The sequence below is a fragment of the Pelagimonas sp. genome (assembly GCF_058892305.1).
This window is the reverse complement of the sequence record NZ_JBZXVN010000042.1, coordinates 1-55,666: the sequence shown is the minus strand read 5'-3', so window position 1 is coordinate 55,666 and position 55,666 is coordinate 1. Positions and strand designations below refer to the sequence as shown.

At 56.7% G+C, this 55,666-nt stretch carries 59 protein-coding genes (1 of these 59 cut by a window edge); 29 read left to right on the top strand and 30 right to left on the bottom strand.

Features of this window, described 5'->3' with window-relative positions; all coding sequences use genetic code 11:
- The 5 genes from AC5EFR_RS16895 to ubiA all read right to left on the bottom strand — a co-directional run.
- Positions 1-53, bottom strand: partial view of a MaoC family dehydratase gene (locus AC5EFR_RS16895; RefSeq protein WP_493577014.1) — the 5' portion only. 391 nt of this gene lie to the left of the window's left edge; only the first 53 of its 444 coding nucleotides appear in the window; it begins with the start codon at positions 51-53; its stop codon lies beyond the left edge, outside the window.
- A 130-nt stretch (positions 54-183) separates the two neighbouring features.
- Positions 184-1,056: a TIGR01459 family HAD-type hydrolase gene (locus AC5EFR_RS16890; protein ID WP_493576939.1), complete on the bottom strand. Its 873-nt coding sequence runs from the start codon at positions 1,054-1,056 to the stop codon at positions 184-186.
- Positions 1,057-1,202: 146 nt separating this feature from the next.
- Entirely contained in the window at positions 1,203-1,532 is a 330-nt protein-coding gene (locus tag AC5EFR_RS16885) for a hypothetical protein (protein ID WP_493576938.1), read from the bottom strand.
- Complete coding sequence (locus AC5EFR_RS16880) at positions 1,525-3,483, bottom strand: OmpA family protein (RefSeq protein WP_493576937.1); 1,959 nt, start codon at positions 3,481-3,483, stop codon at positions 1,525-1,527. Before AC5EFR_RS16880 ends, AC5EFR_RS16885 begins: the two co-directional genes overlap by 8 nt.
- Before the next feature lie 60 nt (positions 3,484-3,543).
- Complete coding sequence (gene ubiA / locus AC5EFR_RS16875) at positions 3,544-4,509, bottom strand: 4-hydroxybenzoate octaprenyltransferase (protein WP_493576936.1); 966 nt, start codon at positions 4,507-4,509, stop codon at positions 3,544-3,546.
- A 12-nt stretch (positions 4,510-4,521) separates the two neighbouring features.
- Between ubiA and AC5EFR_RS16870 the strand changes: the two genes are divergently transcribed.
- The gene (locus AC5EFR_RS16870) at positions 4,522-5,238 is read left to right on the top strand and encodes a 16S rRNA (uracil(1498)-N(3))-methyltransferase (RefSeq protein ID WP_493576935.1); all 717 of its coding nucleotides are present in this window, start codon (positions 4,522-4,524) and stop codon (positions 5,236-5,238) included.
- Between the two features lie 62 nt (positions 5,239-5,300).
- On the opposite strand, the gene AC5EFR_RS16865 is transcribed toward AC5EFR_RS16870, so the two are convergent.
- Positions 5,301-5,777 carry a YHS domain-containing (seleno)protein gene (locus AC5EFR_RS16865; protein ID WP_299921186.1) on the bottom strand — a complete coding sequence of 159 codons (477 nt, stop codon included), beginning with the start codon at positions 5,775-5,777 and terminating at the stop codon, positions 5,301-5,303.
- Between the two features lie 308 nt (positions 5,778-6,085).
- Between AC5EFR_RS16865 and AC5EFR_RS16860 the strand changes: the two genes are divergently transcribed.
- Together AC5EFR_RS16860 and AC5EFR_RS16855 are read left to right on the top strand one after the other, a co-directional pair.
- Positions 6,086-6,616, top strand: a complete 531-nt coding sequence (locus tag AC5EFR_RS16860; protein WP_493576934.1) for a hypothetical protein — start codon at positions 6,086-6,088, stop codon at positions 6,614-6,616.
- 61 nt (positions 6,617-6,677) lie between these two features.
- Positions 6,678-8,048 (top strand): glutamate--cysteine ligase, encoded by a 1,371-nt coding sequence (locus AC5EFR_RS16855; protein WP_493576933.1) that lies wholly within the window; start codon positions 6,678-6,680, stop codon positions 8,046-8,048.
- A 12-nt stretch (positions 8,049-8,060) separates the two neighbouring features.
- Here the strand turns inward: AC5EFR_RS16855 and AC5EFR_RS16850 are convergent, their stop codons facing one another.
- The 5 genes from AC5EFR_RS16850 to AC5EFR_RS16830 all read right to left on the bottom strand — a co-directional run bounded on the left by AC5EFR_RS16850 (position 8,061) and on the right by AC5EFR_RS16830 (position 12,332).
- Positions 8,061-8,507: a DUF805 domain-containing protein gene (locus tag AC5EFR_RS16850; protein ID WP_493576932.1), complete on the bottom strand. Its 447-nt coding sequence runs from the start codon at positions 8,505-8,507 to the stop codon at positions 8,061-8,063.
- 24 nt (positions 8,508-8,531) lie between these two features.
- Entirely contained in the window at positions 8,532-9,125 is a 594-nt protein-coding gene (locus AC5EFR_RS16845) for a DUF805 domain-containing protein (RefSeq protein ID WP_493576931.1), read from the bottom strand.
- Between the two features lie 165 nt (positions 9,126-9,290).
- Complete coding sequence (gene ggt / locus AC5EFR_RS16840) at positions 9,291-10,868, bottom strand: gamma-glutamyltransferase (protein WP_493576930.1); 1,578 nt, start codon at positions 10,866-10,868, stop codon at positions 9,291-9,293.
- Positions 10,869-11,503: 635 nt separating this feature from the next.
- Positions 11,504-11,968 carry an ATP-binding protein gene (locus tag AC5EFR_RS16835; protein WP_493576929.1) on the bottom strand — a complete coding sequence of 155 codons (465 nt, stop codon included), beginning with the start codon at positions 11,966-11,968 and terminating at the stop codon, positions 11,504-11,506.
- Between the two features lie 28 nt (positions 11,969-11,996).
- Entirely contained in the window at positions 11,997-12,332 is a 336-nt protein-coding gene (locus AC5EFR_RS16830) for an STAS domain-containing protein (RefSeq protein ID WP_493576928.1), read from the bottom strand.
- Positions 12,333-12,418: 86 nt separating this feature from the next.
- On the opposite strand from AC5EFR_RS16830, the gene AC5EFR_RS16825 reads away from it, so the two are divergent.
- Positions 12,419-13,591: an acetyl-CoA C-acyltransferase gene (locus AC5EFR_RS16825; RefSeq protein WP_493576927.1), complete on the top strand. Its 1,173-nt coding sequence runs from the start codon at positions 12,419-12,421 to the stop codon at positions 13,589-13,591.
- A 534-nt stretch (positions 13,592-14,125) separates the two neighbouring features.
- A complete protein-coding gene (locus AC5EFR_RS16820) occupies positions 14,126-14,695 on the top strand; it encodes a helix-turn-helix domain-containing protein (protein WP_299931960.1) in 570 nt (189 codons plus the stop codon).
- A gap of 47 nt (positions 14,696-14,742) precedes the next feature.
- Here the strand turns inward: AC5EFR_RS16820 and AC5EFR_RS16815 are convergent, their stop codons facing one another.
- Entirely contained in the window at positions 14,743-15,894 is a 1,152-nt protein-coding gene (locus AC5EFR_RS16815; protein ID WP_493576926.1) for a hypothetical protein, read from the bottom strand.
- 101 nt (positions 15,895-15,995) lie between these two features.
- Here AC5EFR_RS16815 and AC5EFR_RS16810 point away from each other — a divergent pair, with 101 nt between their 5' ends.
- From AC5EFR_RS16810 to AC5EFR_RS16795, 4 genes are all read left to right on the top strand, one after another.
- The gene (locus AC5EFR_RS16810) at positions 15,996-18,443 is read left to right on the top strand and encodes a GcvT family protein (RefSeq protein WP_493576925.1); all 2,448 of its coding nucleotides are present in this window, start codon (positions 15,996-15,998) and stop codon (positions 18,441-18,443) included.
- A gap of 63 nt (positions 18,444-18,506) precedes the next feature.
- Entirely contained in the window at positions 18,507-19,397 is an 891-nt protein-coding gene (locus tag AC5EFR_RS16805) for a homocysteine S-methyltransferase family protein (protein WP_493576924.1), read from the top strand.
- Entirely contained in the window at positions 19,394-20,392 is a 999-nt protein-coding gene (locus AC5EFR_RS16800; RefSeq protein ID WP_493576923.1) for a GlxA family transcriptional regulator, read from the top strand. Before AC5EFR_RS16805 ends, AC5EFR_RS16800 begins: the two co-directional genes overlap by 4 nt.
- Positions 20,393-20,468: 76 nt before the next feature.
- Positions 20,469-22,922 (top strand): GcvT family protein, encoded by a 2,454-nt coding sequence (locus tag AC5EFR_RS16795; RefSeq protein ID WP_493576922.1) that lies wholly within the window; start codon positions 20,469-20,471, stop codon positions 22,920-22,922.
- Between the two features lie 90 nt (positions 22,923-23,012).
- Here AC5EFR_RS16795 and AC5EFR_RS16790 read toward each other — a convergent pair whose 3' ends face one another.
- Entirely contained in the window at positions 23,013-23,312 is a 300-nt protein-coding gene (locus tag AC5EFR_RS16790) for a YciI family protein (RefSeq protein WP_493576921.1), read from the bottom strand.
- Between the two features lie 130 nt (positions 23,313-23,442).
- Between AC5EFR_RS16790 and AC5EFR_RS16785 the strand changes: the two genes are divergently transcribed.
- The 3 genes from AC5EFR_RS16785 to AC5EFR_RS16775 all read left to right on the top strand — a co-directional run bounded on the left by AC5EFR_RS16785 (position 23,443) and on the right by AC5EFR_RS16775 (position 25,693).
- Complete coding sequence (locus AC5EFR_RS16785) at positions 23,443-23,865, top strand: DUF3995 domain-containing protein (RefSeq protein ID WP_493576920.1); 423 nt, start codon at positions 23,443-23,445, stop codon at positions 23,863-23,865.
- A gap of 260 nt (positions 23,866-24,125) precedes the next feature.
- A complete protein-coding gene (gene rarD / locus AC5EFR_RS16780) occupies positions 24,126-25,022 on the top strand; it encodes an EamA family transporter RarD (RefSeq protein WP_493576919.1) in 897 nt (298 codons plus the stop codon).
- Positions 25,023-25,039: 17 nt separating this feature from the next.
- Complete coding sequence (locus AC5EFR_RS16775) at positions 25,040-25,693, top strand: pseudouridine synthase (protein ID WP_493576918.1); 654 nt, start codon at positions 25,040-25,042, stop codon at positions 25,691-25,693.
- A gap of 121 nt (positions 25,694-25,814) precedes the next feature.
- Here AC5EFR_RS16775 and AC5EFR_RS16770 read toward each other — a convergent pair whose 3' ends face one another.
- Positions 25,815-27,254 (bottom strand): aldehyde dehydrogenase family protein, encoded by a 1,440-nt coding sequence (locus AC5EFR_RS16770; RefSeq protein WP_493577013.1) that lies wholly within the window; start codon positions 27,252-27,254, stop codon positions 25,815-25,817.
- Between the two features lie 176 nt (positions 27,255-27,430).
- On the opposite strand from AC5EFR_RS16770, the gene AC5EFR_RS16765 reads away from it, so the two are divergent.
- The 10 genes from AC5EFR_RS16765 (at position 27,431) to AC5EFR_RS16720 (ending at position 36,175) form a co-directional block, all read left to right on the top strand.
- On the top strand, positions 27,431-28,084 hold the full coding sequence (locus tag AC5EFR_RS16765) for a peroxiredoxin (protein WP_493576917.1): 654 nt from the start codon (positions 27,431-27,433) through the stop codon (positions 28,082-28,084).
- Between the two features lie 202 nt (positions 28,085-28,286).
- Positions 28,287-29,075, top strand: coding sequence for an exodeoxyribonuclease III (locus tag AC5EFR_RS16760; protein ID WP_493576916.1), 789 nt, complete (start codon positions 28,287-28,289; stop codon positions 29,073-29,075).
- Positions 29,076-29,419: 344 nt separating this feature from the next.
- Entirely contained in the window at positions 29,420-30,106 is a 687-nt protein-coding gene (gene zrgA / locus AC5EFR_RS16755) for a zinc uptake protein ZrgA (RefSeq protein WP_493576915.1), read from the top strand.
- Positions 30,107-30,112: 6 nt separating this feature from the next.
- Positions 30,113-30,808, top strand: coding sequence for an ABC transporter ATP-binding protein (locus tag AC5EFR_RS16750; RefSeq protein WP_493576914.1), 696 nt, complete (start codon positions 30,113-30,115; stop codon positions 30,806-30,808).
- The gene (locus AC5EFR_RS16745) at positions 30,805-32,055 is read left to right on the top strand and encodes an ABC transporter permease (protein WP_493576913.1); all 1,251 of its coding nucleotides are present in this window, start codon (positions 30,805-30,807) and stop codon (positions 32,053-32,055) included. Before AC5EFR_RS16750 ends, AC5EFR_RS16745 begins: the two co-directional genes overlap by 4 nt.
- An 18-nt stretch (positions 32,056-32,073) precedes the next feature.
- On the top strand, positions 32,074-32,574 hold the full coding sequence (locus AC5EFR_RS16740; RefSeq protein ID WP_493576912.1) for a DUF3299 domain-containing protein: 501 nt from the start codon (positions 32,074-32,076) through the stop codon (positions 32,572-32,574).
- Positions 32,575-32,623: 49 nt separating this feature from the next.
- Positions 32,624-33,184: a DUF3299 domain-containing protein gene (locus AC5EFR_RS16735; RefSeq protein WP_493576911.1), complete on the top strand. Its 561-nt coding sequence runs from the start codon at positions 32,624-32,626 to the stop codon at positions 33,182-33,184.
- A gap of 116 nt (positions 33,185-33,300) precedes the next feature.
- Positions 33,301-34,785: an AMP nucleosidase gene (locus AC5EFR_RS16730; RefSeq protein ID WP_493576910.1), complete on the top strand. Its 1,485-nt coding sequence runs from the start codon at positions 33,301-33,303 to the stop codon at positions 34,783-34,785.
- Between the two features lie 163 nt (positions 34,786-34,948).
- The gene (locus AC5EFR_RS16725; protein WP_299921137.1) at positions 34,949-35,239 is read left to right on the top strand and encodes an HU family DNA-binding protein; all 291 of its coding nucleotides are present in this window, start codon (positions 34,949-34,951) and stop codon (positions 35,237-35,239) included.
- A 348-nt stretch (positions 35,240-35,587) separates the two neighbouring features.
- Positions 35,588-36,175, top strand: a complete 588-nt coding sequence (locus AC5EFR_RS16720; protein ID WP_493576909.1) for a hypothetical protein — start codon at positions 35,588-35,590, stop codon at positions 36,173-36,175.
- Between the two features lie 115 nt (positions 36,176-36,290).
- Here the strand turns inward: AC5EFR_RS16720 and AC5EFR_RS16715 are convergent, their stop codons facing one another.
- The 3 genes from AC5EFR_RS16715 to AC5EFR_RS16705 all read right to left on the bottom strand — a co-directional run bounded on the left by AC5EFR_RS16715 (position 36,291) and on the right by AC5EFR_RS16705 (position 38,773).
- A complete protein-coding gene (locus AC5EFR_RS16715) occupies positions 36,291-36,566 on the bottom strand; it encodes a dienelactone hydrolase family protein (RefSeq protein WP_493576908.1) in 276 nt (91 codons plus the stop codon).
- A gap of 136 nt (positions 36,567-36,702) precedes the next feature.
- Positions 36,703-37,305, bottom strand: coding sequence for a GNAT family N-acetyltransferase (locus AC5EFR_RS16710; RefSeq protein WP_493576907.1), 603 nt, complete (start codon positions 37,303-37,305; stop codon positions 36,703-36,705).
- Between the two features lie 79 nt (positions 37,306-37,384).
- A complete protein-coding gene (locus tag AC5EFR_RS16705; protein WP_493576906.1) occupies positions 37,385-38,773 on the bottom strand; it encodes an aminotransferase family protein in 1,389 nt (462 codons plus the stop codon).
- 366 nt (positions 38,774-39,139) lie between these two features.
- On the opposite strand from AC5EFR_RS16705, the gene AC5EFR_RS16700 reads away from it, so the two are divergent.
- The 3 genes from AC5EFR_RS16700 to AC5EFR_RS16690 all read left to right on the top strand — a co-directional run bounded on the left by AC5EFR_RS16700 (position 39,140) and on the right by AC5EFR_RS16690 (position 42,329).
- The gene (locus AC5EFR_RS16700) at positions 39,140-40,138 is read left to right on the top strand and encodes a taurine ABC transporter substrate-binding protein (protein WP_493576905.1); all 999 of its coding nucleotides are present in this window, start codon (positions 39,140-39,142) and stop codon (positions 40,136-40,138) included.
- A 122-nt stretch (positions 40,139-40,260) separates the two neighbouring features.
- Positions 40,261-41,067, top strand: a complete 807-nt coding sequence (locus AC5EFR_RS16695) for a taurine ABC transporter ATP-binding protein (protein WP_493576904.1) — start codon at positions 40,261-40,263, stop codon at positions 41,065-41,067.
- Entirely contained in the window at positions 41,064-42,329 is a 1,266-nt protein-coding gene (locus tag AC5EFR_RS16690) for an ABC transporter permease (protein ID WP_493576903.1), read from the top strand. The genes AC5EFR_RS16695 and AC5EFR_RS16690 overlap by 4 nt, the downstream gene beginning before the upstream one ends.
- Positions 42,330-42,405: 76 nt before the next feature.
- Here the strand turns inward: AC5EFR_RS16690 and AC5EFR_RS16685 are convergent, their stop codons facing one another.
- Entirely contained in the window at positions 42,406-43,329 is a 924-nt protein-coding gene (locus AC5EFR_RS16685; RefSeq protein WP_493576902.1) for a zinc-ribbon domain-containing protein, read from the bottom strand.
- 154 nt (positions 43,330-43,483) lie between these two features.
- On the opposite strand from AC5EFR_RS16685, the gene AC5EFR_RS16680 reads away from it, so the two are divergent.
- The 4 genes from AC5EFR_RS16680 to AC5EFR_RS16665 are packed head-to-tail and all read left to right on the top strand — an operon-like array spanning position 43,484 to position 46,371.
- Positions 43,484-44,161, top strand: a complete 678-nt coding sequence (locus tag AC5EFR_RS16680; RefSeq protein WP_299921123.1) for a cell division ATP-binding protein FtsE — start codon at positions 43,484-43,486, stop codon at positions 44,159-44,161.
- Entirely contained in the window at positions 44,158-45,063 is a 906-nt protein-coding gene (locus AC5EFR_RS16675; RefSeq protein WP_493576901.1) for a cell division protein FtsX, read from the top strand. Before AC5EFR_RS16680 ends, AC5EFR_RS16675 begins: the two co-directional genes overlap by 4 nt.
- Positions 45,063-45,812, top strand: coding sequence for a lysophospholipid acyltransferase family protein (locus tag AC5EFR_RS16670; protein ID WP_493576900.1), 750 nt, complete (start codon positions 45,063-45,065; stop codon positions 45,810-45,812). The genes AC5EFR_RS16675 and AC5EFR_RS16670 overlap by 1 nt, the downstream gene beginning before the upstream one ends.
- Positions 45,769-46,371, top strand: coding sequence for a pyridoxamine 5'-phosphate oxidase family protein (locus AC5EFR_RS16665; RefSeq protein ID WP_493576899.1), 603 nt, complete (start codon positions 45,769-45,771; stop codon positions 46,369-46,371). The genes AC5EFR_RS16670 and AC5EFR_RS16665 overlap by 44 nt, the downstream gene beginning before the upstream one ends.
- Positions 46,372-46,445: 74 nt before the next feature.
- Here the strand turns inward: AC5EFR_RS16665 and AC5EFR_RS16660 are convergent, their stop codons facing one another.
- The 12 genes from AC5EFR_RS16660 to AC5EFR_RS16605 form a co-directional block, all read right to left on the bottom strand.
- The gene (locus tag AC5EFR_RS16660) at positions 46,446-46,973 is read right to left on the bottom strand and encodes a hypothetical protein (RefSeq protein ID WP_493576898.1); all 528 of its coding nucleotides are present in this window, start codon (positions 46,971-46,973) and stop codon (positions 46,446-46,448) included.
- Positions 46,974-47,147: 174 nt separating this feature from the next.
- The gene (locus AC5EFR_RS16655) at positions 47,148-47,510 is read right to left on the bottom strand and encodes a hypothetical protein (protein ID WP_493576897.1); all 363 of its coding nucleotides are present in this window, start codon (positions 47,508-47,510) and stop codon (positions 47,148-47,150) included.
- Between the two features lies 1 nt (position 47,511).
- On the bottom strand, positions 47,512-47,736 hold the full coding sequence (locus AC5EFR_RS16650) for a RebB family R body protein (protein WP_493576896.1): 225 nt from the start codon (positions 47,734-47,736) through the stop codon (positions 47,512-47,514).
- Positions 47,737-47,745: 9 nt separating this feature from the next.
- Positions 47,746-47,970, bottom strand: coding sequence for a RebB family R body protein (locus AC5EFR_RS16645; protein ID WP_493576895.1), 225 nt, complete (start codon positions 47,968-47,970; stop codon positions 47,746-47,748).
- Positions 47,967-48,233 (bottom strand): RebB family R body protein, encoded by a 267-nt coding sequence (locus tag AC5EFR_RS16640; RefSeq protein ID WP_493576894.1) that lies wholly within the window; start codon positions 48,231-48,233, stop codon positions 47,967-47,969. The genes AC5EFR_RS16645 and AC5EFR_RS16640 overlap by 4 nt, the downstream gene beginning before the upstream one ends.
- Positions 48,233-48,496 (bottom strand): RebB family R body protein, encoded by a 264-nt coding sequence (locus tag AC5EFR_RS16635; protein WP_493576893.1) that lies wholly within the window; start codon positions 48,494-48,496, stop codon positions 48,233-48,235. Before AC5EFR_RS16635 ends, AC5EFR_RS16640 begins: the two co-directional genes overlap by 1 nt.
- 12 nt (positions 48,497-48,508) lie before the next feature.
- Positions 48,509-48,685: a hypothetical protein gene (locus AC5EFR_RS16630; protein WP_493576892.1), complete on the bottom strand. Its 177-nt coding sequence runs from the start codon at positions 48,683-48,685 to the stop codon at positions 48,509-48,511.
- Positions 48,686-48,823: 138 nt separating this feature from the next.
- On the bottom strand, positions 48,824-50,212 hold the full coding sequence (gene lpdA / locus AC5EFR_RS16625; RefSeq protein WP_493576891.1) for a dihydrolipoyl dehydrogenase: 1,389 nt from the start codon (positions 50,210-50,212) through the stop codon (positions 48,824-48,826).
- An 87-nt stretch (positions 50,213-50,299) separates the two neighbouring features.
- Positions 50,300-50,689, bottom strand: coding sequence for an MAPEG family protein (locus tag AC5EFR_RS16620; RefSeq protein ID WP_493576890.1), 390 nt, complete (start codon positions 50,687-50,689; stop codon positions 50,300-50,302).
- Positions 50,689-51,270 carry a hypothetical protein gene (locus AC5EFR_RS16615; protein ID WP_493576889.1) on the bottom strand — a complete coding sequence of 194 codons (582 nt, stop codon included), beginning with the start codon at positions 51,268-51,270 and terminating at the stop codon, positions 50,689-50,691. The genes AC5EFR_RS16620 and AC5EFR_RS16615 overlap by 1 nt, the downstream gene beginning before the upstream one ends.
- Positions 51,271-52,758 carry a 2-oxoglutarate dehydrogenase complex dihydrolipoyllysine-residue succinyltransferase gene (gene odhB, locus AC5EFR_RS16610; RefSeq protein ID WP_493576888.1) on the bottom strand — a complete coding sequence of 496 codons (1,488 nt, stop codon included), beginning with the start codon at positions 52,756-52,758 and terminating at the stop codon, positions 51,271-51,273.
- 3 nt (positions 52,759-52,761) lie between these two features.
- Positions 52,762-55,666, bottom strand: a 2,905-nt coding sequence (locus AC5EFR_RS16605) for a 2-oxoglutarate dehydrogenase E1 component (RefSeq protein WP_493576887.1), incomplete at its 5' end; no start/stop codon positions are given.

Below are 55,666 nucleotides of genomic sequence, written 5' to 3'. Positions count from 1 at the left end.
CCCATTTCGATATCTTCGATGCAGATCGTGCCACGTGGCAGGTTGTCCAACATCTTATCCTCCATGATGATCCGCCCTGATACGGCAAGTGACCAAAGTCACCGGGTAACAAATGGGCGTCCTTCTGCTGTGCTTTGTAATTTTATTACTTTGCACTTGCAGAAAAATCAAGGGGGAATTCTGTTATCGCAGCATCCCTATGCTGAATTGCGGAGCAATGTTTTCCTTGGCCAAATAGTCGTTTAGCGCCGCGCCATCCGGGTCACTTGTCGTTTTTGTCTCTGCCCGTGCCAAACCGCCGGTGATGAAAAGAGAATCAATGTCCTCTCCCATGGCCCCCATGATGTCGGTATGTGGCCCATCGCCGATGGCCAGAATGCCAATATCGGCAATGCCCGGTTTCAACGCGGCCAACCGGCGACGGGCCAGATCATAGATCGGCGGATGCGGTTTGCCGAAATAGAGGCTCTCGCCGCCCATTTCCGTATAAAGTTGGGCCAAGGCCCCGGCGCACCATTCCCGCGTTTCGCCGCGATCGACGACGATATCGGGGTTGGCACAAAGAAGTTTCATACCCTTTTGTTTGGCGTACAAGAACTGCCCACGCATCTCCGACGGATCCGCATGGGGGTTAAGCGGGCCGCAACATATGATGCCCTCGGCCTCCTCAAGCGCGACCTGTTCTATTGTCACCGGGTTGTCGATTAGGCTGAGCGGTTCGAAAAACGGCTGGTCGTGGGGTTGGCCAATGAACCAAACCTTGGAGCCAACTGCGCCCTGAAACATCGCCGAACGGCCACTATCGCCGGATGTGGCGATGTCGTCATAAGCGTCTTCGGGCACATTGAATTTCACCAATTGCTTGGCGACCTCGTGGCGCGAGCGCGGGGCATTGGTGACCAAAACCACAATGCCGCCAGTGGCGCGATAGGCCTGAAGCGCGGCCACGGCTTCGGGAAAGGCGGTGACGCCGTTGTGGACACAGCCCCACAGATCGACAAAGAGCGCCTCGTAGCGGTCTGAAATCTCGGAGAGGGCGGAGATAATCTGGGTCATGGTGCGGATCACAGCTTGGGAACAGTTGCCCCGGTCATCCCACATCGCGCCCCATGTGGAAAGGGGCGCCGGCTTTGTATTCTAGTCAATTCCACCGGAATGCGCGCGGGTGCGCCGCGATAGCACCCCCGGCTTTACCCCTGATTCTAACCTTGGCTTTGGATGCGTTCGACATAAACGCGCATTTCTTCCGCCTCTTGGCGGGCTTCGCGCAAGCCATCCATCGCCGCTGACAACTCGGCTTCGGTCTGGGCCAATTGGTTGGTCAGCTCAGCCTCGCGTTGTTGCAGATAGGTGATGGCCTGATCGCGGGTCTCTTCGGCCTCGTGCAATTCCTGGCTCATGCGCTCAAGCTGATCCATGTCGGCCTGACTGACGCGGGTAAAGCGGTGGAGCAGCCAATGGGCAAACCAGCCCACACAAAAGGCCACAAAAAGAATAACGGCTGTCATTATGATGAACTGCGTTCTATCCATCGTTTGTCCCCTTTGCCGCGTCTGCCCCGGCCTCTGCTTCTTCGTCTTTTTTGTCACCCGAGGCTTCTGCGGCCTCTGGATCACTTGTGTCGTCTGCTGTTGGCTCGCCCGTGTCCGCGCCCGTGTCCGCGCCGTCTTTGGTGTCGGTTTTCAGCAGGGTAAAGGTGATACGACGGTTGGCTTCGCGGCCATCTTCGGTGTCGTTATCCGCAATCGGATTGGCCTCACCATAGCCGACAACCGTGTAGGCTCTGACCGGAACCAAGCGACCACGCAGCGCATCGAGAACGGCTTGGGCCCGGTCTTGGCTAAGCTTTTGGTTCATCGATTCGCGGCCTTGGCTATCCGTATGGCCACCCACCTCAAGCGGAATGTCCCCGCATTTCTTCAACAAGGTCGCCAATTCGTCCATCAGATCCTTGGCCGAGGTATCCAGCGTTGCCGACCCCGGTTCAAAGGAAATTTTGCGTGCGCCAATGATCTCGACGATCTGGGCTTCGCATTCCTCAGGGCTTGGGAGGCCAAGCGTCGGATCAAGCTGTTTGACATATTCAACGTTGATCTCAAACTCGGCGGCATCGCCAAGTTTCGCTGCCAAAAGCTGGGCAATATCGGCACGGGCGTTTTGGTTGCCGGTTTTGCCGGAAATCGCAACATTGTCCGGCGTGACCGTCACCGCACCATTCACAAGGCTGGACAAAACTTCGAGCCCGGCCAAGGTGCGCACTTGCCAATCATTGGGCAAGCCTTCGGCGACACGGGCGGCGGTGTAAACATCTTCGGAACCAAAGCGGGCGCGGGCATAGCTATCCATGGTCTGGCGTGCGATTTCGCTCGACACGCGACCGCGCAATTGCACCTTGCCTTCGGGGCTTAGGGTTGCGGTGAATTCCGGTGGGCCTTCTGCGGATTGCTCGGGCGCTTTGGGAAGCACCGCATGAAGCGCAAACACGCCGGGTAGGGCGGTTTCCAACTCGCCGACAACGCGGTCAAACAGCGCCTGACTTGTGCCTTCGGGGGCGATCAGGGTGATATCGGCATTGGTAAAGGTCACCGAGGTGCCTTTGAGTTCCGACAGCTTTGATATTGCTAAAACGGCGGCATCGGCCCAGCGGCGTGACGGCACACCAAGCCCAAGCGTACAAGAGGATTTCCCCTCAAGACCGGCATCTGCGGCGGCCTTTAGGATACGTTGGCTGGCCTCTTCGGTATCGGCGGAACAGGCGTCAAAATGCGGGCCGGTGTCGTCGATGATAAAGCGTAGCGTAAAGGGCGAGATCACCGGGCGCGGGGCCGATAGCTCAAGCGCCAGTTTCAGCCCTTCGGGCACACGACGCGCCAACCCGCTTTCGATGCGGCGGCGATGTTCGTCGCTTTCGGCCATGGCATTGATCGCCACAAGATCGGGGCGCACCGAAATCTGCGAGCGCGGCAAATCCCGCAGGGCGCTAAGTGCAAAGCTAAGCGCCGTGTCCCAGCCCTCGGGCGTTGGGAAATCAGCAACGCCCAACAAATCCGACACTTCACCGTCACCAGCGAGCTTTTCAAACCCTTCGATCAATTCGTCGCGGTTGGTCGATGTCGGGATCAACCCGATGGCCGACAAACCGGCATCGTTGCGCAAAATTTCGATCGAAAACTCTGGCGGTGCGACGTCTTCGGGATCTTCCACCAGCATCTGGTCGATGACACGCGCGGCATCCACAACGCTTCCGGCGGTGCTCAGCGCTTTGAAACGGGCGGCTTCGTCCGGGGCGGTGCCGATCAAAAAGACCTGCAAGCCATTGGTGTCAACCTCGGCCCAGGTCAAACCTTCTAGGTCCAACTCCTTGAGCACATCGGTCTTGGAGGCGGTTTCAATCACCCCTGCGGCAAAATACGCGCTAACAAGGCTGACAGCGCCAGCCGCGGCGAAGGTTCCGCAAAAGGTAAAGATTGAGGAAAGGCGCATAGACGCTCCGGTCCTGTTTAAGTCTTAGGCGTTGATACGCAAGCTAAACACATTCCGCAATCAAGCGAATAGCGATGCGGCGAAAAACAGCACAGGGATCAGGCCAGCATCGCGGTTAGATCGAAACAATTCCAGCAAGCGGTCGTTATCGTCCATTTTTAGGCGACGCAGCTGCCACATAAGATGCCATCCCATGGCCCAAGGTCCGGTCAGCAAGATCACCATTTGCAGGATTTCGCCGTCGGGGGCGGCGGCAACAACGGCCATCCCCATCAACGCGACGGCCAAAACCATGAACCATGCCAAATAGCGGGGAGTGTTTTCTGCAAACAATCGGGCCGTTGATTTCACCCCGATCAACGCATCGTCTTCGGTGTCCTGATGGGCATAGATCGTGTCATAAAACAGCGTCCAAGCCATGCCCGAGAGGTATAGTAAAACCGCTGGAAGGCTCAGGCTTCCGGTGTGGGCCGTCCATGCCAGCAAAGCGCCCCAGTTGAAGGCAACGCCCAAAAACACCTGAGGCCACCATGTGAACCGTTTGGCAAAGGGGTAAATCGCCACCGGGATCAGCGCGATGACCCCAAGCAGGATCGCCATCGGTGGAAAGGTGATCAGAATGGCAAACGAAATCAGACATTGTAGCACCGCCCAAGCCAGCGCTTGTTTCACCGTGACCTGACCCGATGGAATGGGGCGCGAAGCGGTGCGTTCGACCCGCCCGTCAAAATCGCGGTCGGTGATGTCGTTCCACGTACACCCCGCGCCGCGCATTAATACCGCACCGATGGCGCAGCCAATAATGATCCAAAGATCAAACAGCCGCATTTCCCCGTCATGCACCATGGCCAGCAACACCCCCCACCAACAGGGCAGCAACAGCAACCAAGAGCCAATCGGCCGGTCGGCTCGGCTTAGCCGCAGATAGGGGCGCAACCCTTGTGGTGCATAGGTATCAACCCAATTGTCCTTCACAGCGTCCGCAACCTGCCCGGTGGGCTCTGGTGTCTGCTCGGTGCCGGTCATATGCTGCGCCTCATGAAAGCTAAAATCCGCCTTTATGTAGAGCACCCTTTGGGGCCGGGACAAGACGTCTCGCTGTCGCGCGATCAGGCGCATTACCTCTTTGGGGTCATGCGATTGGCCGTTGGCGCTCGCGTTGCGCTTTTCAATGGTGTGGATGGTGAATGGCAGGCCGCTGTGACAACGGCGGGCAAACGGGGCGGTGTTTTGACCTGTGACACCTTAAGTGCCCCACTGGGTTTGCCACCTGATCTCTGGCTTTGTTTTGCGCCGATAAAAAAGACGCGGACCGATTTTATCGTTGAAAAGGCGGTGGAAATGGGGGCGCGGCGCATTGTGCCCATGGGCACCGATTTCACCAATTCCGAACGCATCCGTCAGGACCGCTTACAGGCCCATGCGGTTGAGGCGGCGGAACAATGTGGCGCAACCTATGTGCCCGAGGTGGCCCCGCTGTTCCGTTTTGACGCCTTGATCGACCAAACCAAGGATCGCCAGCTGATGTTTTGCGATGAGGCCGAGGCGGGAGCGCAACGCGCGCCTGATGAAGTGTCTAAAGGCCCTTGGTGCATTTTGATCGGCCCCGAGGGTGGGTTTTCCGACCGGGAACGCAGCCGCCTGCAATCCTTGCCCAATGCCCACACGCTTAGCCTTGGACCGCGCATTTTGCGGGCGGAAACCGCCGCAGTTGCGGCGATGACCCTGTGGCAAACCCGCTATGGTGACTGGTAAGCCCGCCAAATCCGGCGGATTATAAAGGCGGCGACCCATGCGGGCCGCCACCGTATTTGGATTTATTGCTCAAGAAGAACCGCTGGCTCGACATCGGCAATGTCACCCCATTTCGAATCCGCATCGGCGATAAAGCCGGGAATATTGGTGGCCCAACGTTCCTGAATGCTTGGCGATAGGTTCAGATAGAGCTTTTCATCAACGATCTTCCAAAGCGTTGGATCACCGTCAAACTTGAACCCCATGGCGGTGCCAAAGGCGCAATAGCCGCCATAGGCCGGGGCATAGGCCTCTGGGTTGGCTTCAAACGCGGCTTTGTTGTCTTCTGACGAGAACCAATAGGTTGCGTCGTTGTAAACGGCGGTAAGCTGGTAGTCGCCCTTGGTCGGTGCGCCATCGGTGAAATAGGCAACCGGGTCATACCCCTGCATAGCCAGACCGGTTGACGACGCGTTGACGTCAACACCAGCCGCCAAGGCGGATGTGGCAAGAGCAACGGAAACTGCGATACCGCCGAGGAAAGATGTGAAGTTGGACATGGTGGTCCCTTTTTAATGATCGGCGTTTTGCAGGAATGTGCAGCCAGCCGAGAGATGTCTGTTGACGCCTGAAATTGACGTGGTCAGCGGCCTGAAATGGTGCGGCGCTTGTGGATTGGATTTGGGCCATGGCTGGATCACATACAAAACAAGCTTATTTGACTGTGCGTATATCCGGGAAATTTGTGCGTTTTTGCACAGACCCCTCTGCCCTTGCAGAGCGCGCCTTAGGACCGATATGCATAGAGAATAGATGATGAGAATGTTTGAAACGGCCCCGCGCCCCGTTGGATAGCAAGGATACAAACATGAGTGTGATCCGCCCCGAGGCCGCAACCGTTCTGGCACGCTGGAGCGAGGCAATGATCGGCGCTGCAGTCTGTGCGCTGGGCCTGTATTGGGCGCTGTTTACCGGCGGGGGGCTCTTGCATTGGATCGGCTATTTCATCGCCGTTCTCGGGGCGTTTCTCTGTGCCTCTGGCAGTCGCCGCGCCCGTTTCCCACAAGGCGATGACGGCCCCGGCATCGTGCAAATCAATGAACGTCAAATAAGCTATTTTGCCCCCGAAGGCGGCGGGATTTTGTCGGTCGATACCCTCTGGCGCGTCACGCTGGATGTGCGTTTGCGCCAACAGGTGGTTTGGACCTTTGTCGGCGAAGACGGGGTGTTGAGCATCCCGGTTGACGCCGCTGGCACCGACTTGATTTTCGACATGTTGTCGGCCCTTCCCGGTGCCGATTTCGAAAAGGTCACCCGCGCCATGTCGGCAACCGAACCACACAGCTATGTGATCTGGCGCAAGCCCGCTGTGCAATCCTCGGTGGCAACCCTGCATTGACACCGGTCCACATTCACCTCATGGCTTGGAACCCAAGCGGCACCTAATAGGCGGAGAGCCCATGTCCATTCCTCAATCTGGCGGCGGTCCAATCGAGCGCCACGAACAGTTGGCCGAGTATCTGTCTTCGGGCTGTAAGCCCAAGGAAGACTGGCGCATTGGCACCGAACACGAAAAGTTCGGCTATTGCGTTGATACGCACAAACCGCTGCCCTACGAAGGCACCCGGTCTATCAAAGCTGTGCTCGAAGCGCTGCGTGATCGTCATGATTGGGCCCCGATCCTTGAGGCCGGGAATATCATTGGTCTTGAAAAAGACGGCGCGAATATTTCGCTTGAACCGGGTGGCCAGCTGGAACTCTCTGGTGCGCCACTGGAAACCATCCACCAAACCTGTGACGAGGTGAATTCGCACCTTGTTGACGTCAAGGATATTGCCGACAAAATCGGCGTGGGTTTCATTGGTCTTGGCGCGGCACCGGAATGGTCGCATGACCAGATGCCGATGATGCCCAAAGGGCGCTACCGCCTGATGAATTCCTACATGGACAAAGTCGGCACCATGGGCAAATCCATGATGTATCGAACCTGTACCGTCCAGGTGAATCTCGATTTCTCATCCGAGACCGACATGGTGCAAAAGATGCGTGTCGCTTTGGCTTTGCAGCCCGTGGCCACTGCTCTTTTCGCCAACTCGCCATTCTTTGAGGGCAAACCAAACGGTCACAAAAGCTGGCGCTCGCGCATTTGGCGTGATTTGGATGCGTCGCGCACCGGGATGTTGCCGTTTGTTTTTGACGAGGGTTTCGGGTTTGAGGCTTGGGTCGAATATGCGCTCGATGTGCCGATGTATTTTGTCTATCGCGACGGCGAATATATCGACGCGCTGGGTCAATCCTTCCGCGATTTCCTCAAGGGTGAATTGCCTGCCTTGCCCGGCGAAACCCCAACTCTGTCCGATTGGGCCGATCACCTGACCACCGTCTTTCCCGAAGCGCGGGTGAAAAAGTTCATCGAAATGCGTGGGGCCGATGGTGGTCCGTGGCGTCGTCTTTGTGCGCTTCCGGCGTTTTGGGTCGGGCTGACCTATGACCAAACTGCGCTTGATGCGGCGTGGGATTTGGCCAAAGATTGGGATGCCGAAACCCGCGACGAGTTGCGCGTTCAAGCGTCAATCCACGGGCTTCAGACCAAGGTCAACGGCATCAACATGCATGATCTGGCACGCGAAGTTGTGGCGATTTCCGAAGCGGGGCTCAAGGCGCGGGCCAAACCCGGTGCCGGTGGTCTGGTGCCCGATGAAACCCATTTCCTCAATGCTCTCAAAGAGTCGCTGGAAACGGGTCAGGTGCCTGCGGATGAGCTTTTGGAGCATTACCACGGTGATTGGAACGGCGATCTCAGCAAGATCTATTCCGAGTATTCCTACTAAATTCGGGACCGTTCAATCGTGAAAAAGCGGATCGCGTCGCGGCATAGGCCCGTGGCGCGTTTTGTTTTTGTCGGGTCCCGCTCCGCTATTTGGGGGCGGTCCCCACTGGTTTTCGGTGCTTTGTCCCCGTTGTGCGGCGGCAATCGCCACAAAGACAAGCCCGCCCAAGAATAGAAAATTGAACACGGTCAAAACCGAGATAATGACAAAACAGGGCAGGGCGATTGCGCTCGACAATCCGATGTCATGCAATCGTCGTATCGAAAGTGAGACGCGCGGCAAGAGCAGCGCCCAAAGCCATATCTGATAGGCATATCCCGGCATTCCCAACGCCCACATTGCCGCCATAGGCAACACATCGACAATCAACACTACCCACCAGAATTCCGGTCGCGACGCGCGACCGGAGAAATCCAGCGTTTTGGTGAAGAAACGGGGAACTGCGATGCTAGGACTCATAACTGGGGCCTACCGTTAGCGGGGTTAAGCGCTGGCTCGGCCTAGCACATGGGTCTGATAATAATCGCTAATCTGTTCGCGTTGTGCGGCCACTTCTTCCGGTGAGGGGTCGCGATCCAGCTTCAACAAAGTCGCATAGCTTTGACGGGCATCATGGGGGCGGGCTTCTCGCGCGGTGGTGGGGCCTGCGGCGGGTTCCTTGATCGCGTCAAAACCGGTGCGGCGCGTCGGTGTTGGGTTATGAGGCGGCTGCCCCCATTGGTTTTCTTCGGGCTCCGAGGGCAAGATCAGCAAAACCAATAACCAGATCGGTCCGACAATTGGGATCGAGTTGACGAAGTACCACATGCCCGATCGCCCCGCATCGTGCAGACGACGGATCAGGATCGTGGTGTTGGGAATAAAGGTCAAAAGCAACAGAACCGGTGTCAGATAGGCCAACGGGTTGTAATTGGTCACATGCGCCGTCGTGATCGTATAGATGTCGAGAACGGCTGCGATGGCCATAAAAACAAATATGATCAGCGCGACCCACCAATATTCGGCACGCGTGGCGCGGCCTGAAATATTGAAAGCTTTGAAAATGTAGTTTTCTAGCGCGGTGTGAGGGCCAATCATATTCTTGCTCCGGTTGTCAGCAACTCTTTTGTGCTGTCAGAGCGGGGCGAAAATCGGGCACTGGCGTGAAAAGCTTGCGGCTTTTGCATCCAATCCAACGGCAAGCCCCGGTTTTCACAGGGATTTACCATTCATATTTGATTCATCTTTGCGGCACCGCGCCGATTAATAACCGATGGCACAGCCGTCTTTACGCGGGTCCGACGCCCCCTCAAGCACGCCATTGTCCCGGATTTTGATGGCCTGCGCGCCGCCAAGAGGACCATCAGGAGTTGTAATGTCATGCCCCCTGTCGGCGAGTTCGCCGCGAACCGCATCGCCAAAGCCACGTTCCAATTGCAACTTGCCGCCATCAACAAAACTGCGCGGAGCGTCCAGGGCGCTTTGCAACTCCATCCCATAGTCAACCAGATTGGTTAGAACACGGGCATGGCCGTTGGGCTGATATTGCCCGCCCATCACACCAAATGGCATGGTCACGCGGCCCTGTTCACGCAACATCGCCGGGATGATGGTGTGCATCGGGCGTTTACCCCCCGCAAGCTCGTTCGGGTGCCCGGAGACGAGCGAGAACCCTGCACCACGGTTTTGAAACAAAACGCCGAATTTTTCCGACGCGATCCCCGACCCAAAGCCATGAAATATCGAATAAATCAACGACACTGCCATGCGATCTCGGTCAACAACGGTGATGTAAATCGTGTCCTTGTGCACCGCCTCACTTAGGGCGGCGGGGGCCGCCATCGCGCGGTTCATGTCAATCAAACCGGCCAGTTGTTCGGCGGTTTGCGGTGACAAAAGATGGTCGAGCTTGGTCATATGCTCTGGATCTGCCAGAAACCGGTTGCGCGCATCATAGGCCAACTTCGCCGTCTCGGCTTCGATATGGACGCGATCCACACCAAAGGGATCAAGGTTCGATAAATCGAAATGCGACAGGATGTTAAGCATCAGATGGGCAATAATGCCTTGGCCATTGGGCGGATGCTCCAACAACTCCTGCCCCTTATAGTCCCCGCTAACTGGGGATGTGATCGTACAAGCGGTATCGGCGAAATCCTCGGCACTATGTAGCCCGCCAAGGCTAGTCAAAGCGGCCAGCATGTCGTCGAGCGCTTCACCTTCGTAAAACGCCGCGCGGCCATCCTTGGCAATCTTGCGCAAAAGTTTGGCTTGCTTGGGAAGGGCAAACATGTCGCCGATCTTGGGAACTTGACCGTTCACCATGAAATCTTGACGGGCACTACCCGTTAGGCACTTGCCGCTAGTGGGCCAATCAAACGCCACGCGCGGCGCAACCGGAACGCCGGTTTCCATATAGTGGATGGCGGGGGCGAGGCTATCGGCAAGGCCGAGCTTGCCCCATTTGTCCGACATGGTGCAAAACGCGTCAATCGCGCCGGGGATTGTGATGGCTTCGACATCGTGAACCGGCACGGTTGCTTGACCGGCGTCGCGCAAACGCTGGGCCGTTGCGGCGCTTGGTGCGCGGCCCGACCCGTTGACGGCCATGACATCCTCGGACCCAGACGGAGAGACCAGCGCGAAACAATCCCCGCCGATACCCGTCATCTGGGGTTCGGCGACGCCAAGAAGAACAGCGCCCGCAATCGCGGCGTCCATGGCATTGCCACCGCGGCGCAGCACATCCACCGCGGCCTGCGCCGCCAAGGGATGAGACGTGGCACACATGCCATTGCTGGCATAAACCGCCGAACGGCCGGGAAGATGAAAGTCGCGCATATAGTTTTTGATCCTGTTGTTCGGTTTGAACAATAGGAGCGACGCGCGGCAGGTCAACATCATGGGGGGGGATTGCTGTGTAGATCCTCGGTATCGCGTACTGGGTGGGGGCTGTAACACGCGATACCGAGGGAAGCCTATGCAGCTACAAGACCCGTTATCCTATGAGAATGGGGTTAGATTGTGACCCTGCAAAGGTTTGAATCAGGCAGGTAAAATTGTTTGGATTTCGGGTGTTAAGCCGGATTGATCGTGTGATTTGGGGGGAGGTTGCTGATAGTCCTCGGTGCCGCGCACTGGGTGGGGGCTAAAACACGCGGCACCAAGGGAAGCCTATGCAGCTACAAGGATAGGTATCGCAGTGTGATGCGGCGGGATTGCGACAAGAAAAGGGTAACTCTCGGGCATTTTTTCCGTTTGACCTCAGCACGCGCAAAAACGGCCTCGCCCACAAGGCGCGCCGTTAGATCGTGTAAGTTATTGAGGAAATTGTAGTCCTCGACACCGTGCACTGGGTGGGGGCTAGAACACACGGTGCCGAGGGAAGCTATATGCAGCTACAAGACCATGTATGATGCTGAAATCTGCCCCGATTGTGGCGCGGCCAAGGTGTTTTGAAGACATCGCTACCTGGATTATCCTTGGGCTTGCATCTGTATCGGCATCTCAAGGCTTAGGTGGTTTTCAGAGCCCTTGCGCTCATAAACCAACCGGTCGCTCAGGCTTTGGATGAGGTACCAGCCAAAACCTCCCTCTGGCATGTGTTGCATGTCCACATCCAGATTGGCGGGAGCTCCGCTTGGCAAAGCCCCCTCCGGCATTGCCACGCCGGTGTCAATGAACCCCGCGCATAGGCGGAGCCCAGTAAATTGCACGTCAAACTGGATTTCACCATCCGGGCTTTCGCCATAGGCATGCTCAACAATATTGTTGAGCACTTCAGCAAGGACCAGCTCCCATATGTCACCGGGACAGGTGAAAAAGCTTTGCGATTCCAGATCACGACGTAGCGACGTCAAGGTTTCACGCACGGCCTCTGGGGTGCTATGCAGAACATAGCGGAAAGCCAGGACGGTCTGGTCGCCTGATTTGCCGGTCATCAAGGGAACTCCGATCAGAGCCAGATCATTAGGCGCTTTGGGCCTGGGCGGTTTGCACAGAGTCATGAATGGCAAAGATCGAATCCATTCGGGTCATGCGAAACACTTTGTCGACCGCAGGCGTTAGACCGGCGAGTTCCAGTTTCCCACCGGCTGGCATAAGCTTCATCGCCGCGACGATCGCGCCAAGGCCGCTCGAATCAATAAAGGTTACTTTATGTAGGTCCAGAATCATGCGGCCGCTAAAATTGGCCATCTGTTCACGCATTTTATCCTTGAAAGATATCGCGACCGAGGCGTCAATACGCTCCGCTTCGACAGTGATCACACTGACGTCTCCAGTTGTTTGGGTTGAAAATTCCATACCAGCCTCTTTGCTCAAGTCATTCAGACCCTAGACGCCAATCCTTACCATTCGGTATGCAGGTGCAGAGAATTGGAGGATAATTCATGCAAGATGTGGTCATCACCGGGGCGGCACGTACGCCTATGGGGGGATTCCAAGGGGCGTTTGCCGGCGAAGACGCCGCGCAACTAGGCGGCGCTGCGATCAAGGCGGCGCTTGAGCAGGCCGCAAGCCCTCAGGTCGACGAAGTTCTGATGGGCTGCGTTTTGCCCGCCGGGCAGGGGCAAGCACCGGCTCGTCAGGCCGGGTTCGCTGCGGGTTTGGGAGAGGATGTCCCAGCCACCACACTTAACAAGATGTGTGGTTCGGGTATGCGCGCCGCGATGTTTGCCTTTGATCGCTTGGCCTTAGGTCACGCCGGCACCATCATCGCAGGCGGTATGGAAAGCATGACAAACGCCCCCTATATCCTGCCGAAAATGCGCGGTGGGGCGCGGTTGGGCCATGGTGAGGTCGTTGACCACATGTTCCTTGATGGGCTCGAAGATGCCTATGACAAGGGTCGTTTGATGGGCACCTTTGCCGAAGATTGCGCCGAGGCATTTCAATTCACTCGCGAAGCCCAGGACAATTATGCATTGGCCTCTTTGTCGCGTGCGCTTGAGGCACAAAAATCCGGCGCATTTGAAGGAGAAATCGCCGCCGTCACCATGACCACCCGCAAAGGCGATGTTGTCGTGGCCGAGGATGAGCAGCCCGGTAATGCCCGCCCCGAAAAAATCCCGCACCTAAAACCGGCCTTTCGCAAGGATGGCACGGTCACCCCGGCCAACTCTTCGTCGATCTCGGATGGGGCGGCGGCTTTGGTCATGACCACCGCCGACGCTGCCAAGGCCGCCGGTGCGCCGATCCGCGCCCGTGTTCTTGGCCATGCCAGCCACGCCCATGCGCCCAACCTCTTCCCGACCGCACCGGTGCCCGCGGCGAAAAAGCTGCTCGACCGTTTGGGGTGGTCCGTGGATGACGTTGACCTTTGGGAGGTCAACGAGGCCTTTGCCGTTGTGCCCATGGCCTTCATGCATGAAATGGGCATTTCCCATGACAAGGTGAACGTCAACGGCGGTGCCTGTGCGCTGGGCCACCCCATCGGGGCGTCGGGTGCGCGGATCATGGTGACCTTGCTCAATGCCTTGGAAAAACGGGGGCTTAAACGCGGTGTCGCCGCGATCTGCATTGGTGGCGGCGAGGGCACAGCCATCGCGATCGAACGCCCCTAATCACCTGTAAACGGCCCCAAAACAACGCAAGCCGCCCTGTCACGGGGCGGCTTAACCGTGGTGCCCGCGCGCGCGGCCAAGCCGTTTTGGTCTGCACACGCGCCATCGCCCACAACGCGACTTCATCGTTGACTAGGCTGCGTTGATCAGGCTGCGCGCCTGACTGGTTTTTGGGTGCCGTTGCGTATCAAATCCGCCCAAGCCCGTTTGCAAGTCGGGTCGTCCCAGCGCGCGATCAGTTCGCCAAAGAGGGGCCTGCGGCAAGCCCAGATCGGGGCTCAGCTTGCTAGGGGTAAGTCCAAAAATTGGAAAAGATAGGGCCAGCCCCGACCAGAGGGAAGGTGTAGGCGCTGGGTAAAATCGAGACCTTAGGTCTTTATAGCTCGGTTTTGGCTGATGTTTGCTTTGCGCGGCCTGACCCTTGCCTTTGAATTCTGCCTGTCAGTCGATCGAAATTACCGTGAAATTTTCCTTTGAAATTTCAAAAATCCGTGGCAGCGTGAAATTCTTCTAAATAATTTCACGACTCGGATCATGGATCAGACACACCGACACACAACCACCTTGGGCGCAGATATTCGCGCCCTGCGCCGCACCCGGAGCCTAACTTTGCAGCAGCTTGCGGATGCTTTGGGCCGTTCGGTTGGCTGGCTCAGTCAAGTCGAACGCGATCTCTCCGAACCCGGCATTGACGATCTGCGCGGGCTGGCCAAAGCGTTGGACGTGTCTATCTCGACCCTGTTTTCCAATGCGCCATCACCGGCGCATGAAACCGGGCGCATTGTGCGCTCTGGCGCGCGGCGATCCATTGGACCGGGCGAGGTGGGCCTCAAAGAGGAGCTGCTCTCCCCTGATCTCACTGATGATTTTGAGATGGTTCATTCGACCTTTCTCCCCGGTGCCTCGCTCCCCGATCCGGTGACGCGGCCCACCCAAGAGGTCGGCTATGTCATCACCGGCAAGCTCGATATCGAGATCGCCGGGCATCTTTTCACCCTCGAACCCGGTGACAGTTTCCGCATCAAAGGCGAACCGTTTCGCTGGGCCAACCCCTATGATGAACCGGCCATTGCGGTCTGGGTCATTGCGCCACCGGTCTATTGATGGGCGCGGGGCAGGTCATCGCCGATAGGGCGACGCGGCGGGCGCGCTTAGGCCCCCCAGACGAAATCGTCCGGGGCATTTCCGCCGATCAAAACATCATCGCCATCCCCACCAACAAGCATATCACTCCCGTCGCCGCCGATGATTGTGTCGTTTCCGCCGCCGCCATAAACCGTGTCATCGCCGCCCAGAGCAAAGATAAGATCATCGCCCTCGGTGCCATGAATGACTTCGCCCTGCCATGTGCCAACAATCACGCTGTATTCAGGCTCGGGCGTATCGGTGGGAAGCGGCGTGAAGTCGTCATAAGAGGCCTCGTCCGGCACATGGGTCGCGATGTCAAGGCTGGCGGTGAACTGCGCATAAGCCCCCGGATCGCGCAGCGTATCTTGCCACTCCACCGACAGGATATTGGCGTGACCCGTCCAAACATCGGCCGCCGCCGTAAGGGCATAGGGCGCTGTGTTGAAAAGGTTTTCCATCAAAATTCCATCAACGTTCTGCATGAACGCCGCTTCGGTCGCGGTGACAGTGTCGCCGTTGTTCCAGGTCATGTAAGCGTCGCTGTTGATATAGACCTGCGCATCGGCGTTGACGGCCGATACGGCGTCGGACACCGCATTGACAAGCGCCATCATCGCCTCAGCGCGCTCGGCGAGCGCAATGGCGCGCCCAGCATCGCCGTCGCTGAGGAAATAGCGGCCGACATCGTCCAAAAACACCCCGTCATAGCCCGCCTGAACAACGGCAACCGCCTGATCAATCACGATTTGTTGCCATTCGGGGTCGGTGAAATCAACGATAGGGCCATAGATCGTTTCACCGGGGTTATTTGGGTCCTCAACCTCGCCATTGCCGACCGGGCCGCGCGCGGTGCCAAGCGCATTGACCAACCAATCCGGCGCGTCGTCCGTTGGGGTGCCAACATCGGGGTTGGCCGGATCTGCGCCGCTTACCCAGTTGGGGTTCCAATAGCTGCGATTGTGATCGGTGACGGCGACGTTGACATAGCCCAACACCGTGCGGTCATCCGCCGTGCCGGGGGTGCCGGCCGTTTGCAATTGGGCCAATTCGGCCGCAGTCAAAACCGCTTCATACTCTGTCGTGACACTGGTTTCGATCACCATGAGCTCATAGGCGCTGTTGTCGAGCTCGGTCACGTCCGGGTCGGTCAGCCAATAGATAAAATTCTCAACCATAAACAGTCCTCCAAACACGGTCTGCACGCACAAGATACGCGCGCAGCATACAGGCAGGACTGTAAACGCATCAAGAAAACTCAGGGAAAAGGAAACCTAGCATGAGCGATTTTCCGACCAAGGCCCGCGTGGTCATCATCGGGGGCGGCGCCGTTGGCGTCTCGACACTGTATCATCTGGCCAAGGCCGGTTGGACCGACAGCGTGTTGCTCGAAAAGAACGAGCTGACCGCCGGCTCCACATGGCACGCCGCTGGCAACTGCCCGAACTTTTCCGGCTCATGGGCGATCATGAACATGCAGCGCTATTCGCTGGAAATGTATCGCACCTTGGCCGAAGACGTTGATTACCCGATGAACTATCACGTCACCGGGGCGCTGCGTTTGGGGCACACCAAAGAGCGGACCATGGAGTTTGAACGTGTGGCCTCCATGGGCCGGTATCAGGGGTTGCAACTCGACATGCTCACCCCCGAGCAGGCCAAAGAATACTATCCCTTCCTCGAAACCCATGATCTCGATTCCGTGCTCTGGGATCCGCTGGATGGCGACATCGACCCGGCCCAGCTGACCCAAGCCATGGCCAAAGGCGCGCGTGACCTCGGGGCCTCGATCCAACGTTTCTGCCCGGCGACTGGCGTCACGCAAAAAGACGACGACACATGGATTGTGCACACCGACAAGGGTGACATCGAATGTGATTATGTCGTCAACTGTGGCGGGTACTATGCCGCGCGCATCGGCGAATGGTTCAAACCCTTCGGCGGTCGTGACGTGCCGATGGTGGTCATGTCGCACCAGTATTTCCTGACCGACAAAATCCCAGCTGTCGAAGACTGGACCAAGGAAAACGGCAAAAAGCTTCCGATGATCCGCGACGTCGATAGCTCTTATTACCTGCGCCAAGACACCCACGGCCTCAACCTCGGCCCGTATGAGCGCAACTGCAAGGCCCATTGGATCACCGAAGACGACCCAATGCCCGAGGATTTCTCGTTCCAGCTTTACCCCGATGATCTCGACCGTCTCGAATGGTATATCGAAGACGCGATGGAGCGGGTTCCCCCCCTTGGCACCGCCGGTGTTGGCCGCAACATCAACGGCCCAATTCCCTATGCGCCGGATGGTTTGCCGCTGATGGGCCCGATGCCCGGCGTCAAAAACGCCTTCGAGGCGCACAGCTTTACCTTTGGTATCGTGCAGGCCGGTGGTGCCGGTAAATGCATGGCCGAATGGATCACCACCGGCGAAACCGAGTGGGATATGTGGGCTGTTGATAGCCGCCGCTACACAGACCACGCCGATTTCGACTTTTGCTACCAGAAGGCGATGGAAACCTATGGCCACGAATATGCGATGCACTTCCCGCATCACCAATGGCCTGCCGGACGCAACAAAAAACTCTCGCCAAACCATGATCGTTTGGTGGCGGATGGCGGCCAAATGGGGGCCTTCAACGGCTGGGAGCGCGCCTGCTGGTTCGCCGCCGAGGGCGAAGACACCTCCGAAGAAGGCACCGAAACATGGCTGCGCCAAGGCTCTTGGACGGCTGCCGTCAAACGCGAAGTCGAAGCAGTGCGCGATGGCGTTGGCATCATCGACATGTGCGGTTTCTCGCGCTTCACCCTCAAGGGGACCGGCGCGGCGGAATGGCTGCGCTGTACCGTTGCGGGCGCCTTGCCCAAAGTGGGCCGCATGAATCTGATCTACATCTCGGACAATCGCGGCCGGGTGGTGACGGAAATGTCCTGCATCCGTCATGGTGACGATGACTTCACCCTGATGACCGCCGCCGTGGCGCAATGGCATGACTACGAACTGCTCTGGCGCAACCTGCCTGCGGGTCTTGAGCTCAAGGACGTGTCGCGTGACTTCACCACAATGCTCGTCACCGGTCCGAAATCCCGCGAGTTGTTTGCCGGTGTGTCTGACGCCGATCTCTCCGCTGGCTGGCTGTCACTGCAAACCGCCACTGTTGCGGGTCACGGGGCGATGATGGCCCGTGTGTCCTTTGTCGGTGAATTGGGGTGGGAGGTTCACGTTCCAACCGAGAATGCCGCCGAGGTTTACACCGCCATTCGCGATGCCGGGGCCACACCCTTTGGTATGTTCGCCCTCGACAGCATGCGGATCGAAAAGGGCTATCGGACGTGGAAAGGTGATCTTTCGACCGATTACACCATGCTCGAAGCCGGTCTTGGCCGGTTCACCAAATTGACCAAGGATCAGGACTTCCCCGGCAAAGCCGCCCTTGCCGCCGAAGCCAAGGATGGCAGCAAGAAAGCCTTTGCCACCCTGATCATCGACGCCCCGGACGCCGACGCGCCCTATATGTCGACGATTGTGCATAACGGCGAGGTTGTCGGCGAAACCACGTCGGGCAACTACGGGTATCGGGTCAATGCTTCCATTGCTCTGGCGATGCTGCGCCCCGATCTGGCCACGCCAGGGACCGAGCTTGAGGTCAATATTTTTGGCAAAATGTGCAAAGCTGTGGTTCAAGAAGACAAACCACTTTGGGACCCGGAAAACGAGCGCCTGCGCGCCTGATCCGACCCATTTTAAACCAACTGCAAGGCCACCCGTTGGCCTTGCGAATCTAGGGGACAAGAGATGGCAGACATAACCCTTTTGGATGGCGGCATGGGTCAGGAATTGATCCATCGCGCCGGTGATCAACCGACGCCGCTTTGGTCAACCCAAGTGATGATCGACCGCCCCGGTTTGGTGCGCGCGGTCCATAGCGACTATTTCGACGCCGGGGCCACAATCGCCACCACCAACACCTATGCTATTCACCGCGACCGATTGGTTAACGCCGGGGTCGAAGATCAGTTTAACGCCCTGCACCAAGCCGCGCTGAGCGAGGCCGCCGAGGCCCGCACCTCCCATGGATCGGGGCGCATAGCCGGGGCGATTGGCCCGCTTGGGGCAAGCTATCGGCCCGATATTCACCCGGAATTATCTGTGGCCGTGCCGCTTTATGCCGAGGTTGCACAGGTCCTTGCCCCGCATGTCGATGTGATCCTGTTTGAAACCGTGGCCTCCGTTCTACATGCCCGCGCGGCGCTTGAGGCCGGGCTCACCACCGACAAACCCGTCTGGATCGCCGTCACCATTGATGACGAAAACGGCGCGCTGTTGCGCTCGGGCGAACCCGTTGCCGACATCCTTCCTTATATGGAGGGCGCAGCGGCGCTTTTGGCCAATTGTTCCGCGCCCGAGGCCATGCCCGCCGCGCTGGAACAGCTCGCCAAATCCGGTCTGCCTTTTGGGGCCTATGCCAACGGATTTACCCAAATCACCAATGATTTCCTCCAAGACGCCCCCACCGTCGATTCGCTTAGCGCGCGCCGCGATATGGGCCCCGAGGCCTACGCCGATCAGGTGATGACTTGGGTCGACATGGGGGCCACAATTGTTGGAGGCTGCTGTGAAACCGGCCCCGCCCACATCGCCGAAATCGCCCGCCGTTTGGCCGCTGCTGGGCATGTGATCGAATGATCCCGCCCGGGCCCAAGAAAACATGGCACGTTGACATTCTGGTCGCTGATGGATTTGTCCTGACCGAAGTGGCGGGTATTGTTGATGCGATGCGCATCGCCAATCGTGTCGCGGCCTTTCCTCCGTTTTCTTGGACCTATCGAAGCGCCTTTGCCGGTCCGGTCGACAGCAGTTCCGAGGTCTGCGTCAAGGCCGAAGCCTTTGCCCCCAAACCGCATGCCGATTACGCCTTTGTCATCGGCAATGCCGATCCCGATTGCCCGGCGCTGTCGGTGGGGACACAGATCGACCGCTATACGTTTCGCGGCGCTCAGGTCTTCCTTCTGGCCGAGGCCGCTAGCCGCTATATCAAGGAGCGCGGCACCGAGGGAACGCGCATGTCAACCCATTGGGAAAACTCGGATATTCTGCGTGAACGTTCCTCCCTCTTTGAGGCCGACAACGCCATCGCAACCGAAGACGGGCTGGTTGTGACCTGTGCCGGAATGGGGGCGACGGTGGATGTTATGCTGGCGGTGCTGCGCCGTCACATTTCCTCGGCCAACTTGATGACCGTGGCCAATGTTCTCTTGCACGAGAAAATTCGCGATTTCTCAACCCGCCAACCGCTTGGTGGCGCGCGCAGCTCTGGGTCGGGCGATCGTGAACTCGATCAATGTCTGCAAATCATGCAGGCCAATATCGAAGATCCGGTGCCGATTTCCGAGCTGGTCAATGTGTTGAATATTTCCAGCCGCTCGCTTGAACGCAAATTCCGCACGCACCTGAACACCACCCCCAACACCTATTACCGCGAACTCCGCCTTGCGCGCGCCAACAACCTGTTGCTCAACACCAATATGAGCGTGCGTGAAGTTGGCCTTGCCTGTGGTTTCCCCAGCGGGTTTTCCGGCCTCTACAAGGGCTTCTTCGGAATCACCCCCTTTGCCCTGCGCAAACAGCGCCGCCAACAGGCGACCAAGGGCACCAACCTTGGCAAATCCGACGCAAGATGACGGATTTTCAACATTCACGAATTGGCTTTCATGCCAAGCTTCCTCAAATTTCAGACGTTTCGGAGACGGTGAGCGCATGAGCAATCTTCCTCAAAAGGCCCGTGTGGTCATAATCGGCGGTGGTGTTATCGGCTGTTCGGTGGCCTATCATCTGGTCAAAAAGGGCTGGAAGGATGTTGTTCTGCTGGAACGCAAACAGCTCACATCCGGCACCACATGGCATGCCGCTGGCCTTATCGCCCAGCTGCGCGCCACCAAGAACATGACCAAACTCGCCAAGTATTCCCAAGAGCTTTACGGCACGCTTGAGGAAGAAACCGGTGTTGCCACCGGCTTTAAGCGCTGCGGTTCGATCACCGTTGCCTTGACCGAGGAGCGCAAGGAAGAAATCTACCGTCAGGCCGCCATGGCCCGCGCCTTTGGCGTAGAGGTCGAGGAAATCTCCAACGAGCGCGTCCAAGAACTCTATCCCCACATCAACCTAGATGGCATCAAAGGCGCGGTTTACCTGCCGCTCGATGGTCAGGGTGACCCGGCCAATATCGCACTGGCGCTGGCCAAGGGCGCGCGTATGGGCGGCGCTTTGGTCAAGGAACGCATCAAAGTGACCGAAATCGTCAAATCCGGGCGCCGCGTCACCGGCGTTGACTGGATGGCGGATGATGGGTCCGAAAGTGGCCATATCGAATGTGACATGGTGGTGAACTGTGCCGGGATGTGGGGTCACGAAGTCGGCAAAATGGCCGGGGTCAACGTGCCGCTACACGCCTGCGAACACTTCTACATCGTCACCGAAAACATTGACGGTCTGACGCAAATGCCGGTGCTGCGCGTGCCCGATGAATACGCCTATTACAAAGAGGACGCCGGTAAAATCCTGCTTGGGGCGTTTGAGCCGGAATCCAAACCTTGGGCGATGGAGGGCATCCCCGAGAGCTTCGAATTTGATCAGCTCCAAGAAGATTTCGACCACTTCGAGCCGATCCTTGAAAAGGCCGTCGAACGTGTGCCTCTCTTGGCCGAGGCCGGTATTCACACCTTCTTTAACGGCCCGGAATCCTTTACGCCGGATGACGCCTATCACCTTGGCCTTGCTCCGGAAATGGATAATGTCTGGGTCGCTGCGGGCTTCAACTCCATCGGTATTCAATCCGCAGGTGGGGCCGGTATGGCGCTGGCCGATTGGATGGACAGCGGCGAAAAACCCTTTGATCTCGGCGATGTCGATATTTCCCGCATGCAGCCCTTCCAAGGCAACAAAAAATACCTTTTTGAGCGTTCCAAAGAAACGCTTGGCCTGCTGTATGCCGACCATTTCCCCTATCGCCAAAAGGAAACCGCCCGCGGGGTGCGCCGAACACCGTTCCACCATCACCTGTTGGAACAGGGCGCAGTGATGGGCGAACTTGCCGGGTGGGAACGGGCCAATTGGTTCGCCAATCCCGGTCAGGAACGCGAATACCGCTATAGCTGGAAACGCCAGAACTGGTTCAAGAATAGTGCCGACGAACACCGCGCCATTCGCGAAAACGTTGGCATGTATGACATGTCGTCCTTTGGCAAAATCCGCGTCGAAGGCCCCGATGCCGAAGCCTTTATGAACTACATCGGTGGCGGCGATTACTCCGTCGCCAATGGCAAAATCGTCTACACCCAATTCCTCAACCGCACCGGCGGGATCGAGGCCGACGTCACGGTCACCCGCCTCTCGGAACTGGCCTATCTCGTGGTCACTCCGGCCGCGACCCGTTTGGCCGATCAAACATGGATGATGCGCAATTCAGGCAACTTCAACGTGGTCATCACCGATGTCACCGCAGGCGAAGGTGTCTTGGCCGTCATGGGGCCGAATTCGCGCAAATTGCTCGAAGCGGTCTCACCCGCGAATTTCACCAATGATGTGAACCCGTTTGGCACCGCGCAAGAGATCGAAATCGGCATGGGCCTCGCCCGTGTCCACCGTGTGACCTATGTCGGTGAACTGGGCTGGGAGGTTTATGTGTCTGCCGATATGGCCGGGCATGTCTTCGAAACCCTGCACGCCGCCGGTCAGAACATGGGCCTGAAACTCTGTGGTATGCACATGATGGATAGCGCCCGCCTCGAAAAAGGCTATCGCCATTTTGGCCATGACATCACCTGCGAAGATCACGTCGTGGATGCCGGGCTTGGCTTTGCGGTCAAGGTCGACAAGGGCAGCGATTTCATCGGTCGCGAGGCGGTGATCAAGCGCAAGGAAATCGGCGCGCAAAACCGTCTGTTGCAGTTCAAACTGACCGAACCCGAACCGATGCTCTATCACAACGAGCCGATCCTGCGGGATGGCGAAATTGTTGGCTACCTGACCTCGGGCAACTACGGCCACACCTTGGGGGGCGCGATGGGGATGGGCTATGTGCCCGCCGCCGGTGAAAAGCTCGCTGATGTTCTGGCCTCAAGCTACGAGATCGACGTCATGGGCACCCGCGTCAAGGCCGAGGTGTCGAGCAAGCCGTTCTACGATCCCAAATCGGAACGGGTAAAGGTCTAGCCTTTTCGCTGGATCAACATCTGGATCACCATCGAGACAATGACCAAGGCTCCGACGCGTCGGGGCCTTTTTTGACCAGACAGCTTTAGTCTACAAGGTGACGCTCTGGTCTTCCAAAATCTTGCCCCAGGCAAAGATGTCAAAGCTGCGATATTCTTGCACAAAGAATGGATCAGCGCGCACAAGAATCTCGACTGCGTCTTTGCTCTTCGCGTCAACGATCCAAAGCGCGCCGCAAAAGTCTTCTTCTGGTTCCTGTTTTAATCCGCCGCCTATCAACAGCTCCGGGTGGGCTTTGGCAAAGGCCACATGTGCGTCGCGCCGCCTTTTGTCGGACCGAATTGTCATCATCTCAGGTGTATCTTTGAACACCACAACCCATCTTGTCATGTCTCGCTCCTATTCGCTTTTTTGCGTGACCGTAGCCGCGTCGGTTTGACGGCAATAGGGCCAGACTGGCACATGTTTGCTTGCCATAAGCATTCGGTAGCGTATGGTTGAGGAAGAATCGGAGAGGCCCATGGTTGTTGGTATTGTGTGTTTCATTTTAACTGTGATTGCCGGGGTGCATGTTGCATGGGCCTTTGGCGTGACGTGGCCGGCGACATCCGAACAAGACCTCGTGCGGCGGGTGGCCGGGTTTGAGGGCGTCGATCGAATGCCACCCCCGGCGGCAAGCGCTTTGGTTGCTGTCTTTTTGCTTCTAGGTTGTCACATCGTTCTCGTCGTTTCGGGTCTGCCTCAGGCCCTCGCTCCTGTTTGGATTTACGGCATCGCGATCTGGGTGATGGTGGCGGTTTTTGCACTGCGCGGCGGCGCGACCTATACCCGAGCTTGGCGGGCGCTGACCCCGGTCGAACCCTTTGCAACGATGGATCGACGCTACTACGGGCCGCTCTGCCTTGTCCTTGCGGTGCTGATCACTCTGGTCGCGCTTTTCTAAAGGGCAATCTCCCCTAAACGCGAAGGCTTTTGTACAGATTGGAGACAAACCTGCAAACTCGTCCTCTAAACCGGTGCTGATCTTGGAAATGGGCCGTTTTCTGCGGGCAATCGGTACAAAATGGTCGGAGTTTAGGGGGGATTGCCCGGTTCTCAGCACGACGTCCATCACGAATTGTGCGCGAGTATCACAAAATGTCATTGCTCCAAGGCTTCCACATTTTTTGACCGCATGGTTTGCTTTCCCCAAGGAGACCCTCCATGACATCGCAAACCAATACCGATAGCCCCCGCGGGCTTGCCTTTGCCGTGACGGCCTATTTCCTCTGGGGATTTTTGCCGCTGTATCTCAAGCTTCTGGACCATGTTTCGGCTATCGAAGTGGTGGCGCATCGGGTGATCTGGTCCGTGCCTGTCGCCGGGTTGGTGTTGATTTTATTGCGTCGTACCAAAGAGTTACGAGAGGCTTTGCTCAATCCGCGTATGTTGCTGATGGCCTGTGTCACAGCGGCGCTGATTTCGGTCAATTGGGGGATTTATGTCTGGGCGATTTCGGTAGATCGCACCGTGGATGCGGCGCTTGGCTATTACATCAATCCGCTGTTTAGCGTTGCGATGGGCGCTGTGATGCTGGGTGAGCGACCCAATCGGACCCAGCTTGTCGCCATCGCATTGGCGGCATTGGCGGTTCTCATCCTCTTTGTCGCCGCCCCGCGACCGCCGTGGATTCCGGTGGGTCTCATGGTGAGCTGGGGCTTTTACGCCTACTTCAAAAAATCCCTGCCCATTGGTCCAAATCAAGGCTTCATGCTTGAGGTTCTGATCCTGTCCATTCCGTCTTTGGGCTATCTGATCTGGTTGGGGCCTGAGGCTGATTTTATGAATAACGCCAATGATATGTGGTTGTTGATGGGCTGTGGTGTGGTGACGGCTGTGCCGTTGTTGATCTATGCCAACGGGGCCAAGCTTTTGCGACTCTCGACCATTGCGATTTTGCAGTACATCGCCCCGACGATGATCTTTTTGGTTGCTGTTTTTGCCTTTGGCGAAGAGGTCGATCCGGCCCGTCAGGTGGCTTTCCCATTGATTTGGGCAGCGCTTGTGATCTATTCCGTGCCCTTGGTCAGGCAGATGCGCCAGGCTAAAACAAAGCCGTAATCGCCAAGGGGCCCGCCGTGCAGCAAAATGATGTCTACAATCCGCCGATGGACCCAGTGGAGGTTCTCTATGAGGACTCTGAGGTGTTGGCGGTCAACAAAGCCGCAGGGTTACTATCGGTGCCCGGCAAGACCGAGGATTTGGCCGATTGTTTGCTGACCCGGATCGAGGTGGCCTTTCCCACGGCCCGCTTGGTTCACCGGCTTGATCGCGACACATCAGGGGTGATGGTGTTTGGCTTAACTGCCTATGCCCAGCGTCATTTGAATGCGCAGTTTGAAGCGCGTAAAACCAAAAAAACCTATGTGGCCCGGCTATTTGGCACCTTGGAGCCAAAGGAGGGGGAGGTCGATCTTCCGCTGACTGTGGATTGGCCCAACCGGCCACGCCAGATGGTCTGTCATGAAACGGGAAAACCGTCGCTGACCGAATGGAAAGTGGCGCGATATGGTGACACTGAAACCCGTGTGAAGCTGTTCCCGAAAACCGGGCGGACGCATCAACTCCGGGTGCATATGCTGTCGCTTGGCCATCCGATCATTGGTGATCCGCTTTATGCGCCGGAGACATCGGGTGATTTTGATCGGATGATGTTGCACGCCGAGGAGCTGCGCTTTGGCCATCCTGAAAGTGGCAAGGGCGTGCGGGTGCGGGCAAAAGCACCGTTTTAGAGACCAATAGGGAGAGATTGGGGCGCTGCCCCGTCACAAGCGGGCTTGTGACTCCCCGGAATATTTTTCGAAAGAAGAAGCAGGGGGCCGCGTTTCATATGAAGCGCGGCCCCTTTTGTTTTTAGTCCTCGGACCAGCCGGAAATCGATTTGATTTCAACGAAGTCATGGATGCCATGAGCCCCGCCTTCGCGGCCATTGCCCGACATTTTCATGCCGCCAAAGGGCGCACCGGTGCCGCGGGACATGCCGTTCATTTCCACCATGCCCGAGCGCAGCTGACGGGCCAAACGATTGCGACGCGCGCCGTCCGCGCTTTGGACATAGTTGGTTAGGCCATAAGGCGTGTCATTGGCGATGCGTACCGCCTCTTCTTCGCTGTCGAATTTCATGATCGACAGGACCGGGCCAAAGATTTCTTCGTTGGCGATGGTCATGTCCGGGGTCACGTCGGCAAAGACCGTGGGGCGAACATAAAAGCCTTTGTTCAACCCTTCGGGGCGACCAACCCCACCAGCGATCAGACGGGCGCCATCATCAATGCCGGTTTGGATCAGGTCTTGGATCTTGTTCCATTGGCTTTCATTGACCACCGGGCCAATGTGACGGCCGGATTGATCGGCGGGGCCAACTTGAATTTTCGCGGCCATGGCTGTGGCGTCTTCGACGACGCGGTCATAGGCGTCGGCCTCGACCATCATGCGGGTTGGGGCGTTACAGCTTTGGCCCGAATTTTCCATGACATGGAGAACACCGCGTTTGACGGCCTTTTCATCGGCATCGGCAAAGATCAGGTTCGCGCCTTTGCCACCCAGTTCAAGGTGGACGCGTTTAAGCGTGTCAGCGGCGGATTTGGAGATCAGTTTACCGGCGCGGGTGGAGCCGGTGAAGCTCACCATATCAACATCCGCATGGGCGGTGAGCTGGCTTCCGACCCCAACGCCGTCGCCGTTCACAAGATTAAACACACCGGGGGGGAAACCCGCTTCGTCCATCAGCTCTGCGAAAACCATCGCGTCAAGCGGGCTTTCTTCGGAAGGCTTCAATACCATGGTGTTGCCCGCCACCAAAGCCGCGCCAACCTTGAGGGTGACCTGATTCATCGGCCAGTTCCAAGGCGTGATTAGCGCGCAAACGCCAACGGCCTCGTGGATGATACGGGCACCATCGGTGCGCTCATCAAAGGGATGTTCCCAAGGAAAGGCTTTGGCGGCGCGAATGAAGTTTTTGAGGTGGTAAGACCCGGCACCGACCTGTGAGGTGCGCGACATGTCGATGGGGGCCCCCATGGCCACGCTTATCGCTTGGGCCAAATCTTCGCCACGGTCCATATAGACGGCCAAAAGGTTTTCCAGCAGGGTGATGCGATCTTCGACAGGGGTCGCCATCCAGCCGGACAGGGCGGCCTTGGCAGCGGCGACGGCGGCATCGGTATCGGCCTGACCACCCAAGGAAATCACCGCACAGGGCTCTTCTGTTGAGGGGTTGATAACCTGATGGTCCTGACCGGCAACCGGGTCAACCCATGTCCCATTGATGTAAAACTGTTTTTTCTCGATCATGATGGTCTCCCAAAGCGAGATGTCGGCCGCCATTAGGGCGGGATTCTGGGGCACTGTGGCACCCTGTCACAGCCTTCGCAAGTCTCCTTAGAACGGGGGTTTACATCTGACGTACGGAAAATATCTATTCGCGGTGGCCATTGTTTTGGCCGCGACATTTATAGAAAGGACGCGACATGGGTCTGCGCATCAATGACGAGATTCCGAACCTGACAGTCACCACCGATCATGGCGAGTTGAGCTTGCATGACTGGATCGGCGACAGCTGGGCGATCCTGTTTTCACACCCCAAAGATTTCACCCCGGTTTGCACCACCGAATTCGGTGCTGTGGCTCAGCTGGCGGATGAATGGGAGAAACGCGGCACCAAGGTGATGGGGATTTCCGTTGACGGTGTTGAAGAGCACAAAGGTTGGAAAGCCGACATCGAAAAGACCGCTGGTGCGCCCGCCGGTTTTCCGATCATCGCCGACGAAGACCTGACGGTTGCCAAGGCGTTTGACATGTTGCCGGCCGAATATGTGCTGCCGGATGGCCGCACACCGGCCGATAGTGCCACCGTGCGGGTGGTGTTTATCGTGGGGCCCGACAAAAAGCTGAAATTGTCGATGACCTATCCGATGACCGTTGGCCGTAACTTTGCCGAAGTATTGCGAGCATTGGACGCGCTTCAGACCTCGGCGCGTGAAAATGTGGCGACCCCGGCGAACTGGACCGTTGGTCAGGATGTTGTGGTGCCGATGTCGGTCTCAGATGAGGATGCTGCGGCCAAATACGGTGAAATCAACAAGGTCTTGCCCTATCTGCGCATGGCGAAATTGCCCGAATAATATGAGTGGGGTCGGCCTTTAAGGGGTCGGCCCCTCTACCGCCTAAGGCGGCATTCACCCCAAGAAATGTGGGAAAAGGCAAAGCTTGTGCCGAAGCGGAGTTCGGATTGGAGCGGTGAATTTCTGCGCAAAGCGCAGGGTTCGGGTTGCCCTTTTGTTCGCACCTTGGCACAGTCCGCGCGCGTTGATCAGGAGAGACCCCATGCCCTTTAGCCTTGCCACTTGGAACATCAATTCCGTGCGTTTGCGTCAGGGGCTTGTGTCGCAGCTGATGACCGAAGAAGCACCGGATGTTTTGTGCCTTCAGGAATGCAAGTCTCCGGTCGACAAAATCCCGGCCGAGGTGTTTGCCGAGCTGGGCTATACCCACATGGTTGCCAACGGCCAAAAGGGCTATAACGGTGTTGCGATCTTGTCGAAATTGCCGATCCAAGAGGTTGCGCGCGAGGATTTCGCAGATTTGGGACATGCGCGTCACATCGCCGGGCGGTTGGAAAACGGCGTGACAATCCATAATTTCTATGTGCCTGCGGGTGGCGACAAGCCGGATCGTGAGATCAACGTCAAGTTTGGTCAAAAGCTCGATTACCTGACTGAAATGCGCGATTGGTTTCATGCGCATAAGCCTGAAAAAAGCATTCTGGTGGGCGATCTCAATATTGCCCCGCGCGAAGATGATGTTTGGGATCACAAAAAGCTTTTGAAGATTGTCTCGCACACGCCGATTGAGGTCGAACATCTGGCGCAGGTTCAAGATGCCGCCGCATGGGTGGATGTGACGCGTCAGGATATTCCCGACGGGTTGCTTTACAGCTGGTGGTCGTATCGCGCCAAGGATTGGGACGGGGCGGACAAGGGGCGCCGTTTGGACCATGTCTGGGCCACGCCGGATATTTCCAACGCGGCCCATTCTAGCAAAGTGCTGCGCCATGTACGCGGCTGGGAAAAGCCAAGCGACCACGCCCCGGTTTTTGCCACCTTTGATCTCTGATCGCGGGGCAAAGTTTAAGGGGGTAGATCGCCAAGGCGGGTGCCCCGTTTAGGCGATCTGTGGTGACGAGGGGCGATGTTTTCAGCTTGCCTCATGTTATGTTATAATATAACCGATGCGTGGACGAAGGGTGATGTATCAAAATGTGTAAGTCAGCTTGGTTTTGGATTGCTTTGCGTGTCTGGATGGTTACGGGCGCGTCACAGGCCAAGCTTGGGCTCGTAGCAGTAAGGCTAAGACCAAATCCTTCGTTCTGGTTTTTCTCCAAGGGCACAGGGGGCTTTCGACCGGCGCGACGCCTGTGCCGCCTGACTTCTTACCCTTGAAATCGTATAGGATTTAGAATGAAACAAACGATCTCTGTGATTGCTCTACTTGCCGCAATGCCCGCCTTTGCCGAAGAAACCCGTCATCTGGATGCGCATGAGCACGGGGTTGGGACGCTCAATATTGCCATGGAGGGCGCGACCGTTTCTATGGAATTCCGGGCACCGGGTGCGGATATCGTTGGCTTTGAATATGCGGCCACAAGCGCGGATGATCTTGCCAAGATTGATGCGGCTTTGGCGCAATTGCGTGCGCCGCTTGACTTGTTTGTGGTTCCTGCTGCGGCCGACTGTTCTGTGACGGAGGCGCATGCTGAGCTGGTGAGTGAGGAAAGTCACGACGATCACGCCGATGAAGCGCATGACGATCACGATCACGACGATCACGCCGATGAGGCGCACGACGATCACGATCATGACGATCACGCCGATGAAGCGCATGACGATCACGATCATGACGATCACGCCGATGAAAAGCATGACGATCATGACCATGAAGAGGATGACGAGGCGTCAGGCCATACGGAGTTTGAGGCGCATTTCACTTTGACTTGCACGTCCCCAGATGCCTTTACTGGCCTCACCTTTGCCTATTTTGAAACCTTCCCCAATGCCAAAGACGTCGATGTTCAGATCATTTCAGCCTCGGGCGCTCAGGCCTATGACGTGGAGAAAACCGCGCCAATCCTTGATTTTGGGCGCTAAACGCGGGTGACAAACGCAGTTCTATCCCTATCACACGTCAGCTACCGCTGGCCGGGACGCACGGGGTTTTCCCTGTCCGTTCCGGAACTGACGGTGGCCGCTGGTGAATCGGTGATGTTGCTGGGGGAAAGCGGATCGGGAAAATCCACGCTGTTGTCGCTTATTTGCGGAACAATTGCGCCCGATAGCGGATCGGTAGTTATTGCGGATACGGATTTGTCCGCTTTGTCCGGGGGCGCACGCGATCGCTTTCGGGCTGAACATATCGGCGTGATTTTTCAGCAATTCAACTTGCTTCCGTTTGGGACGGTTTCTGACAACATCCTGCTGCCTCTGCGCTTTGCCCCAAAGCGGCGGACACGGGCGGGCGATGCGGCGCTGACGGCGGACAGCCTGTGTTCGGCTCTTGGATTGCCTGAGGGCACGGTCGAAGCCAAAGCCAGCACCTTGAGTGTTGGACAACAACAACGCGTTGCCGTGGCGCGCGCGTTGATTGGTCATCCGCCGATGATCATTGCAGACGAGCCGACCTCGGCCCTTGATGCGACAACACAGGCGAGTTTTCTCGACCTGCTCTTTGAACAGGTTCACGAACACAACACTTCCCTTCTTATGGTTAGCCACGATCCGCGATTGGGGGATCGGTTTGACCGGGTGATCCGCATGCAAGATATTGCCAAGATCGAAAGAGGCCGCCCATGACGCTTCGGCTCGCTATTGCCTCGCTTTTGGCGCGGGCGCTTACGGTCGGTATGACCATCCTTGCCATTGCCTTGTCTGTTGCGCTTTTCCTTGGTGTCGAAAAGGTGCGCACCGGTGCCAAGGCCAGCTTTGCAGATACGATTTCGGGAACGGATTTGATCGTGGGGGCGCGGTCAGGATCGGTTCAGCTTTTGCTGTATTCCGTTTTCAGGATCGGGAATGCGACCAACAATGTGACCTGGGAAAGCTATCAGGACATTGCCGCGCGCTCCGAGGTGGATTGGATTGTTCCGATCTCACTTGGTGATAGTCACCGGCAATTCCGCGTAATGGGAACCACGCGCGGATTTTTTGAGCATTACAAATATCGGCAAGATCGTGGTCTTGCTTTCGCGGATGGCGTCTTAATGGGTGATCTGTTCGACACAGTGATCGGCGCAGATGTGGCACAGGCCCTTGGATACAAGGTCGGCGATCCGATTGTCGTCGCGCATGGGTTGGCCTCTTTTACCGAACACAAAGATCAGCCGTTTCGCGTTTCTGGGATTCTTGAAAAGACCGGAACGCCGGTTGATCGCACTGTGATTGTTAGCATGGAAGCCATCGAGGCGATCCATGTCGATTGGCGCAGCGGAGCTAAAATTCCGGGGCAGACCACGCCCCAAGAGACCGTTCGGCAAATGGATCTGACACCCAAAGCGGTGACCGCGGCCTTGGTGGGGGTCAAAAGCCCGCTTCGGACCTTTGGCTTGCAACGCGCCATCAACGAATACAGCCAAGAGCCGCTATTGGCGATCTTGCCGGGAGTGGCCTTACAAGAGCTGTGGGGCATTGTTGGCATCGCGGAAACCGCGCTTTTGGCGGTGTCTGCGATGGTGGTTGTCACCGCGTTGATCGGGATGATGGCCACGATCTTTTCCAGCCTGAATGAACGCCGCCGCGAAATGGCGATTTACCGCGCCATGGGGGCCCGTCCGGCTACGATCCTGTCGATGCTAGTGGTCGAGGCCATGGTGATGGCGGCGATTGGGGCCGTGCTTGGCGTGGTCTTGTTGTATGTCGGATTGGTGATCGCTCAACCGCTTGTGGATCGTGCCTTTGGCCTTTGGTTGCCGATTGATGCGCCGATGATGCGCGAAATTTGGGTTGTTTTGGGCGTTGTCGCCGCTGGCGCAATTGTGAGCCTTGTTCCTGCCGTGCGGGCCTATAGAATGTCGGTGGCCGATGGTATGATGGTCAAAACGTGACGCAAGGAGAGAGCTCTCATGATGAATCGCAGAGCCGCGCTGGGGCTTTTGTCGGGCGCATTGACCGCGCCCCAAGCCGCATTGGCCGCAACAGTCAGAGAGATCACATGGGATGATTTGATTCCCCCCGGCGTGGCCTATTCTGAAATCATCGGCGAAGGGGAAATGGATGTTGCCAATGACAGCTGGAATCCGATCTATGATGAAAACGGCGTCAAATTAAACGATGATCTTGACGGTGTTTATGTCAAGATGCCCGGCTTTATCGTGCCGTTTGATATGAGCGCCGAGGGGGTAACAAGCTTTATGCTTGTGCCCTATGTCGGGGCCTGCATTCACACGCCACCGCCCCCCGCAAACCAGCTTGTTTTTGTGAATACCAAGTCTCCTTGGCCCGGTGATCAGCTGTGGCAAGCGATTTGGGTCACGGGGGTTTTGCGCACCAATCTTCAATCCACCAGCCTAGGCGACACCGGCTATTCGATCGCGGCGGATGATATTGAGGTCTATGAATGGTGAGTGGGCTTTGGTCGCCCGCGTGTCCACCAGGGCGGGCCCAGCGGGTGAAATGATGACGCCGATTGCCAAAAATACTGCGCTTGCTCTGGCTTCGGGCCGGGCCTCAAAGGTCGGGGCGACTCGGCGAAAGATCTTGGCCGCTCTGACGGTCTTGCCGTTTTGCGGTGCGCGGGCCTTCGCAGAGACAATTATCACTCTGGATTGGGCGGATTTGGCATCCGAGGATCAGATCAGCATCCCCTATTCTCTGCGCGCAGAGATTGATCACACCACTGCGCCGATGTCGCGCCAACAACCGCCATCGGCCGGGGTTCGCACCGATTGGAACGGTCAAACCGTCCGGATGCGGGGCTTTGTCGTGCCGATAGATTTCACCGGGTCGGGGGTTACGGCCTTTATTTTAGTGCCTTTTGTCGGTGCCTGTGTGCATGTACCACCTCCGCCCGCTAACCAATTGGTCTTTGTTACAACGGATACCCCCTTTGAAAGCTCTGGGCTTTTTGAGGCGGTTTATGTGACGGGGAAATTCGGCGTGTCCTCGTTGACCACCGATTTCGCAGATGTTGGCTATGCCATGGCCGCCGACAAGATTGAGCCCTTTTCCTTTTGACCACTGTTTTTGGCGGCGCTGCGTTGCCAAACCTTCACAATTCGCATGGCTGGATTGACTTGATCCTGCCGCGACAACCTGTCAGGTTCGATCAATTAAAAACAAAAGGAAAAACAATGCAGGATAAAGCCGCAGAATTGCAGATCGTATCGCCTCAGGCACCGATGGCCGAAAGTTTCGAAGACCCAAAGGCCGCCGTTGATAGGTTGATCGAGCTATATGAAACCGCGTCGGTGTTTTTGCGCGACCATTTCATGTCTGCGATGGCAAAGGGGCATCCCGGCGTTCGCTACCGGGCGTTTTATCCTGAAATCCGCATCACCACGACAAGCTTTGCAAAGGTCGACAGCCGGTTGAGCTTTGGCCATGTTACGTCGCCCGGCTGCTATGCGGCGACGATCACGCGGCCTCGGATGTTCCGCGATTACCTGCGTCAACAGATTGGTTTGTTGTTCCACAATCACGGCGTCAAGGTTCAGATCGGGGTGTCAAACACCCCTATGCCGGTGCATTTCGCCGTTACGAATTTTCCGGACATCACCGTTCCGCAGGAAGGGGCAGGGGCCTTTGTTCTACGCGATGTTTTTGATGTGCCTGATCTGGAAACCACCAATGATGACATTGTAAATGGCGTCGCTGATCCGGCACCGGGCGAACCGGCACCTCTGGCCCCCTTTACGGCACAACGGGTGGATTATTCCTTGGCGCGGCTGGCCCATTACACCGCCACCGATCCCGAGCATTTCCAGAATCATGTGCTTTTCACCAACTACCAATTCTATGTATCTGAATTCGAAGCCTATGCGCGCGAACAGTTGGCCGATCCGACGAGCGGTTACACCAGCTTTGTCAGCACCGGAAACGCCGAAATCACAACCGCCGATGGGGAACTTCCAAGCGCGCCGCGTATGCCGCAAATGCCGACATACCACCTGAAACGTGAAGGCGGTGCGGGCATCACCTTGGTCAATATCGGGGTTGGGCCGTCAAATGCCAAAACCGCCACCGATCACATCGCGGTTTTGCGTCCACATGCGTGGTTGATGGTTGGCCATTGCGCCGGGCTTCGCAACTCCCAAAGCCTTGGAGATTTTGTTTTGGCCCATGCCTATCTGCGCGAAGACAAGGTCTTGGATGCGGATTTGCCGGTTTGGGTGCCGATCCCGGCCTTGGCGGAAATCCAAATTGCATTGGAACAAGCGGTCGCGCAGGAAACCCAGCTTGAAGGGTACGACCTTAAACGGGTCATGCGGACCGGCACCGTAGCCACGGTTGACAACCGCAATTGGGAATTGCGTGAACATAGCGGGCCGGTGCAACGGCTAAGCCAATCGCGCGCCATTGCGCTAGATATGGAAAGCGCAACGATCGCCGCCAACGGTTTTCGGTTCCGCGTGCCCTATGGCACGTTGCTTTGTGTGTCGGACAAACCGCTTCACGGCGAGCTGAAATTGCCCGGAATGGCGTCAGATTTCTATAAAACACAGGTGGCGCGGCACCTGATGATAGGGATTCGGGCGATGGAAAAACTGCGAGAGATGCCTCTGGAACGCATCCACAGCCGGAAGTTGCGCAGTTTTGAGGAGACCGCCTTCCTTTAGGGGCTAAATAATCAACGGGTCCAGCCCCTAACGCGGGGGAAAGTGTCAGGAATCGCCATGTTTTAAAGGTTTTCTGCACGCCAATTGTTGTGTTTTCCTGCTACATCCTGTTTATTCCGGCCTCAGGGGCCCAAAGAGTTGGGCAGTGAAGGAGACCATTCAAATGGCGAACAAACCCATGACAAAAACTCAGCTGGTTGCTGCACTGGCTGAAAAAATGGACGCAGACAAAAAGACCGCTGGCGCGGCTCTGGAAGCTGTTGTCGACATCATCACCTCCGAAGTGTCGGCTGGTGGCGCTGTGACCCTGCCGGGTGTTGGCAAAATCTATTGCCGCGAACGCCCCGAGCGTATGGTGCGCAACCCTGCCACCGGTGAGCAGTTCAAGAAAGAAGCAGACAAGCAGGTCAAAATGACCATCGCGAAAGCGCTGAAAGATAGCGTAAACGCCTAAGTCTTCTTCCTTTGAGACTTGAAAGGGGTCGCGTTTCGCGGCCCTTTTTGTTTGTGGGTTTTAGCTTAGGCTCTGGCTTCGCCATCTGCGTATCGCCCGGCCAATAGAGATCAGACATGTCACCGCGCCATTTTGAGCAGCCGTGAATACGTCAAACAGGGTAAATTAATGCATCCTGACCCTAAACAATTAATAGCTCACGTTCGGATAGAACGTGGCAAAAGCTACTCATTATGGGTACGAGTGTGATCGTACTATTGCTGTTCATAAAGGTTTGAGATCGTAATGCGCGTTCGTGGTAGATTCTGCACAGTACTGTTCTGTATTACATTCGCACCGATAACGTCGGTGGCACATTCTGAAAACCTGTGGCGAATATCTACAACAGATGATTTAGAAGTCGCTTGTTCAAATACTCTAAGTGAGTCTCAAGGGTCTTTACAAAACTATTGCGCAATTTTCTCAGAGGGAAATGTTGAAACTGCCTCACTTGTTTTCCCAGGAAGATCACTGCGAGGTTCTCTTTTCCCGTCCCGGTGTAGTGAAGAGGATTTTTGCGAAGATGGTGTACACCCTCACTTCCCAGGTGGTTTTTCTAGCTATTCCTTTCAAGAAGCTTTGAAAGGAAGTACGCTAACAGCGTCGAGTATTCGTACTGCAATAACAGATATTTGCCAAGTTGAAGAGTGCACTATCTTAGAATACAAAAGCGAACAGCTTTCACCCGAAATTCTGCTAAATTGCCTTTTTGTGGATTTTATTGTTGCCGATAGCGAATCCGAAATAGATTTCTACGAGGGACGGATTCGTGAAGTTGGCGTTTCTCAAGTAATATCTGAACGTTATAATGGAAGAGAAATCTGCGAAAATGCGCAGATCATAATGGTGTTTAGAGGCATGAATATTTTATACGTAGGGTACAAAAATGGCAAATGAAGCAGAAAACAACATGGTGCAAATCGGCCCGGTTTAGACGGTGCCTATCTTTTGCTATGCCACTGTCGATACCTCAAGGGAGGAGTTTCCTTTGTTTGGCGTGTTTCAGGGCTGCTCAAAACCGAGCGATGACATGTCTGATCTCTATTGGTTGAGCGATACGCGGATAGCGAAGCTTTAGCTTAGTCTCTGGCTTCAAAAAGTTCAACGTCCGCGTCCACGCCAAGGCGGCGGCGTCTTTGTCATAGCGTGGGCTGGTGTCGTTGTGAAACGCATGATTGACGTCTGGATAGAAATGCAAGCTGACCTGTTTTTGATGCTCTTTTAGGGCATTCGAATAGGCTTCCCAGCCTTCGTTGATGCGTTTGTCGAGACCGGCGTAGTGGATCATCAAGGGGAGGTGATTGCGTGCATAAATCTGGCTGATGCGGCCGGGTCGGGGGAGGCACGGAGCAAGACAGCGCAGCCCCCGCCATAGAGCAAATTCGAGCGTGCCAACCGCCGTCCCGCCCGTCGCCCCATGAGCGTTAGATCGCTTGCAAACCGGATTTTTGTCGACCGGAACCATCAAAATTACGCGGGTCGAGCCAGCGCTCAAAACGAGCGTGCAGGGCAGGCCATTCGCTATCGAGGATTGAGAACCACGCGGTATCGCGGTTGCGCCCCTTGTACATGGTCGCCTGTCGGAACGTCCCCTCGTAGGTAAAGCCCAACCGTGCCGCCGCGGCTTTGGACCCGGCATTCAGCGCATCGCACTTCCATTCATAACGCCGATAGCCAAGGTCAAATGCCCGGCGCATCATCATAAACATGACTTCTGTGGCGATGGCTTGTTTCTGCATCAGGGGTGAAAAATGGATGTAACCGACTTCGATGCTCCCGACCTCTGGGGTGATGCGTAGGTATGAGCAAAAGCCCAAGGCCCGGCCATCCAATGTCTGGATTGTATAGAGTTGAGGGTCGGTGCTGGTTTCTTTGGCGCGACACCACGCCTTGGCGTCTTCGCGGTTGGTCCAGGGATCATCCGGTAGATAGGTCCAGCCGCGGCCGTCGGGATCGTTCGCAAAGGCATCAAATAGCCCGTCGGAATGAGTTTCGGCCAGCGGGACGAGCTGACCGAAGCGCCCCACAAGGGCGGTATGAGGTGGAACGGGACAAGGGAATACCCCGTCCACCTTATGACCCACCGGTTGCCCGGTGGACGATATGTTACCCAAAGACACGCCCCAATGCTCCGTCGACGGCTGTGATGATTTCGTCGATATCATCCTTAGTCGCGATCAGAGCAGGTGAGAAGCACAAGGTGTTGTTAAAGCCCGGCAAAGAGCGGTTGGTGGCACCGATGATGACCCCTTGGCCCATGCAATCGCCCACCACCGCTTGGACTTTCTTCTCATCCATAGGGGCGCGGGTATCGTGATCGGTGACAAGCTCGGCCCCAAGGAACAGACCCTTGCCGCGCACATCGCCGATAACCTTGTGCTTGTCCTGAAGAACCGAGAGCTGGTCGAGCATGTAGTCGCCCATATCGGTGCAGTTTTGCAGCAGGTTTTCATCTTCGATAATACGCATATTTTCCATTGCTGCCGCTGGACCGGCGGTACAACCGCCAAAGGTCGAGATGTCGCGGAAGTAGTTCAGCGGATCGTCAGAATCATCTTTGAACAGGTCAAAGACCTTTTCCGATGTGGTCAAACAGGCAATCGCCGCATAGCCCGAGGCCACGCCCTTGGCCATTGTCACCATGTCGGGTTCGATGCCGTATTGTTGGTAACCAAACCACTTTCCGGTCCGTCCAACGCCGCAAACCACTTCGTCGATATGCAGTAGGATATCGTATTTCTTGCAGATTTCCTGAACACGCTGCCAGTAGCCTTCGGGCGGAGTGATGACGCCGCCGCCTGCTGTCACTGGCTCAAGGCAAAGCGCGCCAACGGTATCGGGACCTTCGCGAAGAATGACTTCTTCGATCTGATTGGCCGCCCATTCACCGTAGTTGTCGACGGGTGCGCCCTGATCGCCAGCGCGATATTCAAGGCAATGCGGAACGCGGACAAACCCCGGAGTATAAGGGCCATACTGCGCGCCGCGCTCGTCCTGACCACCCGCGCTTAGACACGCAATTGTGGTGCCATGATAGTCACGGTCGCGGTACAGAACCTTGTGCTTTTTGCCGCCATAGCGCTTGTGCGCAATCTGACGTACCATTTTAAAGGCTTTCTCATTCGCCTCGGACCCCGAGTTGCAGTAATAAACGCGGGTCTGACCCGGCATTTTCGAGATCAGCTTTTCGGCATAAAGCGCGCCGGGGATCGACCCGGCCGAGCCTGCAAAATAAGGCAGTTTGATCAGCTGATCGGCAACCGCTTTGACAATGCTTTCGCGGCCGTAGCCAACGTTGACGGTCCAAACGCCGCCCGACACCGCATCAAGATGCTCTTTGCCGTGCTGATTCCAAACCCGCATCCCCTTGCCTTCGACAATGATGTTGGGGTCTTTGGTCTCAAACTGCTTGTGTTGGGTCAGGTGGTGCCAGACGTGGGCCTTATCGGCCTCAACAACATGGCTCAGATCGTTCTGGGAATAGGTACCATCCATTGTAGGGGCCTCCTGCTTTCTGTGAAAATGACGGACTTTGCCGGACTTAGGCACAAGAGCCTGAAAGACGGGCTGCCAATAGGGCCAAAGATTGCCTTGATGTAGGGCCAGTTAGTCTCATTAATGAGCAAAATCGGCAAGACGGTTTTTTGAAATTTGTTATTTTTCAAGGTATTATCAGTTTTGGATGTCGGTTTTTCCGCTTGGCGACGCAACCGGCCCATCGGAAAAAACATTGATCCGATGATCATTTTCCGGTCGGATCATGAGGAGCACCACACAAAGTGGAGCCAAGGTTGCTGAACAAACAGCTCCAAAAAACTGCACCGCAGTCAAAAAAGCCGGTGCCAATAGGGAGAATGCGATATGACATATAAGACATATTTGAAAGGTGCCGCCGCTGGTTTGGCCGTTCTTGCGGGAACACAGGCGGCGATGGCGGATGGTCACGGGCTAACCGTTGGTTACTTCCTCGAATGGCCTATGCCTTTTGAATACGCCAAAGCCACCGGCATGTATGACGAAGCGCTCGGCACCGAAGTGAAATGGGTGAGCTTTGACACCGGGACCGCAATGTCGGCGGCCATGGCGTCGGGCGATGTTCAGATTTCGGTAAGCCAGGGCCTGCCACCTTTCGTGGTAGCCACAAGCGCGGGTCAGGATTTGCAGATTCTCGACGTTGCGGTGAGCTACTCTGACAATGACAACTGTGTTGTCGCAGAAGCCCTTGAAGTTGATAAGGATTCCGCCGGTGAGCTGGCCGGTAAAAAGGTTGCCGTTCCCCTCGGTACCGCGGCGCACTATGGCTTCCTCAAGCAGATGAACCATTTCGGTGTTGATCCTGCGGGCATGGAAATCGTTGACATGGCCCCGGTTGATGGCGCTGCGGCCCTGTCGCAAGGCGCGGTTGACATGGCTTGCGGTTGGGGGGGCGGTCTGCGCCGGATGCTTGACCACGGCAACGTTCTTTTGACCGGTGCCGAGAAGGAAGAGTTGGGCATTCTGGTGTTTGACGTAACTTCGGCCCCGTCCGGTTGGGTTGCTGAGAACTCCGACACGGTTGCGACCTTCTTGGATGTGACTGCCAAAGCCAACGCCATGTGGAATGCCGGCGACAAAACCGCCGAAATGCTGCCGGTGATCGCCAAGGATGCGGGCATGGAAGAGGATGCCGCGATGGCGTCTCTGTCGACCTTCTCTTTTCCATCTCTTGACGACCAGCTGAGCGAAAAATGGCTTGGTGGTGGTGCACAAGAGTTCATGAAGGGTGTGGCGGATGTGTTTGTTCAGGCCGGGGCCATTGATGGCGCGCTGGATAGCTATGCCGACAACGTGAACGCCGGGCCTCTTGGGTCGCTGAAGTAAACGTATCGCTTGTCTCGGGGGGCGCGACCGTGCGTCCCTCGGGTCCAAAAATCGTCAACGATTTTTGCAAAACTCATGCATGAGTTTTGTTCCCGTCCCCTTTTAGCATAAGGCCAGCTTGAATGAGCGGACTATCCATTGAAAATTTGTCCATGCGTTTCGATTTACCCAACGGGTCTTCGGTCCAAGCGCTCAAGGACGTCTCGCTGCAACTCGCCGAAGGTGAGCTTCTCAGCGTGCTGGGCCCCTCGGGTTGCGGCAAAACCACATTATTGAACATCGTCGCAGGGTTTCTTGCGCCAACGGACGGGGCCATTCGGATGAATGGTCACGAGGTCCACGGCCCCGATGCCGAACGCGGTATGGTCTTTCAGCGGGGGGCCTTGTTCGAATGGATGAGCGTGCGTGAAAACGTCAGCTTTGGCCCACGCATGGCCGGGCAGCGCGAATCCCAATACGGCGAAGAGGTCGATCACCTTTTGGAAATCGTCGGTCTGCAAGACTTCAAGGAAAAGGCAATTTACGAATTGTCTGGCGGGATGCAGCAGCGTGTTGCACTGGCCCGTTGTCTTGCCAATCACCCCGATGTCATCTTGATGGACGAACCGCTTGGTGCGCTTGACGCCTTGACGCGCGAGAAAATGCAAAGCCTCGTCCTGAAGCTTTGGAAAGAGACCGGCAAGACCATCATCCTTATCACCCACTCGGTCGAAGAGGCGCTTTTGCTTGGCGAACGCCTGTTGGTTATGGCGCCGCGACCCGGCCGAATACACCGCGAATACCGTCTTCCCTTCGCGGATTTGGGCGTTGGGCAGGACCTTCGCGAGGTCAAAAAACACCCTGAGTTTGCCGAAAAACGCGAAGAGATTCTCAGCATGATCTGGGACATGGAAGAAGAAATTATGGGACGCACGGAGGAATCGGCATGATTGTTTTCCTGATCTATGTTGCGATTTTTGTCGCCTCCTTCTTTGCCGTGAAGTTTGTGGTTCAAAAGGCCTCAAATGATTTCACATCGTTGAAAACAGTGACCTTTGGCGATGAAAGCGCCGTCAAACCCGACCGCATGGCCAGCGTGATTTCGATTGCAACGATCTTCTTGCTCTGGGGGGCCTTTACTGGCTCACATTTGGTGCCAAGCTTCTTGCATGCTCCGGGGCCGTTTATGGGGGACGCGAGCTTTACTTACACCGCCACCGCAGATGGTCAGGAACCAGATGATGCGACTGTGTTCGTTCGGGTTTTTGAGGTCGGCACCGATGTCGAAACTCCCGACGTTGAGCCGGGCGACGGCTGGGCCAAGAATGATGCCGAAACAGTTGGCGCGTGGCGTTCGGGCTTGATCCGGGTCGACAAAAACGATGAGTTCGGTCGCAAAGAAGGCCACACCGTTACGGCTGTGAATGGTCAAGCCATAGCACCGGGTGAGTCGGTTGAAACCGAATATGGCCGCGTCGGCATGAGCCCCAAAGGCACGCTTAATTTCGAACCGGCCAAGGGCTGGCAGATGGAGCCGATTTGGCTGCCGTCACCAGAGGCGGTTGCCGCGCGCTTTGTCGATATTGCCCAAAACGGCTATCGCGGAAGCTCACTCTGGGCGCATCTCGGCATCTCGCTCCAGCGGGTGATCTTGGGCTTCTTCTTTGGCGCTTTGGTTGGCATTCCACTTGGCTATGCCATGGGGCTAAGCGGCTGGTTCCGCGGTTGGTTTGACCCGATTGTCGAATTCATGCGCCCGGTTCCGCCGCTTGCCTTGATCCCGCTGGTGATCATTTGGGCCGGGATCGGTGAAACAGGCAAAGTTATCCTGCTGTTCCTTGCGGCGCTCTGGATTATGGCGATTGCAGCGCGGGCCGGTGTGTCAGGCGTGGCGATTTCCAAGGTTCACGCGGCCTATAGTTTGGGTGCAAGCAAGGCACAGATCATGCGCCATGTCATTGTTCCCAATAGCTTACCGGAAATTTTCACCGGGGCACGGGTTGCGATGGGCGTCTGTTGGGGCACTGTTGTTGCGGCGGAACTTGTCGCGGCGGAACAGGGTGCCGGTATGATGATCATGGTCGCGTCCAAGTTCCAGCTAACCGATATCGTGATCATGGGTATCATCCTGATCGGTATCATCGGCTTTGGGATCGATATCCTGATGCGTCTGGCCGAAAAGGCATTGGTGCCGTGGAAGGGCAAAATCTAACACCTTCTTGGCTGAAAAAGAAAAACGGGCGGGGTGTCATTCCCCGCCCGTTTTTCTGTGTTCGAAAGCCAGTTGCTTACCCCTCCGAATCCGGGGCCCCAGCTTCGGAACTCATTCCGTCAAGCGTGGTGAGCAAATGTGTCACCTGCCCATCGAGCCAACCGCGACCGGCGTCGACCTTGGCGACATAGCCGTCCAGCGCTGGTTGCGCCTGCGGCACGGCTGCGCTGATTTGGGGGGCAAAGACATAGGCCCCAACCGCAATCGCGGCCAAGACTGCGATGGTCAAAAACCCTTTTCCAAATCCGCCCTTTTTCCGGGGGGCTTCCGGGGCAAGCTCTTCTCCCGGCGCGCTGTCAATCACACGGGTTTCGGAACTGGAGCGCAGGGTTTGATTGATCTCTTCGACATCGGGCAACAAATCCCGACGCGATCCCGCCGCCGCAGCGGCGGCAGCCTGAGCCACCGCAAATTCGCGATCTTGGGCGGGTGCGGCTTGTGGCTCTGGATCTTGCGGCGGTGCGGGGGCGACGGCATGATCCTCACCCCGCATTTTAGCCATGCGATCACGGGCCTCACGGGATCTGCGGGCGTGCTCCCCTTCGTTTGGATCGCGAAGCCCCAAATCAGGTTGGCTTTCGAGAGCCTCGGCGGCCCGCTGATTGGCCTCAAATTCACGCTCTTCACGGAACAGATCGGCCATTTCGGGGTCAATCTGACGCGGCTTGGGATCCGGCGAGTTCGATGCCGGACCCGGATGGCCCGGTTGCGACGGCGGTGATTGGGGCGGTGTTTGCGCCTCGACCTCAGGGGCCCATTCCGTATCTGGAACCGGTTGGTTCAATTCTTCTGTTAGTTCCAAATCCTGATCTGGATGGCGCTGAAACCATGTGTGGCCACAGTTGGAACATTGCACGTCGCGCCCGGCATCGGGAACGACATCTGCAGGCACTTCGTATTGTGCCCCGCAATTTGGACAGATCAACCTAATTCTGCTCACCCCATGTCCCCTTACCGTTGCTACCCAAGGCCCTTTTCGCGACAATAGGTTGCATGGATCGGCGGGAAAAGTCCAATTTTACCAACGCGACGTTGCAAGATAGTCCACACTGCGGCAAAACAGGTCCGTTGGAAATGTCACAGGCGGTACGGGCGTGATTGAGCTAGACAATGTTGCCTATAGCTATGGCGGTGATGCTTTGCTGAACGATATCTCGTTTAGCCTTGCTCCGGGGTCGTTTCATTTCCTGACCGGACCATCCGGGTCCGGTAAAACCACCTTTCTAAAATTATGTTATGGGGCCTTGTTACCAACCGAAGGTGACGTGCGCATTTTTGACCATTCCGCCAAAGACATGGGCCGTGACGCGGTGGCCTATGCGCGCCGTCGGATTGGCGTGGTGCATCAGGATTGCAAATTCCTTGATCACCTGCCGCTGAATGAAAACATCGCGCTGCCACTTTCGGTGTCGGGACAGGCAACGCCGGATCAATTTGCCAACCTTCAGGAACTGATGTCTTGGGTTGGGTTGGTTGGCCGGGGTGAGGCGCTTCCACCAGAATTGTCCGGCGGGGAACGGCAACGCGCGGCCTTGGCGCGGGCGTTGATCATGTCACCTGATGTAATTTTGGCGGATGAACCCACGGGGAACGTGGATTGGGAAATGTCGCAACGGCTTTTGCGATTGTTGGTTGAGTTGAATAAAATGGGCAAGACGGTGATGATCGCCACCCATGACATGGCGCTGATCCGCGCCGCCAAGGCGCTTGTCTCGGCTCGTGTTTTGCGGATTTCCAACAATACTCTGCAATCGGCGGGGGTGGACCTGTGAAGCGCATAATTGAGTTCTTGTCGCCGCTGTTGCACGCCGATGCGGGGGCTGACCGGGTTGTTCCACCATCCGGGTTTACGGTGCGCCTGACGGTTTTTACCTCGGCGGCCATGGCGTTTTTGACGGTTTTTGCACTGGCGTTGTCTCTGGCCTCTGGCCGCTTGGGGCAAAGCTGGGGGGATGAGCTGGCACGCTCATCGACCATCCGCATTTCCGCTCCGGCCGGGCAAATGGCGGCGCAGACCGAAGCGGCGCTCAAGGTTTTGACGCAAACACCCGGCGTCGCCTCGGCCCGCGCGCTCAGCGATGAAGAACAGCAAGCGCTTCTTGAGCCTTGGTTTGGTCCCGGCTTACCGATTGATCAATTGCCAGTGCCGCAACTGATTGAGATTTCGGAAACCGCCGAAGGGTTTGATTCAGACGGTTTGCGCTTGCGGCTTCAGGCCGAGGCACCCGGCGCGGTTCTGGATGAACATGCCCGCTGGCGCAAACCGCTTGTTGCGGCGGCGGGGCGTTTGAAATTGCTTGGTTGGGTGTCGATCTTGCTGATCACGGCGACGACGGGCGCGATGGTGACCTTGGCGGCCAATGCCTCGCTTGCGGCGAACGCACAAGTGATCGAAGTCCTGCGCTTGGTTGGTGCGACCGATGGCTATATCGCTTCGGCTTTTGTGCGCCGCTATACGCTGCGGGTTCTGGTTGGGGCGGCGGTTGGAACCGTCGCCGGGTTTGTCGCGATCTTGCTGATGCCCGGTGGCTCGGACGCTGGTGGGTTCTTGACCGGGTTACGTTTTCAAGGCTGGCATTGGCTTTGGCCGGCGGTTGTTCCGCCCTTGGCCGCCATGGTCGCCTTTGCTGCAACACAAGCCGCCGCTCGGCGCGTTTTGGGGGAATTGGCCTGATGCAATGGCTCAAATCACTGATCTTTGTGATCTACATCTACTTGTTTATGGCCGTTTGGGGCATCGTCTGCTTTCCGCTTTTGCTGCACCCCAGAGGCGCGCGCTGGGTCTGTGGCATCTATGCCGGCCATGTGGTTTGGCTGGCGCGGGTGATGCTTGGGATCCGCTCTGAGGTGCGCGGCGATATTCCAACCGGAGAGGTTGTGATCGCCGCCAAACACCAAAGTTTCCTTGATATCATGATCATCTACAACGCCGTGCCAGCGGCAAAGTTCATCATGAAACGCGAGCTATTGTTTACACCGTTCATCGGTCAATACGCGTGGCGTTTGGGCTGTGTTCCGGTCAATCGCGGCAAGCGCGGTCAGGCGATTTCTAAGATGTTGGAAGACGTCAAAAAGGGCTCGGCGCAATCTGGTCAATTGGTGATCTATTCACAAGGCACCCGCGTCGCGCCGGGGGATTACAAACCCTACAAAATCGGCACGGCGGCGATTTACCGTGAAACCGGTTGGCCCTGTGTGCCCGCCGCCACCAATGTTGGCCTGCTTTGGCCGCGCAAGGGGATTTTGCGCAAACCGGGGCTGGCGGTTGTTGAGTTCTTGGACCCAATCCCACCCGGTGTCGACAAGGCGGCGTTCATGGCGCAGTTGGAAACAACGGTCGAAGCCAAATCGAATGAGCTGATGAAGGAGCTTGGATTTGATGCGGAAAGTCACCTCGCTGCAAGAGCTAAGCACTCTGTATGATGCACCAATGGAGTTGGCGTTGCGCAAGGTCGCGCACCGCCTGACGCCGCTTTATCAACGCTGGATCGAAGGGTCGCGCTTTTGCGTTTTGTCTTCCGTTGGTCCAGAGGGGGTGCATGGTTCGCCGCGCGGGGATGACGGCCCGGTGGTGCGCATCGTTGATGACAAAACCATCCATATGCCGGATTGGCGCGGCAACAATCGGCTCGATGTTTTGCGCGATATCGTCAGTGACGGGCGGGTGGCTTTGCTTTTTCTGGTGCCGGGGTCGAACACCACGGTGCGTGTCAACGGGCGCGCCGTTTTGACGGATGATAGGGGCTTGCGCGAAAGCTTTGCTCGCAAATCCATTTTGCCAACAACCGTTATCGTGATCGAGGTTGATGAAGTTTATACCCAATGTGCCAAGGCTTTGATGCGGTCGGGGTTATGGGCGCGGGATGATGCCGCTGGCCTGCCCACCGTTGGCGAGATTTTGCAGGATATGACCGAGGGCGATGTTGCGGCAAAACCCTATGACGACGGCTATGTGGAAAATGCCAAACCGCGCATGTGGTGAGCTGCAAATTCCATGGATGGAATTTGGGTGCCAAGCTTTACCCGACGCGCAAGACCATGCACCTAACGCTTGTGTTAGACGTCTTGCGCGGAGGGAAATCGGATAAACAAAGCACTACCCGCCTGCTCGTCCCAATCAGGGTAGGCAAACAAAAACAGGCCCCAGCGCCCCCGCGTGCCAGTCGGAGCGCTTTCCCAGCCTGAAAAAACGCTGCCCATTTGAGCTTTGGGGTCAAAGCTCAACTCTGGAAAATGCTTGACTTGCAATGCTGTTATCAACCGTTTCAGGTCAACTGCGTCCTGCTCAGATAGGGCATTGGGATGAGCAGTCCGGATTTCGCAGCCACTGTTGGTCAGGCTAAGAAAGCTACGCGATTTCAAGTCTAGCCAAGAGCTTTCCGGCCATTTGATCTTGTAAAGGCCGAAAGCCATGGGATCGGTGGGGATACCCTTGGCCCGCGTGACGCATATGTCTTCAAAAAGTGTTGCAATGCGATCAGCGCGCTTGGGCTCCGGCCAAAGCATCCCAGCACCGGCAAACCCGACAACAAGCCCAATCATCACCACGAGGCCCAAGCGGCCCGGCGTCACAACACATTTCATTTCTAAAAACGACCGATCATCAATGTGACCAACCGATAGCAAAAGACGTTAAGGGATGAAACACTCAACGAACAAAGAGGCGCGATCTGGCAGCGGGCCACCAGATCGCGGTTTTTGGGAGTTCTCGAGATCACCCCGAAACCACCCCGTGATTGGCCCATGATTACCTTGTGGTTACCCCGGCATTTTCTCGACGTCGGCAAGCATGTCGCGCGCGTTCGAAACAGCCTGCTGAGCGGTTTTCATGATCGCTTCGCCGGCGTCCAAATCCCCCTTAGCTTGCGCCGCAACCGCCGCAGAGAGCGCGGCTTCGGACAAGATTTGTGTCCGCCGCAGATGCGCCACGGCGTCTTGTCGGGCCAGATTGCGGGCCAGCGCACGCGCCTTGGCATCGGCCTCGGCCACCAAGGCAGCAGAGTCATCTGAGACACTATCATTCAGCGCTCTCAACGTGGCTGCTATTTGGCTGTTGACTGATGTCAATGGGATCCCATTGGCATCCAAAACGGGCGTCTCGTCAGAAGAATCTTTGGTCATATCACGCCCCTTTCCCCATTCGTTTGATCGCAAACGCAAGGGCGGCGTCGGCCAAAACTTGCGACGCCTCTTGCTGTGCGGTTGCGTTTTGATCCGCGGCGGCCATGGCGGCGGCGAAGGATTGATTGACCACACCGCGTGCAACGGACCCGGCGGTTCCGACTGTCAAAACAGTCGTTTGGCTGACCGTATCGGTGGTTTGGCTGTTGCTGGCTGTTGGAAACATGTCCTGCTCCTATGTCTTGTTTAACAAGGTGGCCGCGCGCGTCGTTGTGGCATCTCGCAGGACAGACATGCGGGCAGAGCCTGCTTGCTGTGCCAGGAGTTGCATCGCAAAGGCATGCGCCAGTGATTGGCTTGTTGCGCCGATTGCCGTGGCGCTGGCTTGGCCCAGTACGGACAAGCTTGATTGAGAAACCGCATCGGTGATTTGACTATTAATCGCTGTCGGCCATGTCATTTTGACGTTCCCTTTGCAGGATCGGTTGGCTCTTGGTCCTTCGATCCATAGAGCGTGGCAACACCGACGGTTGTTGCGGCCTGCGCGGTGACATTGGTTTGTTGTGACGCATTCACGGCGTTTTCAAATGCTATGCCGGTGCTATGCGCCATGGTTTGAAACAACGATCCCATCGCCATCGCGGGGGTTTCGCCCACAACTTTGACATTGTTCTGGGTGACGGCGTCGGTGATTTCGGAATTTACAGCTGTTGGAAAGGCCATTATTTCTTCGCCTTTTCTGTCATCTCTTCGGTAGAGAACTCAGAGCTATAGAGCAGAGAAACGCCCATTGTTGTTGCGGCTTGGGCGGTCACATTGAGGTTTTGTGATGCGTTGACGGCGTTTTCAAACAAGAGGCCGGTGCTATGGGCCATGGTTTGAAACAGAGTTCCCATCGCCATGGCTGGGGCTTCGCCTAGAACTTTAACATTAGTTTGGGTGACGGCATCGGTGATTTGTGAATTGACGGCTGTTGGTTCTGCCATGAGGTGTTCCCTTTAATTCTGCTTCTGGGTCAATAGGTTTGCGATCAACTCGACGGTCTCGCGCATATGCGCTTGCTGTTGGGTCTGCTGATCGGCAACTGCGTCTAGCATCATGCGCGACACGGTTTCGGCGGTCTGCAAAGAGGCTAACGCCACCTTTTCAGCGGATTTTAGATCAATGTCGGACATAGGCCCTCCTGTTCGCCGGTACAGCCTATGGATGAAGGTGACCCAAGGGAAGACATATTTATGGATGTGCAGATGGGACACAAAAAAGCCCCCGCACAGGGCAGGGGCTTTCGATTTTCTTAAATGCTAAACGGGTGTTTAGCTGTGGATGGCACCGTGGCCACAGGCCATTGCCGCCTCGCGGACCGCTTCGGAGAAGGTTGGGTGCGCGTGGCAGGTCAAGGCAACATCCTCGGCTGAGGCACCAAATTCCATCGCGACACAGATCTCGTGAATGAGATCACCAGCGCCGGGGCCAATGATGTGGCAGCCCAGAACGCGGTCGGTTTCTTTGTCCGCAAGCAATTTGACGAAACCGTCGCCTTGGAACACGGCCTTGGCGCGGGCGTTGGCCATAAAGGAGAATTTGCCGACCTTATAGGCGCGACCTTCTTCTTTAAGCTGGTCTTCGGTCTTGCCAACCGAGGCGACTTCGGGCGCGGTATAGATCACGCCGGGGATCACGTCATAGTTCACATGACCATGTTTGCCTGCGATGACTTCTGCGGCTGCAACGCCTTCGTCTTCGGCTTTGTGGGCCAACATTGGGCCGTCAATCGTATCGCCAATGGCATAGATGCCGGGCACGGTGGTGCGCCACTGATTGTCGGTTTTGATCTGACCGCGTGGGCTGATCTCAACACCCAGCGCCTCAAGACCCAAGCCATCGGTGAACGGCTTGCGGCCGGTTGCGACCAATACGGTGTCGGCGTCAATAGTGTGCTCGCTGTCATCTTTGCGCAGCTTATAGGTTAGCTTGGCCTTGGTTTTGGTGGTCTCAACCTTCTGAACCGCAGCGCCCATGGTGAACTTGATGCCCTGCTTTTTTAGCAGTTTTTGGAAGTTGCGCTGCACCTCGGCATCCATGCCGGGGGTCACAACATCAAGGAATTCAATGACCTGCACCTCAGAGCCCAGACGCGCATAGACCGACCCCAGCTCAAGCCCAATGACGCCCGCGCCAATAACGGCTAGCTTCTTGGGGATCTTTTTCAGATCAAGCGCTCCGGTCGAGCTTACAACGATGTTCTCGTCGATCTCAACGCCGGGGATGGAGGACGGTTCAGAGCCAGACGCGATGATGATGTTCTTGGCTTCATGGACCTCATCACCGACCTGAACCTTGCCCGCCGCAGGGATCGAACCCCAGCCTTTGAGCCAGTCGATTTTGTTCTTTTTGAACAGGAATTCGATGCCCTTGGTGTTCTGGCCAACAACGTCGGATTTATAGGTCTTCATCTGATCCCAATCGACCGATGGCGACTTGCCCTTGAGGCCCATGGTGGCAAAGTTATGCTCGGCCTCATGAAGCTGATGCGTGGCATGCAGCAACGCCTTGGACGGGATACACCCGACGTTCAAGCAAGTACCGCCAAGGGTTTCGCGCCCCTCGACACAGGCGGTTTTCAGACCCAGCTGCGCACAGCGAATAGCGGCGACATAGCCGCCCGGGCCTGCGCCGATTACGATGACGTCATATTGTGCCATTGGTGATGTCCTTTTGTTTGGGGCGGGGAGGGGGCCAGCCCCCGTCGCCAAGGCGACTCCCCCGGAGTTTTCAGGCAAGATGGAAGATCAGAAGAGGGCCAGTGTCAGCATGGCCATAGTTGCAAGGAATCCCAGCATCCAGATCACCGTGCGCCAGGGGGTTAAGCCCCAATAATAGGCAGGCAGATAGAGGATGCGGGCTATGAGAAAGAGCAGAGCAAGCGCGCCGGTCAGGGACGTCGCCTTGTCAGAATAGGTAATCACCATCACGCCAATCGCAAAGAGGACAAGTGCCTCAAAATGGTTATTCAGCGCGCGTTGCAGTCGGGCAGGTTTGCCAGACAATTGACGGCCCTCGTCACGCGGACCCATGGTGTAGTCGAACCCGACCTGACGGCCAGCAGACCAAGCATAGGCGCAGAAATGCACGGCAAGCCAGAGAGTGGCGAGGGTGAGATATGTGAGTTCGGCGGTCACTACATTACCCGTTTTATAGCGGCTGCGATTTCTTGAGCACGACGCTCACCTCCTTGATAAGATGGGTGATAGGTGCCAATAAAATTGATGTTGTTGTTGCTACACGCGCGCTGAGCAGGTGTTCCAAGCGCGATAGGTGTCCGGCCTGCCAGTTCTATTTTAAGAACGCGATTAATGCTTTCTTTATACACGGGTGCCGGAATAACCGAACCAGTATGTTCTTGCGGAAGTAATACGCAGGCTTGAGTGATGTAGATGTCCTGTCGCGTCAGCCCGACAATTTGAAGAGCACGATTGATCCAACGATTTGTTGGAGCTTCAGGGGTATAACCCAGTCGTCTAAGCTCCGTTTCCTCAGTTGGTTCCAAGCCTTCAAATCCAAGCCAACCGCTCCAATTGTTAAGAACAAGTACAGGACCACCGAAGCTCGATGAGGATAGCTGGTTTGGGACAACATATTCGCCATCCCATCCAATATCAGAAAGCGATTTCATGTTGTTGGCCATAGCCGCCGGACAATCCGAGACCCGCAATTCTTTGCGGGCCTCAATTGCCAATTGGTAGCTTTCGGCAGTCAACATTTACAGATCCATCAAAAGACGACGGGGATCTTCAAGCGCTTCTTTGACGCGAACAAGGAAGGTCACAGCGCCTTTGCCGTCAACGATACGGTGGTCGTAGGACAGCGCCAGATACATCATCGGACGGATGACGATTTCGCCGTTAACCACCATGGGGCGGTCCTGGATTTTGTGCATGCCAAGGATGCCGGACTGTGGTGGGTTCAGGATCGGCGAGGACATCAGCGAGCCGTAAACACCGCCGTTGGACAGGGTAAAGGTGCCGCCCTGCATTTCGGCCATCGACAATTTGCCATCACGGGCGCGTTTGCCTTTTTCAGAGATCGCTTTTTCGATCTCGGCAAAGCTCATGCTATCGGCGTCGCGGATGACCGGAACAACCAGACCGGTTGGCGTACCAGCGGCCACACCCATGTGCACAAAATTCTTGTACACGATGTCGGTGCCGTCAATTTCGGCGTTCACTTCGGGCACTTCTTTGAGCGCGTGGCAGCAGGCCTTGGTGAAGAAGGACATGAAGCCCAAACGCACGCCGTGCTTTTTCTCGAACTGGTCTTTGTACTGGCTGCGCAGCGCCATCACTTCACCCATGTCCACCTCGTTATAGGTGGTGAGCATGGCGGCGGTGTTCTGGCTGTCCTTCAGACGGCGGGCGATGGTTTGACGCAGACGGGTCATTTTCACCCGCTCTTCACGCGCCGCATCGTCGGCAGGAACCGGAGCACGCGGTGCAGCAGCAGCAGCAGGGGCCGGAGCGGCAGACGCGGCGGCAACGGCGGCGGCGACATCGGCCTTGGTGGCCCGACCATCACGGCCTGTGCCGGTGACGGCGTCACGCGAAATACCGGCTTCGGCCATGGCTTTCTCGGCGGCGGGGCCGTCCTTGATGTCCTGACCACCCGCTGGGGCTGCGGCCGGGGCGGCGGCGGCTGGCGCAGCTGCGGCGGCACCCGCACCGGCAGAAATCACCGCCAGTTTAGCAGTTGCATCAACGGTTGCCCCTTCGGCAGCGGTAATTTCAGCCAAAACACCAGCGGCAGGCGCTGGCACTTCGACGGAGACCTTATCGGTTTCCAGCTCGCAGAGCATTTCGTCTTGGCCAACGGTGTCGCCAACTTTTTTGAACCAGGTCGAAACGGTTGCTTCGGTGACGGATTCGCCAAGTGTTGGCACCATCACGTCAACATTGGCCGCAGCAGCAGGGGCCGCCGCAGCAGCCGGAGCCGCCGCCGGGGCAGGGGCCGCAGCGCCCGCACCTTCGGAAATGTTGGCCAGCAGGGCATCAACCCCAACGGTTTCACCTTCGGCGGCAACGATATCGGCCAGGGTGCCAGCAACGGGCGAGGGAACCTCAACCGTGACTTTGTCGGTTTCCAGCTCGCAGAGCATTTCGTCGACAGCAACGGCATCGCCGGGTTTCTTGAACCAGGTCGCCACAGTGGCTTCGGTAACGGATTCACCCAATGTGGGAACGCGCACTTCGGTCATGTCTTAGTTTCCTTCGATGGTCAGCGCTTCGTTTACGAGCGCGGCTTGCTGTGCTTTGTGGATAGATGCCAGACCAGTGGCCGGCGATGCAGATGTGGCGCGGCCTACGTAGCGAGGGCGCAGAGAAGAGGCTTTGATCCGGCCCAGAACCCATTCGATATTGGGTTCAATGAACGACCAAGCGCCTTGGTTTTTGGGCTCTTCCTGACACCAGATCATCTCCGCTTGTGGGAAGCGTTCCAGCTCTTTTACCAGCGCAAGGGCCGGGAATGGATAGAACTGTTCGATCCGCAGCAGGTAGATGTCGTCGATCCCACGGGCGTCACGTTCTTCGAGCAGGTCATAGTAAACCTTGCCCGAGCACATAACGACGCGCTTGATCTTGTCATCCTTGACCAACTTGGTGTCGGACTGACCCTTTTCGGCATCGTCCCAAAGGACGCGGTGGAAGGACGACCCTTCGGTGAAATCTTCGATCGCCGAGGTGCACAATTTGTGACGCAGGAGCGATTTTGGGGTCACCATGATGAGCGGCTTGCGGAACGAGCGGTGCAGCTGGCGACGCAGAATGTGGAAGTAGTTCGCAGGTGTCGAACAATTCGCCACGATCCAGTTGTCCTGACCACACATCTGCAAGAAGCGTTCAAGGCGGGCCGAGCTGTGCTCAGGGCCTTGGCCTTCAAAGCCATGTGGCAGCAGGCAAACAAGCCCGGACATCCGCAACCATTTGCTTTCACCAGAGCTGATGAACTGGTCAAACATGATCTGCGCACCGTTGGCAAAGTCACCAAACTGGGCTTCCCAAAGGGTCAGCGCATTTGGTTCCGCCAAGGAATAGCCGTACTCAAAACCAAGAACCGCATATTCGGACAGAGCCGAGTCGATGACCTCATACCGGGCCTGACCTTCGCGGATGTTGTTGAGCGGATAGTAACGCTCTTCGGTTTCTTGGTTCACAAGGCCCGAATGACGTTGGCTAAACGTGCCGCGGGTCGAATCCTGACCGGCAAGGCGGATTGGATACCCTTCGAGTTGCAACGAGCCAAAGGCCATCGCTTCGCCAGTTGCCCAGTCAAACCCCTTGCCGCTCTCAAACATTTTGGCACGGGTGTCCAAAAGGCGACCAACGGTTTTGTGCAAGGGGAACCCATCCGGCGCGCGGGTCAGCGCGGTGCCGATGTCTTTGGCAGCCTCAGAGGAGATCGCGGTTTTGCCGCGCTGATAATCACCCTCTTTGATCTTATCCAAATGGCTCCAACGGCCGTCAAGCCAATCGGCTTTGTTGGGCTTAAAGACTTTGCCGGCCTCGAACTCTTCGTTCAGACGCGCCTGGAAGGCGGCCTTCATGTCTTCGATCTCACCCTCTGGGATTAGGCCATCTTTGACCAGACGTTCCGTATAGAGCGACAGGGTGGTTTTGTGGCTCTTGATCTGCTTGTACATGATCGGGTTGGTGAACATGGGCTCATCGCCCTCGTTGTGACCAAATCGACGGTAGCAGAAGATGTCGATGACAACGTCTTTGTGGAACTTCTGACGGAACTCGGTTGCCACCTTGGCGGCATGAACAACCGCCTCTGGGTCATCACCGTTTACGTGGAAAATCGGCGCTTCAACCACCAGTGCGTTATCGGTTGGATAGGGACTAGAGCGGCTAAAGTGTGGCGCTGTGGTGAACCCGATTTGGTTGTTCACAACGATATGCATGGTGCCGCCGGTCTTGTGACCGCGTAGACCCGACAGGGCAAAACATTCCGCCACAACACCCTGACCGGCAAAGGCCGCGTCGCCGTGCAACAGGATCGGCATCACGCTGGTGCGTTCCGCATCGCCTAGCTGGTCTTGTTTGGCACGTACTTTGCCAAGCACAACCGGGTTCACCGCCTCAAGGTGGGAGGGGTTCGCGGTTAGCGACAGGTGCACATTGTTGCCGTCAAATTCACGGTCGCTTGACGCGCCGAGGTGGTATTTCACATCGCCCGAACCATCAACATCATCGGGCTTAAAGCTGCCACCTTGGAATTCGTTGAAAATCGCCTTGTAGGGTTTCGCCATCACATTGGCGAGAACCGACAAACGACCGCGGTGGGGCATGCCGATCACGATGTCTTTGACGCCAAGGTTGCCGCCGCGCTTGATGATTTGCTCCATCGCCGGGATGAGGCTTTCGCCGCCATCAAGACCAAAGCGTTTGGTGCCCATGTATTTGACGTGCAGGAATTTTTCGAAACCTTCGGCTTCGACCATCTTGTTCAGAATGGCCTTGCGCCCTTCGCGGGTGAACTGGATTTCCTTGCCAAACCCTTCGATCCGCTCTTTCAACCAAGCGGCCTGTTCGGGATCAGAGATGTGCATGTATTGAAGCGCGAAGGTGCCGCAATAGGTGCGTTTCACAATCTCAACAATTTGGCGCATCGAGGCGATCTGAAGGCCCAAAACGTTGTCGATAAAGATCGGGCGATCCATGTCGGCATCGGTGAAACCGTAGCTTTTCGGATCAAGCTCAGGATGCGGGTCACGCCCATGCAGGCCCAGCGGATCAAGATCAGCGGCAAGGTGGCCCCGGATACGATAGGCGCGGATGATCATCAACGCGCGGATACTGTCCAACACGGCGCGCTGGATCTGATCGTCGGTTAGCGCGACGCCCTTTTCCTCAGCCTTGGCAGCAATCTTTTTGCCAGCACCTTTGACCTCAGGGGCCGGTGCCCATTCGCCGGTTAGCGCGGCGGTCAGATCATCATTGGGCTGTTGGGGCCAGTCATTGCGCGCCCAGCTCGGGCCTTGAGCCTCGGCTTGGACGTCAAACGCGGCATCGCCAGGCTGGCGGATAAACTCCTGCCATGCCTGATCGACCGCATTGGGGGCATTGGCATAGCGGGCATACATCTGCTCCAGATAGTCCGCA

Excerpts from the sequence above, each read along its gene's own strand:
- AC5EFR_RS16890 (WP_493576939.1), bottom strand. The coding sequence starts at position 1,056 with ATGACCCAGATTATCTCCGCCCTCTCCGAGATTTCAGACCGCTACGAG.
- AC5EFR_RS16885 (WP_493576938.1), bottom strand. The coding sequence starts at position 1,532 with ATGGATAGAACGCAGTTCATCATAATGACAGCCGTTATTCTTTTTGTG.
- AC5EFR_RS16880 (WP_493576937.1), bottom strand. The coding sequence starts at position 3,483 with ATGCGCCTTTCCTCAATCTTTACCTTTTGCGGAACCTTCGCCGCGGCT.
- ubiA (WP_493576936.1), bottom strand. The coding sequence starts at position 4,509 with ATGACCGGCACCGAGCAGACACCAGAGCCCACCGGGCAGGTTGCGGAC.
- AC5EFR_RS16870 (WP_493576935.1), top strand. The coding sequence starts at position 4,522 with ATGAAAGCTAAAATCCGCCTTTATGTAGAGCACCCTTTGGGGCCGGGA.
- AC5EFR_RS16865 (WP_299921186.1), bottom strand. The coding sequence starts at position 5,777 with ATGTCCAACTTCACATCTTTCCTCGGCGGTATCGCAGTTTCCGTTGCT.
- AC5EFR_RS16860 (WP_493576934.1), top strand. The coding sequence starts at position 6,086 with ATGAGTGTGATCCGCCCCGAGGCCGCAACCGTTCTGGCACGCTGGAGC.
- AC5EFR_RS16855 (WP_493576933.1), top strand. The coding sequence starts at position 6,678 with ATGTCCATTCCTCAATCTGGCGGCGGTCCAATCGAGCGCCACGAACAG.
- AC5EFR_RS16850 (WP_493576932.1), bottom strand. The coding sequence starts at position 8,507 with ATGAGTCCTAGCATCGCAGTTCCCCGTTTCTTCACCAAAACGCTGGAT.
- AC5EFR_RS16845 (WP_493576931.1), bottom strand. The coding sequence starts at position 9,125 with ATGATTGGCCCTCACACCGCGCTAGAAAACTACATTTTCAAAGCTTTC.
- ggt (WP_493576930.1), bottom strand. The coding sequence starts at position 10,868 with ATGCGCGACTTTCATCTTCCCGGCCGTTCGGCGGTTTATGCCAGCAAT.
- AC5EFR_RS16835 (WP_493576929.1), bottom strand. The coding sequence starts at position 11,968 with ATGACCGGCAAATCAGGCGACCAGACCGTCCTGGCTTTCCGCTATGTT.
- AC5EFR_RS16830 (WP_493576928.1), bottom strand. The coding sequence starts at position 12,332 with ATGGAATTTTCAACCCAAACAACTGGAGACGTCAGTGTGATCACTGTC.
- AC5EFR_RS16825 (WP_493576927.1), top strand. The coding sequence starts at position 12,419 with ATGCAAGATGTGGTCATCACCGGGGCGGCACGTACGCCTATGGGGGGA.
- AC5EFR_RS16820 (WP_299931960.1), top strand. The coding sequence starts at position 14,126 with ATGGATCAGACACACCGACACACAACCACCTTGGGCGCAGATATTCGC.
- AC5EFR_RS16815 (WP_493576926.1), bottom strand. The coding sequence starts at position 15,894 with ATGGTTGAGAATTTTATCTATTGGCTGACCGACCCGGACGTGACCGAG.
- AC5EFR_RS16810 (WP_493576925.1), top strand. The coding sequence starts at position 15,996 with ATGAGCGATTTTCCGACCAAGGCCCGCGTGGTCATCATCGGGGGCGGC.
- AC5EFR_RS16805 (WP_493576924.1), top strand. The coding sequence starts at position 18,507 with ATGGCAGACATAACCCTTTTGGATGGCGGCATGGGTCAGGAATTGATC.
- AC5EFR_RS16800 (WP_493576923.1), top strand. The coding sequence starts at position 19,394 with ATGATCCCGCCCGGGCCCAAGAAAACATGGCACGTTGACATTCTGGTC.
- AC5EFR_RS16795 (WP_493576922.1), top strand. The coding sequence starts at position 20,469 with ATGAGCAATCTTCCTCAAAAGGCCCGTGTGGTCATAATCGGCGGTGGT.
- AC5EFR_RS16790 (WP_493576921.1), bottom strand. The coding sequence starts at position 23,312 with ATGACAAGATGGGTTGTGGTGTTCAAAGATACACCTGAGATGATGACA.
- AC5EFR_RS16785 (WP_493576920.1), top strand. The coding sequence starts at position 23,443 with ATGGTTGTTGGTATTGTGTGTTTCATTTTAACTGTGATTGCCGGGGTG.
- rarD (WP_493576919.1), top strand. The coding sequence starts at position 24,126 with ATGACATCGCAAACCAATACCGATAGCCCCCGCGGGCTTGCCTTTGCC.
- AC5EFR_RS16770 (WP_493577013.1), bottom strand. The coding sequence starts at position 27,254 with ATGATCGAGAAAAAACAGTTTTACATCAATGGGACATGGGTTGACCCG.
- AC5EFR_RS16765 (WP_493576917.1), top strand. The coding sequence starts at position 27,431 with ATGGGTCTGCGCATCAATGACGAGATTCCGAACCTGACAGTCACCACC.
- AC5EFR_RS16760 (WP_493576916.1), top strand. The coding sequence starts at position 28,287 with ATGCCCTTTAGCCTTGCCACTTGGAACATCAATTCCGTGCGTTTGCGT.
- zrgA (WP_493576915.1), top strand. The coding sequence starts at position 29,420 with ATGAAACAAACGATCTCTGTGATTGCTCTACTTGCCGCAATGCCCGCC.
- AC5EFR_RS16745 (WP_493576913.1), top strand. The coding sequence starts at position 30,805 with ATGACGCTTCGGCTCGCTATTGCCTCGCTTTTGGCGCGGGCGCTTACG.
- AC5EFR_RS16740 (WP_493576912.1), top strand. The coding sequence starts at position 32,074 with ATGATGAATCGCAGAGCCGCGCTGGGGCTTTTGTCGGGCGCATTGACC.
- AC5EFR_RS16735 (WP_493576911.1), top strand. The coding sequence starts at position 32,624 with ATGATGACGCCGATTGCCAAAAATACTGCGCTTGCTCTGGCTTCGGGC.
- AC5EFR_RS16730 (WP_493576910.1), top strand. The coding sequence starts at position 33,301 with ATGCAGGATAAAGCCGCAGAATTGCAGATCGTATCGCCTCAGGCACCG.
- AC5EFR_RS16725 (WP_299921137.1), top strand. The coding sequence starts at position 34,949 with ATGGCGAACAAACCCATGACAAAAACTCAGCTGGTTGCTGCACTGGCT.
- AC5EFR_RS16715 (WP_493576908.1), bottom strand. The coding sequence starts at position 36,566 with ATGATCCACTACGCCGGTCTCGACAAACGCATCAACGAAGGCTGGGAA.
- AC5EFR_RS16705 (WP_493576906.1), bottom strand. The coding sequence starts at position 38,773 with ATGGATGGTACCTATTCCCAGAACGATCTGAGCCATGTTGTTGAGGCC.
- AC5EFR_RS16700 (WP_493576905.1), top strand. The coding sequence starts at position 39,140 with ATGACATATAAGACATATTTGAAAGGTGCCGCCGCTGGTTTGGCCGTT.
- AC5EFR_RS16695 (WP_493576904.1), top strand. The coding sequence starts at position 40,261 with ATGAGCGGACTATCCATTGAAAATTTGTCCATGCGTTTCGATTTACCC.
- AC5EFR_RS16690 (WP_493576903.1), top strand. The coding sequence starts at position 41,064 with ATGATTGTTTTCCTGATCTATGTTGCGATTTTTGTCGCCTCCTTCTTT.
- AC5EFR_RS16670 (WP_493576900.1), top strand. The coding sequence starts at position 45,063 with ATGCAATGGCTCAAATCACTGATCTTTGTGATCTACATCTACTTGTTT.
- AC5EFR_RS16665 (WP_493576899.1), top strand. The coding sequence starts at position 45,769 with ATGCGGAAAGTCACCTCGCTGCAAGAGCTAAGCACTCTGTATGATGCA.
- AC5EFR_RS16660 (WP_493576898.1), bottom strand. The coding sequence starts at position 46,973 with ATGAAATGTGTTGTGACGCCGGGCCGCTTGGGCCTCGTGGTGATGATT.
- AC5EFR_RS16655 (WP_493576897.1), bottom strand. The coding sequence starts at position 47,510 with ATGACCAAAGATTCTTCTGACGAGACGCCCGTTTTGGATGCCAATGGG.
- AC5EFR_RS16650 (WP_493576896.1), bottom strand. The coding sequence starts at position 47,736 with ATGTTTCCAACAGCCAGCAACAGCCAAACCACCGATACGGTCAGCCAA.
- AC5EFR_RS16645 (WP_493576895.1), bottom strand. The coding sequence starts at position 47,970 with ATGACATGGCCGACAGCGATTAATAGTCAAATCACCGATGCGGTTTCT.
- AC5EFR_RS16640 (WP_493576894.1), bottom strand. The coding sequence starts at position 48,233 with ATGGCCTTTCCAACAGCTGTAAATTCCGAAATCACCGACGCCGTCACC.
- AC5EFR_RS16635 (WP_493576893.1), bottom strand. The coding sequence starts at position 48,496 with ATGGCAGAACCAACAGCCGTCAATTCACAAATCACCGATGCCGTCACC.
- AC5EFR_RS16630 (WP_493576892.1), bottom strand. The coding sequence starts at position 48,685 with ATGTCCGACATTGATCTAAAATCCGCTGAAAAGGTGGCGTTAGCCTCT.
- lpdA (WP_493576891.1), bottom strand. The coding sequence starts at position 50,212 with ATGGCACAATATGACGTCATCGTAATCGGCGCAGGCCCGGGCGGCTAT.
- AC5EFR_RS16615 (WP_493576889.1), bottom strand. The coding sequence starts at position 51,270 with ATGTTGACTGCCGAAAGCTACCAATTGGCAATTGAGGCCCGCAAAGAA.
- odhB (WP_493576888.1), bottom strand. The coding sequence starts at position 52,758 with ATGACCGAAGTGCGCGTTCCCACATTGGGTGAATCCGTTACCGAAGCC.